This is a genomic window from Methanosarcina sp. WH1 (assembly GCF_000970005.1).
GTDB lineage: Archaea > Halobacteriota > Methanosarcinia > Methanosarcinales > Methanosarcinaceae > Methanosarcina.
In genome coordinates, this window is sequence record NZ_CP009504.1 from 2825429 (window position 1) to 2883099 (window position 57671).

The 57671-nt window shown below is 42.1% G+C and carries 56 protein-coding genes and 2 pseudogenes (1 of these 58 cut by a window edge); 30 read left to right on the forward strand and 28 right to left on the reverse strand.

Going from position 1 to position 57671, the window contains the following annotated elements; translation table 11 throughout:
- Window positions 1-252: the 5' portion of a tetratricopeptide repeat protein gene (locus MSWH1_RS12325; RefSeq protein WP_048128924.1), read on the reverse strand. It extends 945 nt beyond the left edge of the window; only the first 252 of its 1197 coding nucleotides appear in the window; its start codon is at window positions 250-252; its stop codon lies beyond the left edge, outside the window.
- 240 nt (window positions 253-492) lie between these two features.
- On the opposite strand from MSWH1_RS12325, the gene MSWH1_RS12330 reads away from it, so the two are divergent.
- Complete coding sequence (locus MSWH1_RS12330; RefSeq protein ID WP_231591776.1) at window positions 493-1263, forward strand: HAD family hydrolase; 771 nt, start codon at window positions 493-495, stop codon at window positions 1261-1263.
- A 178-nt stretch (window positions 1264-1441) separates the two neighbouring features.
- On the opposite strand, the gene MSWH1_RS12335 is transcribed toward MSWH1_RS12330, so the two are convergent.
- Entirely contained in the window at window positions 1442-2320 is an 879-nt protein-coding gene (locus tag MSWH1_RS12335; RefSeq protein ID WP_048128928.1) for a tetratricopeptide repeat protein, read from the reverse strand.
- Between the two features lie 1065 nt (window positions 2321-3385).
- On the reverse strand, window positions 3386-3898 hold the full coding sequence (locus MSWH1_RS12340) for a response regulator (RefSeq protein ID WP_048130520.1): 513 nt from the start codon (window positions 3896-3898) through the stop codon (window positions 3386-3388).
- 245 nt (window positions 3899-4143) lie between these two features.
- Here MSWH1_RS12340 and MSWH1_RS12345 point away from each other — a divergent pair, with 245 nt between their 5' ends.
- Window positions 4144-4425 carry a helix-turn-helix domain-containing protein gene (locus MSWH1_RS12345; protein WP_048128930.1) on the forward strand — a complete coding sequence of 94 codons (282 nt, stop codon included), beginning with the start codon at window positions 4144-4146 and terminating at the stop codon, window positions 4423-4425.
- A gap of 141 nt (window positions 4426-4566) precedes the next feature.
- Here the strand turns inward: MSWH1_RS12345 and trxB are convergent, their stop codons facing one another.
- Entirely contained in the window at window positions 4567-5484 is a 918-nt protein-coding gene (trxB, locus tag MSWH1_RS12350; protein ID WP_048128932.1) for a thioredoxin-disulfide reductase, read from the reverse strand.
- A 54-nt stretch (window positions 5485-5538) separates the two neighbouring features.
- Window positions 5539-5781 (reverse strand): thioredoxin family protein, encoded by a 243-nt coding sequence (locus MSWH1_RS12355; RefSeq protein ID WP_048128934.1) that lies wholly within the window; start codon window positions 5779-5781, stop codon window positions 5539-5541.
- A gap of 164 nt (window positions 5782-5945) precedes the next feature.
- Between MSWH1_RS12355 and dph5 the strand changes: the two genes are divergently transcribed.
- The 6 genes from dph5 to MSWH1_RS12385 all read left to right on the forward strand — a co-directional run bounded on the left by dph5 (window position 5946) and on the right by MSWH1_RS12385 (window position 11845).
- Entirely contained in the window at window positions 5946-6746 is an 801-nt protein-coding gene (dph5, locus tag MSWH1_RS12360) for a diphthine synthase (RefSeq protein ID WP_048128936.1), read from the forward strand.
- Between the two features lie 58 nt (window positions 6747-6804).
- Window positions 6805-7086 (forward strand): DUF357 domain-containing protein, encoded by a 282-nt coding sequence (locus MSWH1_RS12365; protein ID WP_048128938.1) that lies wholly within the window; start codon window positions 6805-6807, stop codon window positions 7084-7086.
- Between the two features lie 486 nt (window positions 7087-7572).
- Entirely contained in the window at window positions 7573-7962 is a 390-nt protein-coding gene (locus MSWH1_RS12370; RefSeq protein ID WP_048128940.1) for a DUF555 domain-containing protein, read from the forward strand.
- A gap of 252 nt (window positions 7963-8214) precedes the next feature.
- Complete coding sequence (locus MSWH1_RS12375; RefSeq protein WP_048128942.1) at window positions 8215-9102, forward strand: carbohydrate kinase family protein; 888 nt, start codon at window positions 8215-8217, stop codon at window positions 9100-9102.
- Between the two features lie 41 nt (window positions 9103-9143).
- Window positions 9144-9815: a diphthine--ammonia ligase gene (locus tag MSWH1_RS12380; protein WP_048130521.1), complete on the forward strand. Its 672-nt coding sequence runs from the start codon at window positions 9144-9146 to the stop codon at window positions 9813-9815.
- A gap of 785 nt (window positions 9816-10600) precedes the next feature.
- A complete protein-coding gene (locus MSWH1_RS12385) occupies window positions 10601-11845 on the forward strand; it encodes an IS110 family transposase (RefSeq protein ID WP_048125153.1) in 1245 nt (414 codons plus the stop codon).
- Between the two features lie 602 nt (window positions 11846-12447).
- On the opposite strand, the gene MSWH1_RS12395 is transcribed toward MSWH1_RS12385, so the two are convergent.
- From MSWH1_RS12395 to MSWH1_RS12420, 6 genes are all read right to left on the reverse strand, one after another.
- Window positions 12448-13584, reverse strand: a complete 1137-nt coding sequence (locus tag MSWH1_RS12395; RefSeq protein WP_048128946.1) for a DUF362 domain-containing protein — start codon at window positions 13582-13584, stop codon at window positions 12448-12450.
- Window positions 13585-13769: 185 nt separating this feature from the next.
- Window positions 13770-14762 (reverse strand): NAD(+) synthase, encoded by a 993-nt coding sequence (gene nadE, locus MSWH1_RS12400; RefSeq protein WP_082088138.1) that lies wholly within the window; start codon window positions 14760-14762, stop codon window positions 13770-13772.
- Window positions 14763-14856: 94 nt separating this feature from the next.
- Window positions 14857-15873, reverse strand: coding sequence for a hypothetical protein (locus MSWH1_RS12405; protein WP_048128951.1), 1017 nt, complete (start codon window positions 15871-15873; stop codon window positions 14857-14859).
- Window positions 15854-17332, reverse strand: a complete 1479-nt coding sequence (locus MSWH1_RS12410; protein ID WP_048130523.1) for a class I adenylate-forming enzyme family protein — start codon at window positions 17330-17332, stop codon at window positions 15854-15856. The genes MSWH1_RS12405 and MSWH1_RS12410 overlap by 20 nt, the downstream gene beginning before the upstream one ends.
- 5 nt (window positions 17333-17337) lie before the next feature.
- Window positions 17338-17532 carry an acyl carrier protein gene (locus MSWH1_RS12415; protein ID WP_231591778.1) on the reverse strand — a complete coding sequence of 65 codons (195 nt, stop codon included), beginning with the start codon at window positions 17530-17532 and terminating at the stop codon, window positions 17338-17340.
- Between the two features lie 389 nt (window positions 17533-17921).
- On the reverse strand, window positions 17922-18602 hold the full coding sequence (locus tag MSWH1_RS12420; RefSeq protein WP_048128955.1) for a 4'-phosphopantetheinyl transferase superfamily protein: 681 nt from the start codon (window positions 18600-18602) through the stop codon (window positions 17922-17924).
- Between the two features lie 516 nt (window positions 18603-19118).
- Between MSWH1_RS12420 and MSWH1_RS12425 the strand changes: the two genes are divergently transcribed.
- Window positions 19119-19838: a CDGSH iron-sulfur domain-containing protein gene (locus MSWH1_RS12425; RefSeq protein WP_231585456.1), complete on the forward strand. Its 720-nt coding sequence runs from the start codon at window positions 19119-19121 to the stop codon at window positions 19836-19838.
- A gap of 383 nt (window positions 19839-20221) precedes the next feature.
- Here MSWH1_RS12425 and katG read toward each other — a convergent pair whose 3' ends face one another.
- The gene (katG, locus tag MSWH1_RS12430) at window positions 20222-22420 is read right to left on the reverse strand and encodes a catalase/peroxidase HPI (protein WP_048128959.1); all 2199 of its coding nucleotides are present in this window, start codon (window positions 22418-22420) and stop codon (window positions 20222-20224) included.
- A gap of 555 nt (window positions 22421-22975) precedes the next feature.
- On the opposite strand from katG, the gene MSWH1_RS20910 reads away from it, so the two are divergent.
- Together MSWH1_RS20910 and MSWH1_RS20275 are read left to right on the forward strand one after the other, a co-directional pair.
- Complete coding sequence (locus MSWH1_RS20910; RefSeq protein WP_369798605.1) at window positions 22976-23149, forward strand: transcriptional repressor; 174 nt, start codon at window positions 22976-22978, stop codon at window positions 23147-23149.
- Window positions 23150-23708: 559 nt separating this feature from the next.
- Window positions 23709-23951, forward strand: a pseudogene (locus MSWH1_RS20275) (hypothetical protein); the annotation flags it as partial.
- Between the two features lie 143 nt (window positions 23952-24094).
- On the opposite strand, the gene MSWH1_RS20915 reads toward MSWH1_RS20275, so the two are convergent.
- Window positions 24095-24346, reverse strand: a complete 252-nt coding sequence (locus tag MSWH1_RS20915; protein WP_048128961.1) for a pro-sigmaK processing inhibitor BofA family protein — start codon at window positions 24344-24346, stop codon at window positions 24095-24097.
- A gap of 317 nt (window positions 24347-24663) precedes the next feature.
- Here MSWH1_RS20915 and MSWH1_RS21005 point away from each other — a divergent pair.
- Window positions 24664-24912: pseudogene (locus MSWH1_RS21005) on the forward strand (hypothetical protein); the annotation flags it as partial.
- A gap of 260 nt (window positions 24913-25172) precedes the next feature.
- Here the strand turns inward: MSWH1_RS21005 and pyrF are convergent.
- Both pyrF and MSWH1_RS12450 read right to left on the reverse strand, forming a co-directional pair.
- Window positions 25173-25838 carry an orotidine-5'-phosphate decarboxylase gene (gene pyrF / locus MSWH1_RS12445; RefSeq protein ID WP_048128967.1) on the reverse strand — a complete coding sequence of 222 codons (666 nt, stop codon included), beginning with the start codon at window positions 25836-25838 and terminating at the stop codon, window positions 25173-25175.
- Window positions 25839-25842: 4 nt separating this feature from the next.
- Entirely contained in the window at window positions 25843-26796 is a 954-nt protein-coding gene (locus MSWH1_RS12450; RefSeq protein ID WP_048128969.1) for a deoxyhypusine synthase, read from the reverse strand.
- A 689-nt stretch (window positions 26797-27485) separates the two neighbouring features.
- Between MSWH1_RS12450 and MSWH1_RS12455 the strand changes: the two genes are divergently transcribed.
- Window positions 27486-28127 (forward strand): ATP-binding cassette domain-containing protein, encoded by a 642-nt coding sequence (locus MSWH1_RS12455; protein WP_048128972.1) that lies wholly within the window; start codon window positions 27486-27488, stop codon window positions 28125-28127.
- 182 nt (window positions 28128-28309) lie between these two features.
- A complete protein-coding gene (locus MSWH1_RS12460) occupies window positions 28310-29104 on the forward strand; it encodes an ABC transporter permease (protein WP_048128974.1) in 795 nt (264 codons plus the stop codon).
- Window positions 29105-29145: 41 nt separating this feature from the next.
- On the opposite strand, the gene MSWH1_RS12465 is transcribed toward MSWH1_RS12460, so the two are convergent.
- A complete protein-coding gene (locus MSWH1_RS12465; protein ID WP_048128977.1) occupies window positions 29146-29538 on the reverse strand; it encodes a co-chaperone YbbN in 393 nt (130 codons plus the stop codon).
- 430 nt (window positions 29539-29968) lie between these two features.
- Entirely contained in the window at window positions 29969-30403 is a 435-nt protein-coding gene (locus MSWH1_RS12470; protein ID WP_231585458.1) for a hypothetical protein, read from the reverse strand.
- Window positions 30404-31010: 607 nt separating this feature from the next.
- On the opposite strand from MSWH1_RS12470, the gene MSWH1_RS12475 reads away from it, so the two are divergent.
- Both MSWH1_RS12475 and MSWH1_RS12480 read left to right on the forward strand, forming a co-directional pair.
- Window positions 31011-31745, forward strand: coding sequence for an RNA ligase partner protein (locus MSWH1_RS12475; protein WP_048128979.1), 735 nt, complete (start codon window positions 31011-31013; stop codon window positions 31743-31745).
- A gap of 270 nt (window positions 31746-32015) precedes the next feature.
- The gene (locus MSWH1_RS12480) at window positions 32016-33248 is read left to right on the forward strand and encodes a methionine adenosyltransferase (RefSeq protein WP_048128981.1); all 1233 of its coding nucleotides are present in this window, start codon (window positions 32016-32018) and stop codon (window positions 33246-33248) included.
- Window positions 33249-33469: 221 nt separating this feature from the next.
- Here the strand turns inward: MSWH1_RS12480 and MSWH1_RS12485 are convergent, their stop codons facing one another.
- Window positions 33470-34351: a geranylgeranylglycerol-phosphate geranylgeranyltransferase gene (locus MSWH1_RS12485; RefSeq protein WP_048128983.1), complete on the reverse strand. Its 882-nt coding sequence runs from the start codon at window positions 34349-34351 to the stop codon at window positions 33470-33472.
- A gap of 166 nt (window positions 34352-34517) precedes the next feature.
- Between MSWH1_RS12485 and MSWH1_RS19250 the strand changes: the two genes are divergently transcribed.
- On the forward strand, window positions 34518-34673 hold the full coding sequence (locus MSWH1_RS19250; protein WP_156148174.1) for a hypothetical protein: 156 nt from the start codon (window positions 34518-34520) through the stop codon (window positions 34671-34673).
- Between the two features lie 472 nt (window positions 34674-35145).
- Here MSWH1_RS19250 and MSWH1_RS20280 read toward each other — a convergent pair whose 3' ends face one another.
- Window positions 35146-37032 (reverse strand): hypothetical protein, encoded by a 1887-nt coding sequence (locus MSWH1_RS20280; protein WP_231591780.1) that lies wholly within the window; start codon window positions 37030-37032, stop codon window positions 35146-35148.
- On the opposite strand from MSWH1_RS20280, the gene MSWH1_RS20285 reads away from it, so the two are divergent.
- Window positions 37031-37696 carry a PGF-pre-PGF domain-containing protein gene (locus MSWH1_RS20285; protein ID WP_255350524.1) on the forward strand — a complete coding sequence of 222 codons (666 nt, stop codon included), beginning with the start codon at window positions 37031-37033 and terminating at the stop codon, window positions 37694-37696. The genes MSWH1_RS20280 and MSWH1_RS20285 overlap by 2 nt on opposite strands.
- Before the next feature lie 161 nt (window positions 37697-37857).
- Here the strand turns inward: MSWH1_RS20285 and tnpA (MSWH1_RS12495) are convergent, their stop codons facing one another.
- Complete coding sequence (tnpA, locus tag MSWH1_RS12495; protein ID WP_156148175.1) at window positions 37858-38271, reverse strand: IS200/IS605 family transposase; 414 nt, start codon at window positions 38269-38271, stop codon at window positions 37858-37860.
- A gap of 28 nt (window positions 38272-38299) precedes the next feature.
- Between tnpA (MSWH1_RS12495) and tnpB (MSWH1_RS12500) the strand changes: the two genes are divergently transcribed.
- Window positions 38300-39412, forward strand: a complete 1113-nt coding sequence (tnpB, locus tag MSWH1_RS12500; protein ID WP_048127540.1) for an IS200/IS605 family element RNA-guided endonuclease TnpB — start codon at window positions 38300-38302, stop codon at window positions 39410-39412.
- A gap of 213 nt (window positions 39413-39625) precedes the next feature.
- Here tnpB (MSWH1_RS12500) and MSWH1_RS12505 read toward each other — a convergent pair whose 3' ends face one another.
- Window positions 39626-41395 (reverse strand): chloride channel protein, encoded by a 1770-nt coding sequence (locus MSWH1_RS12505; protein ID WP_048128985.1) that lies wholly within the window; start codon window positions 41393-41395, stop codon window positions 39626-39628.
- Between the two features lie 371 nt (window positions 41396-41766).
- Window positions 41767-42342, reverse strand: coding sequence for a flavodoxin family protein (locus tag MSWH1_RS12510; protein ID WP_048128989.1), 576 nt, complete (start codon window positions 42340-42342; stop codon window positions 41767-41769).
- A 266-nt stretch (window positions 42343-42608) separates the two neighbouring features.
- On the opposite strand from MSWH1_RS12510, the gene pta reads away from it, so the two are divergent.
- From pta to MSWH1_RS12525, 3 genes are all read left to right on the forward strand, one after another.
- Window positions 42609-43610, forward strand: a complete 1002-nt coding sequence (gene pta, locus MSWH1_RS12515) for a phosphate acetyltransferase (protein ID WP_048128997.1) — start codon at window positions 42609-42611, stop codon at window positions 43608-43610.
- 105 nt (window positions 43611-43715) lie between these two features.
- Window positions 43716-44942 carry an acetate kinase gene (locus MSWH1_RS12520; RefSeq protein ID WP_048129005.1) on the forward strand — a complete coding sequence of 409 codons (1227 nt, stop codon included), beginning with the start codon at window positions 43716-43718 and terminating at the stop codon, window positions 44940-44942.
- 508 nt (window positions 44943-45450) lie between these two features.
- The gene (locus tag MSWH1_RS12525) at window positions 45451-46197 is read left to right on the forward strand and encodes an acetate--CoA ligase family protein (RefSeq protein ID WP_231585459.1); all 747 of its coding nucleotides are present in this window, start codon (window positions 45451-45453) and stop codon (window positions 46195-46197) included.
- A 60-nt stretch (window positions 46198-46257) separates the two neighbouring features.
- Here MSWH1_RS12525 and tnpA (MSWH1_RS12530) read toward each other — a convergent pair whose 3' ends face one another.
- Window positions 46258-46671 (reverse strand): IS200/IS605 family transposase, encoded by a 414-nt coding sequence (tnpA, locus tag MSWH1_RS12530; RefSeq protein WP_048129009.1) that lies wholly within the window; start codon window positions 46669-46671, stop codon window positions 46258-46260.
- Window positions 46672-46699: 28 nt separating this feature from the next.
- Between tnpA (MSWH1_RS12530) and tnpB (MSWH1_RS12535) the strand changes: the two genes are divergently transcribed.
- The 6 genes from tnpB (MSWH1_RS12535) to MSWH1_RS17620 all read left to right on the forward strand — a co-directional run bounded on the left by tnpB (MSWH1_RS12535) (window position 46700) and on the right by MSWH1_RS17620 (window position 52878).
- Window positions 46700-47812, forward strand: a complete 1113-nt coding sequence (gene tnpB, locus MSWH1_RS12535; RefSeq protein ID WP_048129011.1) for an IS200/IS605 family element RNA-guided endonuclease TnpB — start codon at window positions 46700-46702, stop codon at window positions 47810-47812.
- 315 nt (window positions 47813-48127) lie between these two features.
- Window positions 48128-48793, forward strand: a complete 666-nt coding sequence (locus MSWH1_RS12540; protein WP_231591781.1) for a hypothetical protein — start codon at window positions 48128-48130, stop codon at window positions 48791-48793.
- A 1-nt stretch (window position 48794) separates the two neighbouring features.
- Window positions 48795-49658 carry a hypothetical protein gene (locus MSWH1_RS12545; RefSeq protein ID WP_048129013.1) on the forward strand — a complete coding sequence of 288 codons (864 nt, stop codon included), beginning with the start codon at window positions 48795-48797 and terminating at the stop codon, window positions 49656-49658.
- Window positions 49655-51019 (forward strand): HEAT repeat domain-containing protein, encoded by a 1365-nt coding sequence (locus tag MSWH1_RS12550; protein ID WP_231585460.1) that lies wholly within the window; start codon window positions 49655-49657, stop codon window positions 51017-51019. Before MSWH1_RS12545 ends, MSWH1_RS12550 begins: the two co-directional genes overlap by 4 nt.
- Before the next feature lie 321 nt (window positions 51020-51340).
- Window positions 51341-52162: an S-layer protein domain-containing protein gene (locus MSWH1_RS12555; RefSeq protein ID WP_048129015.1), complete on the forward strand. Its 822-nt coding sequence runs from the start codon at window positions 51341-51343 to the stop codon at window positions 52160-52162.
- A 176-nt stretch (window positions 52163-52338) separates the two neighbouring features.
- Window positions 52339-52878: a transcriptional regulator gene (locus tag MSWH1_RS17620; protein WP_052723178.1), complete on the forward strand. Its 540-nt coding sequence runs from the start codon at window positions 52339-52341 to the stop codon at window positions 52876-52878.
- A 120-nt stretch (window positions 52879-52998) separates the two neighbouring features.
- Here MSWH1_RS17620 and MSWH1_RS19255 read toward each other — a convergent pair whose 3' ends face one another.
- The 5 genes from MSWH1_RS19255 to MSWH1_RS12580 form a co-directional block, all read right to left on the reverse strand.
- On the reverse strand, window positions 52999-53184 hold the full coding sequence (locus MSWH1_RS19255) for a hypothetical protein (RefSeq protein ID WP_156148176.1): 186 nt from the start codon (window positions 53182-53184) through the stop codon (window positions 52999-53001).
- A 234-nt stretch (window positions 53185-53418) separates the two neighbouring features.
- Window positions 53419-53610 (reverse strand): ferredoxin family protein, encoded by a 192-nt coding sequence (locus MSWH1_RS12565; RefSeq protein ID WP_048129017.1) that lies wholly within the window; start codon window positions 53608-53610, stop codon window positions 53419-53421.
- An 86-nt stretch (window positions 53611-53696) separates the two neighbouring features.
- Complete coding sequence (locus tag MSWH1_RS12570) at window positions 53697-53888, reverse strand: ferredoxin family protein (RefSeq protein ID WP_048129019.1); 192 nt, start codon at window positions 53886-53888, stop codon at window positions 53697-53699.
- An 87-nt stretch (window positions 53889-53975) separates the two neighbouring features.
- A complete protein-coding gene (locus MSWH1_RS12575; protein WP_369798530.1) occupies window positions 53976-54278 on the reverse strand; it encodes an Hsp20/alpha crystallin family protein in 303 nt (100 codons plus the stop codon).
- 163 nt (window positions 54279-54441) lie between these two features.
- A complete protein-coding gene (locus tag MSWH1_RS12580; protein WP_052722741.1) occupies window positions 54442-55035 on the reverse strand; it encodes a uracil-DNA glycosylase in 594 nt (197 codons plus the stop codon).
- 352 nt (window positions 55036-55387) lie between these two features.
- Here MSWH1_RS12580 and MSWH1_RS12585 point away from each other — a divergent pair, with 352 nt between their 5' ends.
- Together MSWH1_RS12585 and MSWH1_RS12590 are read left to right on the forward strand one after the other, a co-directional pair.
- The gene (locus MSWH1_RS12585; RefSeq protein ID WP_048129023.1) at window positions 55388-56638 is read left to right on the forward strand and encodes a phosphoglycerate kinase; all 1251 of its coding nucleotides are present in this window, start codon (window positions 55388-55390) and stop codon (window positions 56636-56638) included.
- Window positions 56639-57041: 403 nt separating this feature from the next.
- Window positions 57042-57641 (forward strand): TIGR00296 family protein, encoded by a 600-nt coding sequence (locus MSWH1_RS12590; RefSeq protein WP_048129026.1) that lies wholly within the window; start codon window positions 57042-57044, stop codon window positions 57639-57641.
- Window positions 57642-57671: the final 30 nt, after the last annotated feature.

Consider the following 57671-nt stretch of genomic DNA (forward strand, 5'->3'; position numbering starts at 1 on the left):
ATTCATTGGATCTCTGTCAATCGCCTTATCAAAGGCAACTATTGCTTCATTAAACTTACCAAGCCTGAGAAGATCAAGACCACACTCATTAAGTTCGGCTGCAAGAATTTCGTTGCTGACTTCTTCTCCTGCCACACTTCCCGAGTCGTCCAGTACATACATATCCCCGGAAACAGCCCCCTCTTCTGTTTCAGTTTTTTCATCTTTTTCCCCTCTTGCGAAAGGTTCGTCCTTTTGTTTTCCAGAGTTCATGTCCAAATTCCCTTTATTATCTTTTACAATTAAGACCCAACATTTTTCAAATGTCGTGTTCGTTATCTACTTAAGCCTATTGTTCTTTATGATCTATACATCTGTCATTTATGGCTTTTATAGCCTCTCCCCAAAAAGTAGTCTGAAAAGTCCGGAAAAGGGGAATAGAAAAAGAAGAAGATCAGAAAAATCCGGAAAACGTAAAATAGATCCGAGAGAATGAAACCAATCAGGGAAACTATGGTAAGTGTTTGGAAGAATGTACAGCAAAATCGCCCGGAAATTCTGAAAGCTGTTCTTTTTGATATGGACAACACTCTTTTTGATTTCGTAGCCGTAAAACTCATTGCATGCAGGGAGATCCTTTCCTATCTTGGAGGGGGAGATAGGAACCTTAAGGAGGATCCTGCAGAACTTTTCAGTTATTTCCTCAGGGGAACTTACGGGTTTGAAGATTATGAAAACATAAAGGACTACATGCAGGAGAGAAAGGTTTTCACAGAACAGGCATATCTGCAGTGCTGTGAGATCTATGACAGGGAAAAACTGCAAAACCTTGAACTATATCCCGGGGTAAGGGACACCCTTGAGGAACTGAAGAAACTTGGTCTCAGGCTTGCAATAATAACCGACTCCGATAGGTACCATGCCCGTGCAAGACTTATGAAAGTAGGGCTTCTTGATTCATTTGAACTCCTTGTGTCTGCAGATATGACAGGTACGAAAAAACCGGATCCTGCCCATTTTCTCTTTGCTCTTGATATCCTCGGGCTAAAGCCAGAAGAAAGTCTTGTGGTGGGAGATAGCATTAAAAGAGATATGGCTCCTGCACGCAGACTAGGCTTAAAAACAGCATATGCTTCCTATGGAGACTGGAGACCCACAGAAGAAACAGAACAATGCTTTGATTTTCAGCTTAAAACCTTTCAGGATCTGATAGGATATATCGGCACCCTGAATGGCATGTTATGTTCAGACAGGTATATAAAGAAAAATCAAATTGATCCGTAAATAAAAGTCAGTCAGATACAAGAATAAGAAAAAAAGATAATTTCAGCCGCCATGCCTGTTAATCCCTTAACAAGTTTTCTGGCTAACGGCTTTTTCTGGTTAACGAGTTTTTCTGGCTAACGGCTTTTTCTGGCTTCTTCTGTAGTTTATCTGAAAAATGCTCTATAATTAAGGTTGCTTAAATAAGGTCTGAGTATATAGGGTTTATATCGACTGCCCTTTCGTAGGCTTCCATTGCTTTCTGGTGTTTCTTAACCCTGTCGTATACTATTCCTTTACCAATCCAGGCCTTTGTAAAGCTCGGGTTGATATTTATAGCTTTTTCGAAAGCTTCAAGCGCTTCTTTGTATTTCTCAAGGTCTCTTAGAGCAATTCCCTTGTTGTACCAGAATCTTGCATTCTCGGGATTTGCTTTGATCTTGTTCTCAAAAATCTCCACAGCTTTCTCAATGTATAATCTTGCTTCATCATTCTTCCCGAGCCAGCGCAGAGCAACTCCTTTGTTGTAAAGGGCTTTTCCGTTAGTCGGGTTTAACTCAAGTGCCCTGTTAAAAGCATCAAGAGCTTCCTGATAACTCTTTATTTTACAAAGCCCCATTCCTTTCTTGCACCATTCGCTTGCACTCATAGAGCCCATGTCGTAGTTCTTTGAATAGAGCCGAATAGCTTTCTCAAGGTCATCCATTGCATCTTCGTATGCTCTCATCTCCCTGAAAGCCATTCCACGCCTGTACCATATTTCCGGGTCTTCAGGAGCAAGGGATATAGCCCTGTAGAATGCATCCAGAGCTTCCTCGTATTGCATGAGATCTAAGAGAAGTTCAGCTTTGAAGCACCAGGTTCTAGCATCGTCAGGATTGATCTTAAGAGACCTGTCAAAAGCATCAAGAGCCTCCTCGTACTTCATGAGGCTTTTGAGTACAATCCCTTTGCTAAACAAGATTTTTGCATTATCAGGGCTTATTTCAAGAGCCTTATTGTATGCATCCAGAGCTTCTGCAAACCTTTTTAGTTCATGGAGTGCAACGCCTTTATTGTACCATTCATTTGAAGTCATAATTTTACCACACCTTTTTGAGCTACGTTTTTCCACCGCTTTACCACATCTACATTAAACAACAATATTAAACAACAATATTATATGCTTTTAGAGCATCAAATTGGTTTTGTACTTTAGTTCCTTATCATATGTAAGGACAGATAAACAGTTACGCACAATAATTTACGTTTTATTCTTTTTTAAACATTTTGAAATATTCATAAACAATATTATTTTAAAAATATAGTTTTACAAATAGAATTCTGGGTTAGGCATATATATAACAAACCTGTGGTATTTTAGATAATAAATCAATAAATTTAATATCATTTGACGAATACATAATTGGTATAGATTATATACACTCACCATTATTTGTATATCGACACACTTGTTGTAGATTTTATGTATCCCTCTTCTTTTGTACATAGCAGTCAAGCCCCATTTCTGCCAAAAAGTTTTCCAGATTCCCCCTGAAAAGCAAATAAGCAAAGGTAGGGCAGATGTCTTCCGGATAAAAAGAAGCCGATTTCTATGTGCGACCTGTATGGAGATCATTACCTGTCACCCTAATATCGAAGTTGCGGCAGGGTTCTCAAGGAATTTCAACGAAGCCATGTAATATTTACGGAAAATCTAATTATCAGGATAAATTTGATTCTAACAGGAAAATGTAATTTTAGAAGAATCTGTAATTTTAATGAAGTGCTCCATTTTAAAGAGTGTATAATAGGATTTGTAAAAAGTATCTTTGATAAAATTATTAAAAATTATCCCACTTATATCCAGGGGACTAAATAACTAAATTTAGTAAGATTCATTTCAAGCAATTTTTGAGTAAATGTTATAAACAGAATTGATAAGCATATTAATAGGATGTAAGTAAAGAGGATATCTTCAGAAGTGTGTAAATAAAACTCTTAAGATGCATCAAAGAAATCTGGCAAATTTCAAACCCCTGAACAATCTGTTAGAGTATGCAGAACCTGAAAAGGAGAAAGAAAAGGAAATTTCACCTTTAAATAGATCTGATTTCCTTATAAGAGTATTACTGCTTATAAGAAAGTAAATTTTCTCCCTGATTCAAATCCGGCTACGTCTCAGAACCATCCCTACCCTTGCTTTCAATTCCAGAGGATTAAAAGGCACGGCAACGCAATCGTCAGCTCCTGATTTAAAGGCTTTAACACTGTCTTCTGCTTTATTCCTTTCACTCATCATCATAACAGGAATCCACCAGCACCTTGGGCTGGCTTTAAGTTGTCTGCAGATTTCAAAGCCATCTGTATTCAGAAAAGCTGTATCAAGCAGTACCAGGTCTGGTCTTTCTGCATTTACTGCTTCAAGGACTGAAATGCTGTCCGAGGCATTGACAACGTTGTAGTTTTCAGCTTCAAGAACCTTCTTAAGGGCATGGTGGATATTCTGCTCATCACCCATAATCAGGATTTTTTCCCTGACATCATGAAGGTTTTCAATCCTAACTTTTACTAACTCTTCCGAAACAGAAAGAGTTCGGGCAATATCTCTTTCACTTATCTCAGGTTGTTCTTCTATAAGCTTTAAAATTTCACGGTCAAGATTAATGTTATGCATTTCCCTCCACCTCATACAGTATAGATTTTCTTAGGTATTAAACATTTCTCAAATATTAAAAAGAAGAGAATCTCTAAAAATATACACAGTGAAGCGAGGGAAAACGGAGTTCTCCAAATATTTAGGAGATTTTGTATGAATCGCCTGACTAACCAATAATGAGATAAGTTTATAACCGTAAATAGCAAGTTAATATTGGAAATAATAATCACTTACAGAGAACAGCCACCTCTGAGATGATAACAATGGACCCACTTGAAAAAATCTTTGGAAAAACCGCACAGATGACCGTCCTTAAAAATCTGATCGAGCACCAGAACGAATCAACCTACCTATCAGGGATAGCAGAAGAGACCGGTCTTTCCCACTCCAGTGTATCAAGAGTCATTACCCCGCTAATAGATACGGGTATTGTCATCGAAAAACCTCTTGGAAAGCAGATCCGGACCTTCCAGTTGAATATGGAAAGCGACGCGACAAGATTGATCATAGATTTTTACTATAAAATTAACCAGATGCTGGAATAAGCTTCAAAGCGAATTCCTGAAGGCGTAAGTTAGGGACAGGGCAATCTTACTGTCCCTTTTTTATTTTTGCATGAATAGTGTTGACTTTGCAAGAATGAGTTTCCAAACCGAGTTCTGGTTTGAGCCCTTCCGGGATATTTATTATTTAAGGCTTTCTACATATTCATTTGCAGCCGTGGCTGCGATTGCTCCATCACTCACCGCTGCTACAAGCTGCCAGATAGGAGTGTCGCGACAATCTCCTGCGGCATAAATTCCCTTCTCTGAGGTTTCCAACCAGCGACCGGTCTTGATGAAGCCTTCATTATTTTTTTCCACACTAACGAATTCAGTATTCGGATGAATGCCCACGTAGATAAAAACACCATTAGTAGAAAGCTCCCGTGATTCTTTGCTGTTGCGGTCTTGCAGGATAACTTTTTCGACCTTTTTAATCCCTTCTCCGCCCCCTACTATTTCCAGGACAAGAGTGTTGAGGATGAACTCAATGTTTGGAGTTGCAATGGCCCTATCCTGAAGGATTTTTGCAGCTCTCAAACGGTCCCGCCTGTGGACAAGATATACCTTCTGGGCAATCTTTGAAAGAAGAAGAGCATCTGTAACGGCTGAGTTGCCGCCGCCCACAACAACTACAGTTTTGTTTTTGAAAAAAGGCCCATCGCAGATTGCGCAGTAGGAGACCCCCTTGCTGATAAGTTCCTTCTCTCCTGGCACATTCAGATGCTTTGGATTTGCGCCTGTGGCAATGATTAAGGCTTTTGCTTCCAGGTCCCCGCTGTCCGTTGAGACGATTTTTTTTGCCCCTTCTGTCCGGATCGAGACAACTTCAGTAATCCTGGTCTTTACCCCGGCTTCCAGAGCATGTGTTCTATATTTTTCCATCAGTTCAGGTCCGGAAATTGATGAAAAGCCAGGATAGTTTTCCACAATATCTGCCATAGAGATCTGGCCGCTTATCTCGTTTCTTTCCAGGATAAGGGTCTCAAGCCCGAAACGAACAGCGTAAATTCCCGCTGCAAGCCCTGCAGGCCCCCCTCCTATAATAATCAGATCGTACATACTTACCTCCCAGAATCCAAAAATGAGTTAAAAAAATAAAGTTTTAACGCGCCTTCACGTAATGCGAGCTATAGCATCGGCCTTTTTGGGAAGACCCGTAAAAGCAGGCTCACCATCGATAAGAGTTGTAGGAACCCCGACTATGCCATACTTATCAGTAAGAGCCTGACCCTCCGGGGTCTCTACATCAACTTCCTCATACTCGAAATCGTATTCCGATTTAAGACCTTTCCAAAACCTGCGTGTTGCCGGACATGCCGTGCACCAGGTGGCGTGAATGAGCGTAACCTTTACCATAAAAAGACATCTCCAATAAATACAATTATAAGCCTTATTCCTGTTATTAGTTTTTAAATATAAATACGTTGAGTGTATCCGTAAATCTGTAAATAAATCCTCAGATTCCCCGGATAAGCCTGCGGCGCCAAAAGCTTTAAACTAATGAGCTCCTAAAGCGGGTTATGCTCACATTTATAGGGCTGGGACTTTTTGACGAATACGATATTTCCTTAAAAGGACTTGAGGCTGTCCAGGAAGCTGACATTGTATATGCTGAGTTCTATACTTCCTGCCTCATGGGAACAAACCCTAAAAAAATGGAACATCTCTACGAAAAGAAAGTCCATTTACTCTCAAGGGAAGATGTGGAACAGCAACCTGATTGGCTGAATGAAGCAAAAGACAAAAATGTCGTATTTCTCACAGGTGGAGATACAATGGTCTCCACAACTCACGTTGACCTGCGCCTCAGGGCCGAAAAGCTCGGGATAGAAACCCGCCTGGTTCATGGGGCGTCCATTACCTCAGCAGTCTCGGGGCTTACCGGGCTTCAGAACTACCGTTTCGGAAAATCCGCAAGTATCCCGTACCCCTACGAAAGCAGGCGAGGAGCCAGGATTATTTCGGAAACTCCCTATGATACCATAAAACTAAACTCCGAACTTGGTCTCCATACCCTTGTCTTTCTGGACATCGACAAAGATAAAGGGTATATGACCGTCAATCTTGCGCTTGCACTCCTGCTGGAAGTTGAGAATAAAAGAAGGGAAAAGGTAATGGACAGGGCTGTTGCTGTGGGAATCGCAAGAGCAGGCTCTGAGAAACCCGTGGTAAAAGCTGACTACGCAGAAAACCTGAAGGATTTTGATTTTGGAAAGCCTCTTCATATCCTGGTAATTCCCGGAAAACTGCATTTCCTTGAAGCTGAAGCTCTTGTGAAACTTGCAGCCGGTCCTGAGAAACTTATGGAAGGGATTGAATAAGATCAAATAAAAAAACCGAGAGAATAAATACTGTTAAAAGGACTCCCTGGTGGTCAAGATGCCTGCCGATTTGAATGAAAAGGTCAACCGATACGAGGATCTGTTAAAAAGGGCCCTGCAGAAAGCAAAGTATGCTCCAATCCCCAATTCCCATATGCGTGCAGTAGCAGAGGATTACTACACAATGGCAGAAGCCTATTATAAAGACGGAGTCTACTTTCTTGAGAACAGAGATCCTGTAAACGCCCTGGCTTCTTTCAGCTATGGACACGCCTGGCTTGATGCTGGGGCAAAACTCGGGGTCTTTGCTGTAGATGACGAGACTCTTTTTACGATATAAGAGACCTAAAAGAACAGTACTGGAATAAAATAATCGGAAATATAGTAACCCTTACATAGATATAGGAATAGAAGGTAAGGAATCCTGAAAACGAAACCTGAAAAGTTAAAAAAATTAATAAACAAAAAACGCACATGAATTCTTTGAATAACAGGTACACATAATTAAAAGTTGAAAGATTAAAGAATATTAAAAGTTGAAAGATTAAAGAACATTAAAAGTTGAAAGATTAAAGAATATTAAAAGTTGAAAGATTAAAGAATAATAAGAAGTAAAAAGTTAAAACTTATAACTGAAAGTTGAGATTTTAAAAGCTTAAACTGAAAAAACCATATCATAAGTAAAGTTTATAAATACAAACGCTTATTCGAAGCCAAAACAATTAAAATAATCAATGTACTTTACTCTACTCTTTAAATATTGTAACATTTTCCCTGCTCCGGGAATATCTTAAAAACGTATACTGAATAACTACGGTGGACAATTATGAAGAACTTTCATGTGGTACTTGAAGCAGCTTGGTTGGTTAGAGATGTAAAAACGGCTGATGATGCAATAGGAGTTGCGATTTCCGAGGCTGGAAAACGCCTGAACCCCAAACTGGATTTTGTAGAAGTTGATGTGGGAACTACGTCCTGCCCGGCATGCGGTGAGCCTTTTAGCAGTGTTTTCATAGCGGCAAATACTGCTCTTGTAGGGCTTATTTTTGAAATGAAGGTTTTTGATGCCGAATCTGCGGAACATGCGGAAAGGATCGCAAAATCCGTCATAGGAAAGTCTCTCCGTGACATCCCGTTGACAGTTGTCGAAGTCACGGAATTCGAACGGTCAGTCGAAAAAAGCGAACAGCAGCAGAAAGGCAAGGCAAGCAAATAAACAGGTTTCCTTCCCTGAACCTGTTGAAAATGACGGGGCAGAGGGAGGAGTGCCTGCAAGGCTTCTTCTCAGACAGCTCTTCCGTAGCCCGGGGTTAAAAAACCGCTGGTAAAAAAAAGCTTTTATCACGACAGAAATGAATAAATCAGTGATTTTATCTTTTCCTGAGTTTTACTTTACTTATCTTTCAAAAATATATTCTATCCCAAAACTCCCGGGCTCCTCCCAGACCCGCAAAAAAGAGGAAACTGTATGGACAGTATAATTTCCGTAGTGGGGCATACTGCCCTTGATTACATCGTCGATGTTGAAAAAATAGCCGAAAAAAATGAGTCTTCCCCTGTAATTGACTATGAAGAATATCCTGGTGGAGGGGCTGCAAATATTGCAGTTGCCATCGCAAAGCTGGGGGGAAAAAGCCAGCTGATATCTCCTGTAGGCACGGATTTTTCCAGCTCGGGATATGAAAAACTTCTTAAGGAAGCATGCGTTGACCTCTCCCGCCTTTACAGTATTGAAGACTTGAAGCTTTCCAAGGCTTTCATTTTCACGGACAGGGAAGACAACCAGGCCACCTATTTTTACTGGGGGGCGTCCTCAAAATTCAAAGAACTTGAGCCTGAATCTGCAGATTTTGTCCACCTGGCGACAGCAGATTGCGTCTACAATGCAAAGATAGCGCAGATTGCAGATTTTGTTTCCTTTGATCCTGGACAGGACCTGGTGACTTACTCAAAAGAAAAACTTGAAACAATCCTTGCCAATACTGATATCCTCTTTGCAAACCGGCACGAAATTAAGCGGGTTTCAGAGATGACTGGAAAAAGTTTTTCCGAACTCAGGGCTATGATTGATGTTATTGTTGTAACATATGACGCGGAAGGCAGCAGAATTTACACAGACGATGGCGAGTGGGCAATTCCTGTAGTTTCCGTAAAGGCTGTAGACCCTACAGGAGCAGGAGATGCTTACAGGGCAGGTTTTCTGCTGGCTTACACCAGAGGTTATTCCCTTCCCACATGCGGAAAAATAGGATCAACTGTAGCTTCCTTTGTCGTACAGACCCGAGGCTGTCAGACAAACCTTCCAACCTGGAAAGAGATGAAATCTCGCTATGAAGCCAGCTTCGGAGAATTATAACCTGGAAATACTAAAAAATAGGAATATAGAAGAGGATGCAGATGAAACTCGCAGCACTGATTTCTGGTGGTAAGGACTCGATCTTTGCCATTCACAAAGCCTTTGAAGAGGGGCATGAGGTCACCCACCTCATCAATATTATCCCCGCAAGAGATGACTCCTATATGTATCACTCAGTCAATCTCCATATGGTAGAACTGATGTCTGCCGCCAGTGGAATCCCATTGATCCAGCAGCAGTCCAGTGGAATCAAGGAACTTGAGCTGGACGACCTTACCCTTGCTCTGAAGAAAGTGAACGTTGATGGAGTATCTGTAGGCGCTATTGAGTCACAGTACCAGGCAAGCAGAGTGCAGAAGATCTGCGATTCCCTCGGGCTTAAGGTCTATGCTCCTCTCTGGCACAGGGACCCTGAAGAGCTCCTGAATGAGATGGCAAAAGTTCTCGATATCAGGATTGTCAGAGTTGCAGCCGATGGTATGGATCAGTCCTGGCTTGGCCGTCCTATTAATGTGAACTCAATCGAAAACCTCAAAGCCCTGAATCGCAGGTATATGGTTCATATGGCAGGGGAAGGCGGAGAATACGAAACCGTAGTCCTTGATGCTCCTTTCTTTAAAAAGCGCATAGAAATAGTAAAAAGTGAAATCGAGTGGGAAGGCGACACAGGCTCTTTAAATATCCTGGATGCAAAACTGGCCGATAAGACCTGATTTCCCACAAGCAACTGTTTTCTCATAACTGGCAAAAGCCCGATGCAGCCCCATTCCTGCATTCGAACTTTCCAGTTCTGGCGAATCTGTGCAGGCAGAAGTTCTGTGAAATTCCGTAAACATCTCAATGAGTTTGTTTTTAATTAATTCCTGTCATCTCTTAGAGCGTGTCTTGAAATTCAAACCATTTTTACAGTTGGATAGTTGTCATTGCTGACTTTAAATTCAGACTGTAAATTTATTACATCAGGCCTACTCGCTCGATGTATGAAAGCAAATACATTAGACATCATGGTTAAAATTTACACTTCCGGATTAATGTTTCCGATCCCTTCAGGTATGCGATACCCTGTTATCCAACTATCTCAGCTTGGTTTTCACATTTTGGGTTGTGGTGACAGTATCTATTATTAAATTAACTTAATACAAAAAATAGTTTAGCAGAATCAACAATTGAAAAATATATAAAAGTTGACTCTTATATCCCATGAAATTAAGATTTCATAGGTATTACGCTTCTTCCTATAAAACGCATATGAAATTCTTCGAATAACAGGCACAAAGAAATGAAAGTACTTTTTTTTCCTTACCTTTTTTACCTATCAACCTCATCATTCTCTTGGGCAGTAAGGTTGTACTTATTTTGGTTCTTTGAAGCCGTGATAAAACTAACCAGTGAATTGCCATCGAAGGCTCAAATGTGACTTTGATCACGGATGCTAAATTGGCCTTTGAGGCAATTCTACTGCCCAAATTAATTTGGTGATCTAATTTGGTGATCTAAATTGGTTGAAGTCATTAACAAAGCTTGTGGTTTAGACATTCACAAACTCTTTTTCATTGCTACAATCCTCAGTAGATCTGGTGAAAAACAGCAACAATATTTCTCTAGAACCCCTGACGAAATTTTAGCTTTTAAAAACTGGGTTATATCAGATAAATGTGACGTTGTTGCCTGTGAATCAACGAGTGACTTTTGGGTTCCGATTTATGATGCGTTGATAAAACATCTACCTGTTATAGTTGGAAATGCCCGAGATATGAAGGCGTTTACACACAAAAAAACAGATAAGATCGATTCCGAATTCATCGCACAACTTGCATTGAATAATATGATTCAACCATCAAGAGTTTTCCCAAAAAACCATAGAACATTTCGTTCATGTATCCGGCTTCGCCATAACCTTGTACAAAAAAGAACAGATATAAAAAATGAAGCTCACGCCATACTCGCACCTGAAATGTTTAATCTGAAGAATGTGCTAACAGATATTTTTGGTAAGAGTGGTAGAGCAATTCTATCAGGAATTTGTTCAGGTAAAAGCGTTGACCAGATTATAGCAAGCCTTTCCCCAAATGTTCGTAAAAAAAGTGATCAGATAAGGGAAACTCTGGACAGAGAAATCTCTCAAGGTGCTGCATTCAGGCTTCAGATCTGTCTGGATATCATAAAGCATCTTGACAATGAAATCAAAATTTTGGAAAAAGAAATATTCAATTATGCTTATAAAAATCATAAGCAAGAAATGGAAATTTTAATGTCTGTTCCAGGAATAGGAGAACTTGGAGCGGCAACTCTTATTGCTGAAATAGGCGATTTCAAAGATTTTTCTTCAGGGGATAAGCTTGCTTCATGGCTTGGCATAGTTCCGAATGTGTACCAATCAGCGGATAAATACCATAACGGAAGAATCACTAAGAGAGGATCTAAGGAAGCAAGGTGGATTCTAACACAGATTGCTCAGGCAGCAGCAAGAACAAAAAATAGCAGGTTAAAAGAGTTTTTCAACAGAAAAAAGAAGTCGATTGGGCATTCAAAGGCAATTATTGCCCTGGCAAGAAAAATTGCAACAATTATATGGCATCTGATCACAAACGAGGAGATGTATGAAGATGAAACTGGATATAAAAAGGGGGAAATTCAAAAGAGAAAGATAGTGGAGACTGAGATATTCTCAGTTGATGAAAGGATCAAAATAATGAGTGAAATATATGTAATTGCGAGAAATGAAGAAAGAGAGAGTACGTGAGGAAGATCTCCTCATATACTTTCATGCTAAATAGTATACATGGCAATTTTTGCAGAGTCTGCTTTCCTCACACACCTGCTGTTAGATGATGTAACTACAGGATACTGTTATTATCTCTATCCGCTTTATAATAAACCTCTCAGTGTATCCTCAATGATGACTACAGAATTCACAGGGACTGGCTTTTTTCATTATCTGATCGCATCTTTTGTATCTGTTTTCTGCATATTCGTTGTAATATTAATGGCACTATTCGCTTTGAGCCAATTTGGGTTTGAATTCAGTTACAGAGCTGAAAAATGATTCCGGATCTGGTGATATACTGAACAAAAAACTCGTAAATCAGGTTTGGAGATCATCTACGCCATCAAGCTTTTTGACAACTCGAGCCGGATAACCCAGAGCAAGACTTTTTGGAGTGATATCCCGGTTAACTACGGAGCTGATTCCTATTATGGAGTTTTCCCCGATCTCTACCCCCCGGGTAATTATGCACCCCGGATTTACATAATTCCCCGCCTGATTTTATGGGAGCTATAGTCCTCGGATACGCCTGTCCTGTGGTCAGGTTGCCTCTTGAATTATCTTCTCATGTGATAGCCTTATCGGATTCTACTTCGGGTTATAATTTTTAGGAGTAAAGACTTTTTTATTTCTACTGCATCATTCGGGCACATTTCACGACAGCAGTAGCACTGAATACATTTTTGCTGGTTGATTTTAAGTGTCCTGCCCACTTCCTCAATTGCATGCGCTGAACAGTTCATAACGCAGGCTTTACAAAGCACACAGTTTGAAGTGTTTATAAAAGGTTTTACAGTTAACTGTTTTCGAAGAATTCCAATTACAAAAGGCGGCAGGTAAGCCGTAATCCCGCCTTCCGACCTTTTGAACCTGACCTTTACTTCTTCCAAAGGTATGCCAACAACCTCCGGATGTTCAGCTCCAAACCCTCTTGAAAGTGCAGCTTTGCTTGTAGGAACTTTTAAAGGATCGATTCCGATGAGCTCAGAGGCTACAATATCCAGAGCTACACAGTCATAACTTGCCATGACCACGCCTGCAAAGACAGGTGTGCCGTTCGAGGGGCCATTCCCTTCCATTCCAATCACCCCGTCCATAACTGCAAGATGAGGCTTGGCGATAGAGTAAATATCAACAACTGCGTGCCCAAAACGGTCACGGTATTCCAGGGCATGGGCCTGTTTTCTTATTTTCTGAGGCACTACCCCAAAGAAGTTTTTGACAGCCCCTGTATAGAGTGTTAGTTCGTGCGTCTTGAGTTTTGGAAGTGAGATTACCACATCGGCCTCAAGGACTGCTTTTGCTATGTACAGGCGTGGGAAATACCTGGCATTGGGAACAGATACCTCGGTGTAACCTGAGGTCTCGAAATTGATAAGCTCTGCACCGAAAGCGGATGCGACACCTTCAATTCCCGATGCACGAAAAGCTTCCGAAGTTGTGGTATAACCTGGTTTCGAAATCCCTGACCCGTCTCCTATTACAGGAATACCTCCCGCCTCCAGGACTAGTTCACACATCGCGGATACTACTGCAGGATGAGTGGTGACCGCGTCCTCCGGAGTCCGTATAGCAAGCACATTGGGTTTAAGAAGCACACGATTGCCCGGAGATATAACGCTCTCAAGCCCGCCTATCAGGGCGAGTGCCTCCTTAATCGCACCTTTTACATGTGAATAGTCTGGGCAACGTACAATGGAAACTCTTGTGTTCATAAAACCTCAGCAGGAAATCCGTTAAATCTTCAGATTTAGTGGGTAGTTGATTCTTATCCGTCTTAATTGCTGATCAGGTTAACGTTGGCTCCAAATGTTGATTTTGTTGGCCGGTAAGAGGAAAAACTTTCAAATGATTTTTCTGGAAGGGCCCACATTTAATCTAAGTATTTGCTCCATGTGAATTACATGTCCAGATAGAAGATAGGCGGAGCAGCCCTTATATACTCGGTGGTATCTTTTACCCTCTCAATGTGCTTCCAGGCTTTTTCTATAGTATCTCTGGGCATACCGGTGTTCTTTTCAGTAATCTCTAAAGACAGTTTATGTTCCTGGGCATACAGGAGCTGGTCTATAATGTGCATGGGCATACGCCAGTAGAACTCCTCATCAGTCGTATAATGGCTCCAGGTGTCGGCACTTGGCGGACGCTTTATAATTTCCTCATTTACCCCGAGGTGTTTTGCCAGAGCATAGATCTGAGTCTTGTAGCAATCTGCAAGAGGCTCGAGGTCTACGCCACCGTCCCCGTATTTCACAAACTGACCAAGGACAAGTTCGGTCTTGTTGGTTGTGCCGCACACCACGTAATTCATCTTTTCGGCATATATATATTGGACTACCATTCTTGATCGCTGTTTGACCCCCTGCAGCCCAATCAGTTCCAGATAATCATTTGCTTTCAACCTGTGCTTGGCAACCGTTTCCCCGTCTTTTATCAGCCTGATATGAGGAACGTTCAACAATCCCTGATTCAGGAAATCAGGCAGCACGAGTGAGGTTTTATGTATTTTGGGGTCGTATTCCGGACAGGTCTTTTTTATAATCTGTTCCTTTTTGTTGTAAATGTCAAGAGCTTCAATGATTGGAGAAATAGGAACTTCCTCATATGAAACTCCCAGGTTTTCACAGACTTCTGCCCCCAGAATTTTGCTTGAAGGAGCCGATTCTTTTTCCGGAAGAAGTAGACCATATACGTTTTCCTTTCCGAATTCCTGTACGCAAAGCGTAAGAGCTACAGCTGAATCAATACCCCCCGAAACCCCTAAAACCACTCCTTTTTTCTTAAAAGCCGTGACCTGCTCTCTTATAAAGCCCCTGAGTCTTTCAGCAAGCTTATCAGCATCTCTGTTGAGTTCTTCCTTTATATTAACATTAAGTTCTTCCTTTACCTGCATATTATTTACTCCTAAAATGATTGAAATGTTTATTTTTAAATGATTGGACTGTAATTCAAAATCAAATCGTTTAAATAAAATAGTTTAATCATGTTTAAGAGTCTTTTATATTCAAGTTAAGTTTCTCTGCAACTTCCTCTATAAGAAGCGGCGATAGTTCCTGGTTAAGTTTTTCCAGTCCTTCTTCCCTTGGCATTTCCCCACTTCGGACAAGTCCTGCTATGTCAAAGGCATATGGATGGAAGCCGTACTTTTTGAAGTGGTTGTAGCATGCAAAAGAATTCAGTGTACAGTTAGTTGAATTGCTGTCATTGAGGTCAGGAGCTTTCCACCCGAGCCCTATTATTGTTTCAAGCACTTTATCCTCACTATATTCCCAGAGACAGAGAGGGTGCAGCATGAATGGAGCAATCTCCCCTATATTTTTAATGACTTCATTTTTTATAAGGAACGTCTCATCTTTGTCATCAATACCTATTTTTTGAAGCTGCTTTTCAAAAAGGTTCCTTGACCATTGTATGAAATTAGCTGACAGATTGATTATGGGCTTTGGAGACTGTCCTGCTGTAAAAGCAAATATAATAAAAGGAGCGTTCTGAACTATGGCCTGTTCCAGCAATTTCTGCTTAATGACGCTGATGCAGATATTGCATATGTCGCTTGCCCTGTATTTGGCAAACTTCGGGAAAGCATCATAGGATTCGGCTGCCTTTCGGAAGAGCTCGTACAGGACCTCTGTTTCCATTGTAAGCTTAAAATAGTCGCATCCTGCAATCTCACACATTTTCTTTGCATTTACTACGGCATAATCTGAAGTGAACCCGTTATCAAACTGGACAGCAAGTATTTTTAAGAAGGGATAGTCTTTTTTGAGTTTGTAAAGGGTGTATGAAGAGTCTTTTCCACCTGAAAGTGCAAATATCACATCATAATTGCCCTTGCCGCTGTATTCGTTAAAGAGTTTTTCAATCCTGTTGAGATACTGCTCCTTTTCCTGTGAAGAAAGAGGAACGTAAGTCTCACAGAAATGGCAGATACCGCTTTCTTCGTTAATTTCTATACCTGGAATATCCGAATCCAGAACACACTTTTTACATACTCGCTTTGACATGCTGATACTCCTCTATAATGGACCTGTTGGAGATTTTCCCGTTCTCGTTCAGCGGAAGATGGTCAATGAATAAGATCTCTCTGGGGTATAGGTAGCCTGGCAGGTTCTTCCTGCAAAAAGCAAAAATTTTATCGACTTCGGTTTCCTGATTTGGTATGACCATGAGGCTGATCGCATTACCCATAAGCTCATGGGATATAGGCACAACAAAAACACTGGAGACCTCATTGTTCATCTCGATCTCTTTCTCGATCTCTCTCGGGTTAACCCGGTGGTCACCTATTTTTATGAGGTCGTCCTTACGGCCAAGGAGCTTGATGTATCCGCCTGAAAGTTTCTGTGCCAGGTCCCCTGTATGCATCCACCCATCGAGGATCTTCTGTTCAGTTGCTGCTTCATCATTCAGGTAACCCAGAAGGATATTGTCTCCTCTGGCTACAAGCTCGCCTGTGTTACCAGGATCTACTGGCCGGTTTTCAGAGTCAAATACTTCAAGTACAACCCCTGGAATAGCCTTTCCTATCGTATCGATAAATTCGTCTACGTCTTCTGCTGGCAGGTAGGCAAGCCTTGCGGTGGCTTCGGTCTGGCCGTACATTGGCAGAATCTGCGTACCCGGACTTAATTCTCTTATATTCCGTACAATAGCCCGGTCCATGGCTCCTCCGGCAGATGCAGCGGTCCTGACATTTGCAAAGGATTTTTTGAACCTTTCCGGGTATCTGAGAAGAATACGATAGGTGCTGGGTACTCCATAGAATATGGATACTCCGGATTCAATGATATTGAAAACTGGTTCTATGAAATTCATTGTTCCAGTATGGATTGACCCCCCGGCCATCAGGTGGGAATTGATTATTGAATTCCCGAAGGCGTGATGAGGAGATATTACCAGTGCTGCTTTATCTTTTGGGGTTATGTTCAGAACCTCGATTATTGATCTGGCATTTGAGACCAGGTTTTTATCGCTTAGCATAACTCCTTTTGGAGTGCCTGTTGTGCCTGATGTATAAAGCACCAGCCTCAGCTCGGGATTATTTCTCTCGAGTATCACTCTTTTGCTGAGAGTCTCCACTGCAGTATCATCTGATACAACGATCACAGTTCTAAAACGCTCAAAAAATCCATCTCCAAATCGTAAGTACTGTCTTTTCGTTGCAATTATGTTATTGATGCGTGCAGTGTCAAGGATTCGTTCGAGGCTTAACCCTGGCAATTCGATTGGCAGGGGTATTGCAATGTTGCCTGACCGATATACTGCCATAAGTATCTTTATGTAATGCGTACCGGACTCAGCCAGTATTGCAAATCCGCAGTGCTCAAAGTCAGTCAGAGACGAGGCAATTGTGCTTATATCCTCATCAAGGCAGCTGTAAGAAATGGACTTTTTGCCCTCTTCCAGAGCAATTTGATGAGGGGTATTTTTGGCGTGTTCAGCGATATAAGCATCAATTCTCATAACCTTCACTTCGTCAGTCTGATTATCAGATTAGTGATCCCCTGTAAAGTATCGAAATTCTCCGGAGTTAGCATATCTTCGGGAATTTCGATAGAATATGTTTCACAGATATAGTCTATCAATTCGAGTAAACCGATAGAATCTATGATGCCGTTCTGGGTGAGCGAGTCACTATCCTCAAGAACAGTTTCTCGCTCCATGAAAGAATTGTCCTTCAAATAATCAAGTATGCTATTTTTTATCTGTTCCATATAATTTTACCCCTTTACTCAAATTAGATTATTAATTGCAAATCACACACACTTTGTCAATAGTAATTGAAAGCCCTGCAGTTAATTATGTAATAAAACTATATAAGTAATTTGAAAGATTTCCTTGCTGGAAGAAAAGCATTGGGATAAAAGAAAGTCAAAAGAGCTTAAACACATCAGGTTATGGTACGCGATTCAAAATGGAGTCCATACAAAAAAAGTAGTTATGTTCAGAAAAAAATAGCGATTCCGACTTTAGGCATGTTTATCAGGACTGAACTCTTCTCCGGATTTTAATCTGTTTTTTCCGGTATATAAGGTTATCAAACACTCTTGCCTCAAAAATTGTTGATTTTCTCAAGACGGCTTATATTAATAGTATGTAGATTCGAGTCAGTAATGACAGAAAGGATGTATTTATTGTCTAATAGATAGCTTGAATAAAAAATCTGATTGAAATCTGGCTCTTTGCTGAGAATTGATAACATGGTTTTATTAGTAAACTTACAATAGGCCTCTTTCAGAGTCCACATCGTCAAAATGTCTGTATCACTCATAGATTTATCAGTATCTGAAGATGATGTTTGAAGGTATTTTAAAGTATTTTTTAGTGCCATTGGCCTTTTAATTTCTACATCAATACCAACCTTAACCTTTGAAATTGCAAGAGTTACGATATTTTCAGAGTAGGATATGCAGATATGCAACTTTTTATGGTTGAGTATATGGACTTCTCCAAACTCGTCTTTATAAGTAGAGATATCCTGGACAGAACTTTTGTTAAAGAGATAGTATAAAATATGTTTCAAAACCGTTCTGGAGACAATATATCTTTTTTTGAAATATATGGTTTGAAGTTTTTCCAGATATTCTCTTTCGATGTTGTTGAGACATTCCATACTCAGTGTGTCATAATTATCCGGATCAATAAGAAAGATAAGAACATCATTGTGTTCCCATAAGTGAGGGATGTTTTCCGGAGGAACTGAAGAGAGTGTCATTAAATTCTCAGTATACATGCATGCAGCTCAAGGTGTGTTTACTACAGTTACGGGAGTTAACTGTATATAAAACTGTATATTATATCCTACATTCGCAACGCCCATATCATCGAAATAGATCGCCCGCTTGGTTAATTTGGATATACACGATGAATCGCTCCCGTCCCACTCTTACTATTACCTATAACTACAAAAGAGTAGATTATTCTGAGACCTGTAGATTAGTGCTTTTAAGCTTGGAAAAAAGGTACTCAGTTAATGTCTATAACCTCAAAGTATAACCGAATTGCATCTATTTATGAGCTGATAGATTTGCCTCTTGAGATTTTCTTTTTCCGGAAATAGAGATAAAAAACACCTTTAAACTTGAATAAGAAGGCATTGAAAGTCGGAGTAAGGACTGGAAGGAATTTGAAGTTCTATTCATCTCATTACTCGATAATGAATCGGAAAAACATAGATATTATCAATGAGGCGAATAGTCAGACTAAACATCCAGTACTGCATTATAAGAGGTAATGGGAGACTATTATTATGGCAGTCAATGAGGACGAGATGAGGATTAAGATAATCAAAGCCGGACCGTATCGGGTTACAGGTGGAGTGCCGCTTTTCGAACAGGTAATTGTCATCGACGACGCTGGCCACACCAGAAAATTAATTGATATAAAGGAATACCCTCAGAAGGAAGCCTATATCTTATGCCGCTGTGGCTCATCCAAAAACAAGCCCTTCTGTGATGGGACCCACCGTAAGATCGGTTTTGACGGTAGTGAAACTGCCAGCAGAAAGCCTTACCTGGAAAAGGCGGAAACTGTTGAAGGTCCTGATCTAAAACTTACCGATGCCCATGAGCTCTGCGATCATTCCCGTTTCTGCCAGCGGGCTGGAGGAATAAGGGATCTCATACAAAAATCCGATGACCCGGAAGCCCGACAAACCGCTATAGAGGAAGCCATGATCTGTCCGTCGGGACGGCTGGTCCTGTGGGACAAGAAGACAGGCAAGCCCTTTGAAAAAGAATTTGAAGCATCTATTGTACTGGTTCACGACGAACAAAAAGGTTGTGAAGGCCCCCTTTGGGTTCGAGGCGGTGTCCCCATTGAATCTGCCGATGGCAGCATGTACGAATCCCGGAATAGAGTAACCCTCTGCCGCTGTGGGAAGTCAGAGAACAAGCCCTACTGTGACGGCAGCCACTGGATGAACAGCCAGCAGAAGCTCGAGTTCAGGAAGAAATGGGGCCTGAAATGAGTGAGTTCTTTGATTCATAGAGATTGTTAACTTGCGGAAATAATAATCTCACATAACAATCAGGCAATCCAAAAGCCAAAATGTAGGCAATCAATGGGCGATTCCGTGATAAAAAATAGAGAATTCGAGGATATTCTTCTTTATTTCAAAATATCCTCAAACTTCTTCTGGCTCTACATATGTTGCCAAAGTCCATCAGCCTGCAACAAATTTTCGATTGCACGTCTCTGAATAGCTGGAATGGTGACATGGCTCAGATCGGCCACAAGTTGCCAATCATATGTTTCTGCTCTGTCTTGTCAAGTGCCCGATACCTTTCTCCAGCCTGAGCAAAGTCGTTTGTTTTGAAGAGCTTCAAGCCCATGGTGACGTTTATGCTACGATCAGGCGAGGTCGAAGCGATCAAGGTTCATTACCTTTGTCCAGGCCGCCACAAAGTCCTGGACAAACTTCTCCTGTGCGTCTGCGCTTCCGTAAACTTCGGCCAGAGCCCGGAGCTGGGAGTTCGAACCGAAGATGAGATCAACACGCGTGCCGGTCCACTTGACTTCGCCAGTCTTGCGATCACACCCTTCAAATATGTCCTTGGCGTCCGATATCGCCTTCCACTCCGTGCCCATGTCAAGTAGGTTCACGAAAAAGTCGTTGGTTAGCGTTTCTGGTTTCTGGGTAAAAACACCGTGCTGGGTCTGCCCGAAGTTGGTATTCAGCACGCGCATGCCGCCAACGAGCACTGTCATCTCTGGTGCGGTCAGTGTCAGCAATTGCGCCTTGTCAACCAGCAACGCCTCGGCTGATACGGTGCATTGGGTCTTGAGGTAGTTGCGGAAACCATCCGCGACCGGTTCGAGTAATGCGAAAGAGGCTACATCGGTCTGTTCCTGAGAGGCATCCATGCGCCCTGGCGAGAAGGGGATCGTCACATCGTGACCAGCATTCTTCGCAGCCTGTTCGACGCCTGCACAACCGGCCAGAACGATCAGGTCAGCAAGTGAGACCTTCTTGTCACCAGAAGCCATGCTGTTGAACTCGCTCTGGATACCTTCGAGAGTTTTCAGCACTTTCGCCAGTTCGGCCGGCTGGTTGACTTCCCAATCCTTCTGCGGCGCGAGGCGAATTCGTGCACCGTTCGCACCGCCGCGCTTGTCGGAGCCACGGAAGGTGGACGCCGATGCCCAGGCGGTCGAAACCAGCTGCGAGATCGACAGCCCAGAGGCAAGGACCTTGCCCTTGAGGGAGGCAATATCTTTCTCATCGATCAACTTGTGATTGACCGCGGGGATGGGGTCTTGCCAGATGAGTTCTTCGGCAGGAACCTCCGGACCGAGATAGCGGGCGCGTGGACCCATGTCGCGGTGCGTCAGCTTGAACCACGCGCGTGCGAATGCTTCCGCTAATTGATCTGGGTTCTCGTAGAAGTGTCTTGAAATCTTTTCGTAGGCAGGGTCGAACCTCAAGGAAAGGTCAGTGGTCAGCATGGTTGGCGCATGGCGCTTGGAAGGGTCATGGGCATCCGGAATCGTGCCGGCGCCGGCACCATCTTTTGGTTGCCATTGATATGCACCAGCCGGGCTCTTCGTCAATTCCCATTCGTAGCTAAAAAGGATCCGGAAGAAGTTGTTGCTCCACCTCGTTGGCGTGTTGGTCCAGGTGACCTCCAGGCCGCTGCTGATCGTGTCACCACCTTTGCCGGTGCCGAAGCTGCTCTTCCAGCCAAGGCCCTGTTCTTCGATACTGGCTGCTTCTGGCTCAGGCCCGACATGGGACGCAGGACCAGCACCGTGGGTTTTGCCGAAGGCGTGACCCCCAGCGATGAGTGCAACGGTCTCTTCGTCGTTCATGGACATGCGAGCGAAAACCTCGCGGATATCCTTGGCCGCCGCGATCGGATCCGGGTTGCCGTTCGGGCCTTCCGGATTGACATAGATCAGTCCCATCTGCACGGCGGCGAGTGGATTTTCGAGGTCTCGGTCACCGGAGTAGCGTTTATCCCCACCCAGCCATGTGTCCTCGGAGCCCCAATAGATGTCCTGATCCGGCTCCCAGACGTCCTCGCGACCGCCTCCGAAACCGAACGTTTTGAATCCCATCGTTTCCATGGCGACGTTGCCTGCAAGAATCATGAGGTCGGCCCATGAAATCTTCCGGCCATACTTCTGCTTGATCGGCCAGAGAAGGCGACGTGCCTTGTCCAGGTTGACGTTGTCCGGCCAACTGTTGAGCGGTGCGAAGCGCTGCTGGCATCTCCCACTCCCGCCGCGGCCGTCACCGGCACGGTAGGTGCCGGCGCTGTGCCATGCCATGCGAATGAACAAAGGACCATAATGGCCGAAATCCGCCGGCCACCAGTCCTGCGAATCGGTCATCAGCGCCGCGAGATCTTTTTTCACAGCCGCCAGGTCGAGGCTCTTAAACTCTTTTGCGTAATTGAAGTCCTCGCCCATCGGGTTGGACTTGGAAGAGTGCTGGTGCAGGATTTCGAGCTTCAACTGGTTTGGCCACCAGTCGTGGATCGAAATGTCTCTACTGATTTCTTGTTTGTTTGCTCTGCCCGTCACAGGATTTTTTCTGTCGTCAGTCATAAAGTTACCCACCATTGATTAAAAATTCAAGACCAAATCTCTAGTCTAGTAGCAATCTCTTCGATCTTGCCTCCTCTTGGAAGAATCTTGCCTCCTCTTGGAAGAATTGAGTGCCGATTACTAGAGGGCTTAATTTCAGTTCGCGTTATAAGAGCTTGAAATTTTCACATGCTGTTTTGCCATGTCTAATTTGTTATCTTTTAAGATCTGAACGGCATAAGCCTCCTTATAGGCTTCATCATAATACAGTTCATGTCAAGCCCATCAGCTATGATTTCAAACAGTTATTCTCTTGTCGAGTTTGCCTTTTCAACCCAGGAAGTTCGTTACTTTAGGTCTTCGATCCCGATTCTGGCTATATTTACCCCTTTAATAATTACTAATCTATCCTTGAAGAACTTATTCCAATTAATATTCAATTACTATAACCACAGATTTCTATTTAATATTGATTATTAATAATAATGAGCTACCAATAGCCTTCAGGACTCAGACTCATCCATAATCAAAGCTCTCCGCGGAAAAGGATACAGGACTACGCCCCAGAGAATAGCGATCGGTCAATTATTTCTCCACAATCTTGCCTACCTGGCGGTTCAGAGAATTTATAACGAAGTCAAGAAGGTCTATCCAGTATTCGGTCTTGCAACAATTTATAAAACTGTTCATACCTTGAAAGAGGCAGGTTTGATCCAGGAATTGAATTTAAAACAAATCAGGCAGATTTGATCCCAATATGGAGCCACACGCGCATCTGGTTTGCCTCCAGCGCAAAAACATCAAAGGCTGCACAGACTCCATGATTTCTTAAATTGTGGATCGGATATCGAATGAAGCAGATTTTTCTGCTGGAGAATGGAATTTTAACATATTTGGCATTTGCAGTAGCTGTGAAAGGAAAGCAGTAAAGCAGTAAGGATAAGGCCTAGAATGATGGCGGCAAAGAGTGGTGCGAAAAAATCTCAATTCTTAGCTCTCACTTTTCCAACCTCTTCCAAGAAATCCTGATAATGTCTCATGCTTTTTAAAGAATCATATCCCTGGAGACTACAAACTGTAGATTCTAGAATTCCAGCTTTTATTATCCAACTTTCTATAGTCTTTCGCGTGGTCTTCGCAGAGAGCCAATAAGGTTGAACTCCGCAGCTTCAGCCCATTTTCTAAGGTCCCTTTCCAAACACTTTCTACAGGAGGCTTGGGAGCTCAAAAAAAGTACTCAAGAATATCAAAATCCTTGACATGACTTCTCAATCCCATTATGGATAATCCTGTGCAGTCCCTGTAAAATATACCTTACCAGTTTCCTCTCCTTGATAAACGTGAAGAGATTCTTGCTCTGTGTGCCTCAAACCCTGAAGTAATTATTTACACTGAGAGTCTTTGATCACAAATAAAAAAGTATAGTGAAATATTACAAGCCTTAGAGGCTCGCTTAAATCAAAACAGCAGAAACAGCATAAACAGCAGTAAACTTCCTTCTACTGATTTTCATGTGAGAGAGAAAACTAACCCAAGAGCCGCCGTGAAAAAGTTTTTTCCCTATTAATGTAGTGTTTCTTGTTGCCAGCCTGAGAACGATAGAGCCATAAAGAAGCCGAGGAAAGCAAACAAAGAACCTATGACATCTGCTTTGCTCGCTAAACACGTGTTGTTCTCGATTATTTCAGTGTTCATTTATCCTACAAAGGCGATCTGGAAGTAGCTAAGTATGATCACAATTACTGCACCAAAGACGCCACCAAGTGCACAAATAAGTATCGTCCATATAGATATCGCGACTTGTAAACCAAGGAATTTTGCTATGTACAGAATTACTAAACCAATAATGGCATTGATTGCAAGGCGAATAAAGCTGCCAAACAATTTGAACAAAAGTAATGCTATAATTACCGCGATGACTAAAACGATAATTTCTGCCAACACCATAATATGGTATTTTTGTCGTTTTAGTATTAGGACTTAAGCGGTGGAAGCATTTTTGTAAATTGTATTAAAATACTTCTTTCAATATAATATCTATGATATAACCAAAAAATCATTAAGTTAATGAAATAAATCCCCCTAAACGTATCGAACTTGATTACATCAACTTTCTCATTACTTCTCCGCGCGTATTTAGCTGAACTGAAGCTTCTAAGTGCAGTTTTATAGACTGGAATAGTCCTGCTCATGATTCTTTTACTCATCTTCTTCTAAGACAGCCTCTGGGCCCGGAGGCTTTATAGGAAGAGGTCAAGGATTTTGTCACTCCAGAAGTTGGGTTTCTTATTATCGATGATACCACTCTCGATAAACCTTATTCCAAACACATAGATCTTGTTTACAGGCAATGGAGTGGCAAACATCATCAGATTGTAAATGGCATCAACCTTGAAACTGTTATCTGGACATATAATTGGACATATAATGATGCTATACTCCTTGTTGACTTTAGAATTTACGAGATAGACACTGAGGGAAAAACAAAAAACGATCACTCCCTAGATATGTAGAACAAGGCTAATCAAAATGTGAAATACTAGACAGAGTCTTGAAATAATCAAAATATGAAAATTGTATTCTTGGGTTCTGAAAAGCTACGAAGAATTGCTGCTGTTATTATAATACAATGGAATAATACAATGGAATTAGTCTCGTGCCTCAGAACTCATAGGGCTCATCATGTAATCAGCCAGATTTTTCATCACAGGCACGTAATTGAGATTATAAGTGTATTTTAAAAAAGCTGCCTCTTTAAGAGAAAAATATACTTTCAGTACTCTCCTCTGAGCTCAGCCTGAATTTCCTCAGCAATCTCACGTGCAGCTTCTTTAGGAGACTCTGCTTTGTAGATGCTCCTTCCCACGATTACCCAGTCTGTCCCTGCAGCAATCACGTCCGAGGCTTTTCCTCCCTGGGCACCTACTCCGGGAGATATAATGGTGAGTTTGTCCCCGATGATCCTCCTGATTTTCCTCACTCTTTCGGGACGGGTGGCCGGGGCGACAAGCCCGAAAGCTCCCGCTTCAAGGGCCATCTTTGCAATTGATTCTGCGGCTGGCTGCAGGAACTCGGCTCCCCCAGGGTGGCTCATTTCGCTTACAACGAAGACGTCCTTTCTGTATTCGGAAGCAATTTCAATGCAGGCATCAAGGCTGTCTCTGCCTGTAAAGCCCTGAACGATGACCGCATCAGCTCCGGCTTCAAAGACCTGATCGCAGATAAGGCGGTTGGTGTTGGGAATATCGGCAACCTTGAAATCGGCTATTACCGGGGCAAACTCGGCAAGTTCCCTGATGATCCCAAGCCCAGTGGTAAGTATGAGAGGGTAGCCTACCTTTATTGCGTCCACGAATTCCCAGACGTCTTCTGCAATCTTCAGCGCTTCGTCCCTGTCGGTTACGTCCAGGGCAAGGATCATACAGGTATTCTTTTCCATCAGATCATCTCTTTGAAAGGCGCGTCCGCACAGCGGAAACTATGAGCGGGAGAGTGATTGTTGAATCTGCATACACGGTTACTGATTTTGCATTTTCCCCGACCTTTCCCCAGGACTGGGCTTCGTCAAGAGTTGCCCCACTCAAACCCCCTGTTTCCGGGTGGTCCATTGTTAGCTGGATTGCGTAATCAAAGGACCTGGGAGTTACAAGCATGGACTGCAGGATGTAGTTTTTGGGGACCCCACCTCCAAGCAGCATAGCGCCTGCACTTTCAGTCTCAAAGCAGATTTCCATGAACTCGTGCATATCCGCAAAAGCATCCACATGAAGAGGGTTTCCTTCCTTATAGAGCCAGGCCTGAAGCCCTATTACTGAGTCCTGAAGTGCAGGGCAGTAGACCGGCACACCCATTTCGGCTGCGGTCTTGAGAATGGAGGAGTCATCGTCAAGATTCTTCCCGATCTCGGTAAGGACCTGCCTGATAGAGAGTTTTTCCTGTGGAAGCCCTGCATAAACGCCCTGTAGGAACTCTTCAAGGTCAGTAAAGTGCTGGTCAGGGAGGTAAACATCATAGATCCTGTCAATACATTCGTGCCTGAGCTGGATATCGTTTGTGCAGTCTGAGCCTTTATAATGATGAAGGCCAAGAGCCTCAACCGTGTCATGAACCATATTGGCTCCGGTTGTAACAAGTACATCGATATGCCCGTCGCGGATCAGGTCTGCAATAATATTCCTCATGCCTGCAGGTGTCATCGCCCCTGCAAGCCCGAAAAACTTCGTAGTTTTTTCTGAAGCCAGCATCTCATAATAGATGTCCACGGCTTTAGCCAGCCTACCTGCTCCAAAGGCACAACCGGCGTACTCCCTCACAAGTTCATCTACGGTCATATTCGAAACTATCTTTGCGCCTTTGACCGGAGTTGTAAGATTTTTAGCAGAAGCTTCAAAGTCCATTTTTTTTCCTCATAGATTATAAGACTATAAGACATAAATTTATGAAAAATATATTTCTATTAAAGAGTTATTATATTAAATTGTAGATATATTAAAAGGTAATTATATTAGTGCGTAATGTACCAAAATAAATGTTCGGGGGTAAGAAGATCTGTAAAGTTAGACACTTATAATGGTCTATAATGATGCCCAGAGTAATGTATATATTGGTATCGTAATGATGTCTGTAATTATTGATACCTAAATAATATCTATCCTATGCCTTTAATGATGGTATTGATACCTAAATAATACCTATCTTATGCCTTTAATGATGGTATTGATACCTAAATAATACCTATCCTATGCCTTTAATGATGGTATTGATACCTAAATAATACCTATCCTATGCCTTTAATGATGGCTGTGAATAAGACTGGTATGTGACACTAAGGTCAGCATGCCGACACTAAGGTCAGCATGCCATATGTAGCATTTTATTTGAAGTTTATCTATTCTGCAAGTAATTATATGGAACTACTTATATGAATTAATTTATGTGAACACCTCTGTATAGATAAACTTTCTCTTATCCGGACTGCAGGAAATAAACGTTTTCTACAAAAAGGAAAGAAAAAAGTAAAAACCTGCAAGAAATAGAGGAGATATATAAAAAAAGAGATTGGTACAGGGAGAAATAAGGGGCAAAAATGCAGGATGAGATTATAAGGTACGAAAACGCTGGTATATCTTTCGGAAGCAAAAAAATACTTTCTAATTTTACTCTTTGCATTCCGAAAGGGAAAAAAATCCTTATGAAAGGAAAATCAGGAACTGGCAAATCAACTCTGTTCAAAATACTCCTGGGATTTAAAACACTTTCAGAAGGTTCAGTTTATTACAGGGGAAAGTCTCTAAACCCTCAGGTAGCCTGGCAGGTCAGAAAAGAGGTAGCTTATGTTTCTCAGGATACAGACCTGGGGGAAGGACCTGTAAAGGACCTGCTTGAGGAAGTTCGTTCTTACAGGCCTAACAGGGAAAAAATAGCCCCTGAAAAACTCCAGATTCTAATGAGAGAACTTGAACTGGAAAAAGACATCCTTGAAAAAGATTTTGAAACCCTTTCCGGAGGAGAAAAGCAGAGGATAGGAATCCTCATAGCCCTGCTACTTGAAAGAGAGATTTTCCTGCTTGATGAGGTAACCTCGGCTCTCGATGCCGGGCTTAAAAAAAAGGTTGCTGATCAATTCCTTAAACACAACAACTGGACTCTCTTTGTAATTTCGCATGACACCGAATGGGAAAGGGATGGAATTGAGATTGTGACCATAGGAAACAGTAAATCTGATTGAAAAATTATCCATAAGGATCAAGGGATTGGACTAAAACTATCCATAAGGATCAAGGGATCTGACTTAAAACCATTGCAGGAAGTGCAGCGCCCTTCCATATTAATCTGAATGGGTTGAATCTTAAAAGAATGATTAAATAACCTGATAAAAAACTGTACAATAATCAAAAGAGGAATTTTCAGATGGCAAGCCCCGATATATCGATACCTTCCCTGATATTCTGTTTTCTGCTGCTTGTGATTCCTCTGGCAATCAGTTACAGAATTAAGCTCTACATCTCCCGAAAAACCATATATTCAGTTGCTCGCATGACAGTCCAGCTGGTAATGGCAGGCGTGTTTTTGACCTATGTTTTCAAGCTGAATAATGGAGCTTTGAACCTGGCATGGGTTATGGGAATGATTACAATTGCAAGCTACACATCCATACGTAATGTCGAACTCAAAATGAATAAACTGCTTTTGCCGGTCATACTTTCCTTTACGGCAGCAAATTTAAGCGTGCTGCTTTACTTCAACGAATTCGTGCTTGACCTTGGAAACTTGCTGGAAGCCCGCTACCTGATCCCCATAGGAGGCATGATTCTTGGGAACTCTCTCAGGGGCAACATTGTGGGCATGGGAGAATTTTACGAAGATATCCGCAGAAACGAAAACAGATACCTTTACAGCCTTTCTCTTGGGGCAAGCAGGTATGAAGCCCTCATACCCTATATCCGGAAATGTCTTCGCTCTGCACTCAGGCCTACCCTTGCCAATATCGCAACTGCAGGAGTTGTCTTCCTTCCCGGAATGATGACAGGGCAGATCCTTGGAGGAACAAGCCCTATCCTTGCAATCAAGTACCAGATTTCAATCATGGTTGCTCTTTATGTGGCTACATCCATGAGCACTACCTTTAGCATCCTCAGCACTATCCAGACCACCTTTGACGAATACGGGCTGGTAAAAAAAGAAATATACAGGGAAAAAAAGTGAGAAAAAAAAGAGAACAGGAAACATTTGACCTGATGTGCTGGTTATGCATATCCTGTAATGTCCTGCCCTATTGGAGTGGTTTTTCTTATGCATTCCTCACCATGCTGTATCATATCCCTGATCGCGTTCTTCAGTATGGAAGGATAAATCTGGCCTACCTGTTCCCACACCGGTTTTCCATGGCAGAAAAACTTGAATGTAGGCGTGCCCTGGACCCCGTATCTTTCTGCAGTCCAGGGATTTGTTGTCACATTTAGCCTGACAAAAACTGCCGAAGCCCTGTATTCTTTTGCATACTCCGCAAAATGTGGTTCCATAGCTTTACAATACGGGCAGACAGGGCTGTAAAACATTACAATAACAGGTTTCTCAGAACCTTCCACCTGTTGTCCCCAGGTCGCATCCTCAATTTCAAGCATATAACTTTCGTCCAATCAATTACCCCCTTAAATTATGAGATCAATGAATTAAATTCAGGAATGAATCGGTCCTTGGTTTTTGATGGATATGTGTTTTTTCAGTAACAATACTTTATGTCATATTAAATCAATATTTATGCCTTCATGGAATTAAAATACATTCATCTGCAGATTCAGGATTGTGAAGAATTTGTATTAATGGGTTAGTGAAGAAAGAGGAGAGCAGGATCTAAAATAAGTAGAAAAAGATTAAGAAACTAAAGAAATAAAAGAATTTTAAGGAATAGAGAAGGATTAAGAAAAAGCTAGTGAACAGAACTGGAAAATCAGTTCTGTCTTTTTTTGGACACAGTAATTCATCAGACAGTTACGCCTGGCTTTTTACCCTTCGGTAAAAACTTCAGAGCGGGTTAGATACTAGAATTCTACCGGCATTGCTTTCTGTTCAGACGTCCTTACATTCATATTCCGGGTTCATAGTCTCGTCGAAACATGTACTGCAGATATATTTGTCATCGAGGCATGTTTCTTTGAAATCTACTCTGGGACCTCCCGGTTTTGTGGTTGCTTCCTTAAATACATAGAATTTTTCGTTAAATTCTATTGGCTGTCCGCACCTTGTACATACAAAGGGAGGATTCTCAACCGAATCAATAGCACATTCTATGCAGATTATATCGGTTTTCTCCCCGTGAACATCCTTGAACTCAATTGGTTTCATGTCAAGACTGGTATCTACAACCAGCACATCTTCCTGTAGTTCCCGACCACAAATATTACAATACTCTTTCATTGTGTCGCCTCCTTTCATCAGAGGATTCCTCACAAAACCCTGTGCTGAGCCTACAAAAGATTTTATACTTTCTGTATTTGCACTCATTAAATTCCCCATTTTTAGCCTATTTATCCATATCATACCAAACCGGTCCATTTTTCAGTATTTCTACTCCGGTTTAGTATCTTTCACACCTTCTATTAGAATTTTCACCCTGCCGGATAACATTAAACTGCCGACATTTCAACTAGAGAAGTTCTGCCTTGAACTGAGAGAAAAGCGATAGCTTATATCACACCTATCTTTTTATTACACTGTCCTCCCGGAAATACTTTACGCATCCAGGCAAGAACAATCCGAGAAAACAATATACAAAATATGTTTCAAACCGCTTTTCAGCTTATGGCTTAAATTTCCCTATGTAAATAAGGGTTTTGAGAGTATATACAGTTATTCATTTTGATCAAAATTCAGTGAATAATAACACAAATAATAGTTATGAATAGATGAAAATAAGAATAAAATAAGCCTGAGAAAAGAGATCAAAAATAAGCCTGAGAAAAGAGAGTAAAAGTACGATACAGGAATAAAACATACGTTAATAAAGAAAGTGTAGTACACAGGTGTAGGGAGGGGAAATAAAACAAAGAATTTTATTGCTCCTTGATCAATACATAACAAGGGTAAAAAGACTATAAAAGGACTCAAAAAAATGCTTAAGCAGAGATTCGTGCTGGATACTACAGCACTAACGGATCTGCAGACCCGGGAGGTTATGGGATATACATCCCTTTGTGAGGGGATGAAAGCAATACTTGACCTTATAGCCGATGCTCGCCTGCAGTTTGGTATCAGTTGTTATGTTCCCTATCCATCAGTGTACAAGGAAATGTACGAATTTGCAAGCCGTAACGGCTGTGACAGGGAGGTTATAGCAAAGATAGATACCTGGCTTGTGAAAAAAGCTCCTGACCGCTATAGAGTTGATGTAACCTCGCAGATCTTCCACGAATACGTATCCTACATGAGGGAAAGGATTAATCGGGGAATGGGGGTTGCAGAAGATGCAATATGGGAGGCGGCAAGTGAATGCCTTTTCATGGAAAATCCGCAAAACAAGAAAAAAGAATATAAGGAAGAGGTTGAAAGAGAAGTTATTGGTGGGATAATCGGCAAATTCAGGAATAAGTACAGGGCAGCTCTCAGGTATGGTATCCTTGACAGTGCGCCTGATATTGATGTCTTGATCCTTGCCAAAGAACTTGATGCGGCTGTCGTTGCAAGCGACTACGGAATAGAAAAATGGGCAGAGCAGCTTGGAGTTCGCTTCGTGCCTGCAAACACTTTCCCGATGATGATCAAAGAGTATCTGAGGCATTCTCCGGAAGGAGAAAAAGAAAAGGAGGACGGGAATAAAAAGAAAATGGGTTATTCAGAGGAAGCATAATTTATTTAACAGGCTCAATGGGCTCTTAACAGACTCGATGGGTGTAATACGAACAGCTTTAAGGATCTTGACCGACCTGTATTTTTGGTATTATTAAGGAATTTTTAATTGGTCTTCCCAGTTTTAGTTTTGTTCATCAGTTTTTTTTCCAGTGCCCTGCTTCACCGAGATGCATTTATTGACAAACATATATGAGTTGTCTTCACATACATTAATAAGATCAATGCAATATCAGTCACGCCCTTAAAGGGCAATCCGGGGGGAAAGAATTTGAGAAATATTGTAATAGAAGAGTTGAAAGCTTCGGAAGTTTACCGCCAGAAGGTAGAGGTTGTTGAAAGAAAAGGGCTTGGGCATCCGGATTATATCTGTGATGCCATCATGGAACAGATTTCCGTAAATCTCAGCCAGAAATACCTTGAAACCTTCGGGACCATCCTGCACCATAACATAGACAAGGGCATGCTTGTTGCAGGGCAGGTGGATGGAAAATTCAGAGGGGGGAGGGTTGTAAGCCCTATGCGTCTGATCATAGGGGATAGGGCAACCTTCGAATACGAGGGAGTTGAGATAGATGTTTCCGGGCTTGCAGTCAGTACAGCAAAAGACTGGTTCTCAGAGAAACTCCGTTTTGTAGACCCTGAAAACCTCATTTACCAGGTGGAACTCAAAAGGGGCTCGGCAGAACTTACGGATATCTTCAGCAGGGGGGGAAAGGTCCTCGGGGCAAACGATACGTCCGCAGCAGTCGGATATGCGCCTCTGAGCCCTACCGAAAGGCTGGTACTCGAGACCGAGCGCTATCTTAACTCAAAGGGGTTTAAAAAAGAATGTCCGGAGTCTGGAGAAGATATAAAAGTAATGGGCCTCAGGCATAAAGAAGACATCCATCTTACGGTTGCTGCACCTCTTGTGGACAGGTTTGTTGAATCCGAAGATGACTACTTCAGAAAAAAGATGGAACTGCATGGCCGGATCGAAGAGTTTGCTGCCGGGTTTGCAGAATATGAGAGGGCTGAGTTTGAAGCTGGCATTTGTGCAAAACCTACTGCTTCCCTTAACACCCTCGATATACCGGGAAGGGGGATGGAAGGAATTTACACAACGGTTACCGGCACATCCGCAGAGGACGCCGACTGCGGAGAGGTGGGGCGCGGAAACCGCGTAAATGGGATAATCCCCTTAAACAGGCCGGTCAGCAGTGAAGCTGCAGCAGGGAAAAACCCTGTAAGCCATATAGGAAAAATCTACAATCTCCTTTCCCACCGAATCGCAGCAGAGATTTATAATCAGGTCTCCGATGTCTCCGAGGTGTATGTCTGGCTCCTGAGCGAAATCGGAACTCCTATTGACCAGCCTCAGATTGCAACTGCTCAACTGGTCATGAAAAAAGGCGCAGCAGGAGATGTAGAAAAAGAGGCGGCAGAAATTATTGAAAAAGAACTTGAAAATATCCATTCCTTCTCTATGGAACTTGTAGCAGGAAAGAGAGCTATCTGCTAATCAATGTACTGAGAACGCAGTCTTTTCTAACTCAGTCCTGAGAAAAACCGAGATGCCAGTTTGTTCGACCAGTGAAGTAACCTGAGAAGAAATAGCTTGAGAGTCGAATCCTGGCAGATTTCCCCCGGAGAGGCAATCCGGCAAAATCAGGATTAAAATTCTTAGTGATTGGGGGGACGGTCAGGCAGGGCCAGGTAGAATTAGGATAGAGTTTTGTAATTTTATGTAAAGTTTAGACCCCCTACGAGGAAAGCTATCAGGGCAAAAAACATGGCTATTTTGAACATCTTAGAGGACTTTGTCGGGTTATTCCGTGCAAGGAGCTGGTGAATTGCTGCAAGAAATCCCAGGTCTGCCAGAAAGACGATGTAAAGATAACTCAGATCAAGGATGGACAGAAGGTATGGAAGAGGACTTAAAAGTACGGCAAGGAGCCCTATAAGAACTGAAAGATTTCCTGCTTTTTTTGCCCCGATTCTCAGAGGAAGAGTATCTGCCCCTTCCATCCTGTCCCCTTCCATATCCTCAATATCTTTTACGATTTCCCGGGCTGTAATGGCAAGAGCTGCAAGCAGGAAAAGAACGAAAAGGGCCTTTATTCCTCCAAACCCAAAAATTGAAGCTCCAAACAAAAAAACAGAGCCAGTAAGGTAGCCTATGCTCAGGTTTCCTAAAAAGGGCGTACCTTTAAGGGTTTTTGCATACAGGATCAACAGCAGGGAGTTAAAAAAGGCAATTAACCCACAGGCTGAATTTATAGAGAAAGCCAACAGAGTACCGAGGGCAAACAGAAGGTATGAAAAGTAAAGGGCTTCTTCTGCCTGTACCCTCCCGGATGGGATGGGCCTTTCCGGACGGTTGATAGAATCTATCCTGATGTCAAAATAGTCATTGATAGCGTTTCCTGCACCTGAAACAAGGAATACTACCAGTAACACGAGAACTGCATCAAGATAAGGAAAAGGACCCACATAATTTGAACTTAAAGAACCGGAAGTAAGGATATTAAAGGCTATAAAAGTTCCTATTACAGCTGCAAAACCTGCCATCAGGCAGTTCCCGTACCTCATAAGTTCCAGATATGTGCGTATTCCGGCAGACATTAGAAGAAAGCAGCGTTATTAAAGTATTAAAAGTATCGGATTACTTAATTGGATCGAAGGAATTGAATCAAAAATGTGTGATTCTAAAATGTACAAATCAAAAATATACGAATCAAAAATGTGTGATTCAAAAATGTACGAATCAAAATAAGGTTTGAGCGTTTTAATGAAAAAACTCGTTATGTGCAGGAAAAATTTAAACTTTGAACCAAGCTTTGAACCAAGCTTTGAACCAAGCTTTGAACCAAGCTTTGAACCAAGCTTTGAACCAAGCTTTGAACCAAGCTTTGAACCAGCTGTAAGATTGGGATGTTATGTATGAGTGCAATTTCACTACGGGATAAAACAATTAAAAACTGGGGAGAAATCCACCAGATTTATTAAGGGGAACGTGGTTCCCGGTTCCCTGAAGAGGGCGAGAGCATAAAAAATCTGCATAGCCAATTTTCCCCAAAATATGGAGATAAACACTTCATATAATCTATCGTAAATTAAATATCGTCCTGGTTTGTGTTAATAAATCTAAATGCCATTCTATTTAAGCAGCTCCCTTGTTTTGAAAGCCGTATATTGGAATAATCCAGTCAAAGTGAGACTCTAAATTTTGTTTATATGAATAATATAATAAATTGTCAATGACTTATTGGATACCAGAGATCTTTGTTTACTTCTATGTGGTTTATATAAATAATATAATAAATTGTCAATGACTTACTGGGTACCAGAGACTTTTGTTTACGTCTGTGTGGCCGGAGGCCTATAAAAATGAAAACTGGTTTTTTAAATTCTTTAGTTTATGTACTATTAGTAATGCTAATAATTCCCGGAATGGCTCCCGGAATGGCATCTGCTGCATATGAAATAGGCGGATACCACGGAAGTTCGGACACCGGAGACTCGAGTACTGGAGACACAAATACTGGAGCTGGTGATTCAGGATCCGATGACAATTCAGGATCCGATGACAATTCAGGATCTGATGGTGATTCAGGATCCGATGATAATTCAGGATCCGATGATGATTCAGGATCCGATGATGATTCAGGATCCGATGATAATTCAGGATCCGATGATAATTCAGGATCCGATGATGATTCAGGATCCGATGATAATTCAGGATCCGATGATGATTCAGGATCCGATGATAATTCAGGATCCGATGACAATTCAGGATCTGATGATAATTCAGGATCCGATGATAATTCAGGATCTGATGGTGATTCAGGATCTGATGACAATTCAGGATCTGATGATAATTCAGGATCCGATGATAATTCAGGATCCGATGATAATTCAGGATCTGATGATAATTCAGGATCTGATGATAATTCAGGATCCGATGATGATTCAGGATCCGATGACAATTCAGGATCCGATGATGATTCAGGATCCGATGATAATTCAGGATCCGATGATAATTCAGGATCTGATGATAATTCAGGATCTGATGACAATTCAGGATCCGATGATAATTCAGGATCCGATGATAATTCAGGATCTGATGATAATTCAGGATCCGATGATGATTCAGGATCTGATGATAATTCAGGATCCGATGACAATTCAGGATCTGATGATAATTCAGGATCTGATGATAATTCAGGATCCGATGATAATTCAGGATCTGATGACAATTCAGGATCCGATGATAATTCAGGATCCGATGATGATTCAGGATCCGATGATGATTCAGGATCCGATGATAATTCAGGATCCGATGATAATTCAGGATCCGATGATGATTCAGGATCCGATGATAATTCAGGATCCGATGATGATTCAGGATCCGATGATAATTCAGGATCCGATGACAATTCAGGATCTGATGATAATTCAGGATCCGATGATAATTCAGGATCTGATGGTGATTCAGGATCTGATGACAATTCAGGATCTGATGATAATTCAGGATCCGATGATAATTCAGGATCCGATGATAATTCAGGATCTGATGATAATTCAGGATCTGATGATAATTCAGGATCCGATGATGATTCAGGATCCGATGACAATTCAGGATCCGATGATGATTCAGGATCCGATGATAATTCAGGATCCGATGATAATTCAGGATCTGATGATAATTCAGGATCTGATGACAATTCAGGATCCGATGATAATTCAGGATCCGATGATAATTCAGGATCTGATGATAATTCAGGATCCGATGATGATTCAGGATCTGATGATAATTCAGGATCCGATGACAATTCAGGATCTGATGATAATTCAGGATCTGATGATAATTCAGGATCCGATGATAATTCAGGATCTGATGACAATTCAGGATCCGATGATAATTCAGGATCTGATGACAATTCAGGATCCGATGATAATTCAGGATCTGATGACAATTCAGGATCCGATGATAATTCAGGATCTGATGACAATTCAGGATCCGATGATAATTCAGGATCTGATGACAATTCAGGATCCGATGATGATTCAGGATCCGATGACAATTCAGGATCCGATGATAATTCAGGATCTGATGACAATTCAGGATCTGATGACAATTCAGGATCTGATGATGATTCAGGATCTGATGATAATTCAGGATCCGATGGTGATTCAACATCAACAGAAACTCCAGATCCAACACCAACAGATACCCCAGACAGCGAAGACAGTGGGAGTTCTAGTTCCAGTTCCAGTTCTTCTAGTTCCGGTTCCAGCAACATAGGAAGTGGAGTTTCCGCAGAGCCAGCTAGTAATATAGAAATCAAGGAGCTTGTTACCAGAAACGTGATGAGTGATTATCATATTAAATATGAATTCCCGAAAAACGTTACATGCATAACATATATTGAATATGATGCGGAAAGGACATTCAGAAGGACAACAACAATTGCAGAAGTGCTTAAAGGCAAATCCACACTTGTCCCAAAACTTCCTTCTGGCAAAATCTATAAACATGTGAATATCTGGGTAGGAAATCAAGGAGCAGGGCTTCCTACTTCCCTTAAAAATGGATCAGTAGGATTCAAAGTTGAAAAAGAATGGATTGAAGATAATAATGTTAATGAATCACTGATAACCCTTCAATGGTATAACAAAGGCTGGAAACCTCTCTCCACGGAAAAAGTTAGTGAAGACGAGAATTACGTTTATTTTAAAGCAAAAACATCTGGTTATTCCTCCTTTGCTATAACAGAATATCAGGAAGGAAAAATACAGCAAACTCTGAGAAGCCTGGAAAGTGGGGGAAAGTCACTTCTGAATGGAAGTGCAGGACAAAATGGCATAGTCAAAAAGCCCATGGAAATGGCTAAAATATTTATTCTAATTGCTTTGCCCCTCTTTGCGCTTATTGTAGGATACGGCGTATTGAAGAAAAAGATCTAAAAAGTTTCTCTACCACGAAAGTAGGTGAGACTTTGTTCCTCACCTGCTCCTCATTATTTTTTTTCCATTATTTTTTCCCATAATTCTTCTGATTGTATGTTTTTTATATGAAGAAGCGTAAAACCCCTGAGTCTTTAGCTCAGGGGATATAAGCGTCAACTTCAACCCTGATTCCGTATGTAATATTCTGCCGCCTCTTTACTCACATTTCCGATAGTAGACGCAAAATAACCATCACTCCATAACGTATTCTCACCCCAATAATACTTTTTCAGATATTCTTTTTGAGTTTTCCATAACCTGTTAGTATATTCTTGTTTCAATTTTCTGACAATTGACAAAACGCTAACTTTCGGCTCACTCTTGATCAAGAAATGAATATGGTCTTTGTCAGTTTCCATTTCAAGGATTTCAAAGTTAGACTCTTTTGAAATGTCAATCCTAATCTGTTTGAGTTCTTCGCTAATTGGTTCAAGTATGACTTTTCGGTATTTGCAAACAAAAATAACATGGTACATTAACAAAAATTTGCTATGATTCCGTGTTTCATACTTCGTATTTACCAAAATATATATATGTTGTTAAAGCATATTATGCCTTTGTATGATGCAAGCGTTCAAATTTAGACTCTATCCTACAACTACACAAGCTATTCAATTGAATCAGCATATAGGTAGCTGTAGATTTGTCTATAATTGGGCACTTGACCAGAAAATTAAAACTTATGAGCAGACAGGGGAATCAATTTCCAGATTTGACTTAAACAAATTAATTCCTACTCTAAAGGCTTCTAATGAGTGGTTAGGAGAAGTTAACTCTCAATCATTACAGGGGATGACTAAGCAGGTTGAATCCGCTTTCACTAGATTCTTTAGAGAGAAAACAGGGTTTCCAAAGTTCAAATCAAAAAAGAATCCGATACAGTCTTTCCCTGTACCTCAACACTACACTGTAAACTTTGAAAATAATACTATCAAGCTTCCTAAAATAGAACCAATTAAAGCAGTTCTTCACAGGAAGTTTGAAGGAGAGCCTAAAACGGCTACGGTATCAAGGACATGTAAAGGACATTACTACATCAGTATCCTTGTTGAAGATGGAAAAGAACTTCCAGTAAAGGAAGCTTTCACAGAATCAACAACAGTAGGAATTGATGTAGGTATCAAAGACTTTGCTGTCCTTTCAACAGGAGAAAAGGTTGAGAATCCAAAGTACTTGAAAAACTCTCTTAAAAGGCTCAAAGTATTACAGAAAAGAGTCTCAAGGAAACAGAAAGGCTCTAAGAACAGGGCAAAAGCTAAACGAAGACTTGCTGTACTCCATGACAAAATAACAAATCAGAGAAATGACTTCCAGAACAAACTCTCTTTTAGACTTGTTAGCGAAAACCAAGCTGTAGCTCTGGAAACTTTAAATGTTAAAGGCATGGTTAAGAATCATCACTTAGCACAGGCTATAAGTGATTCTGCGTGGAGTAGTTTTGTAACAAAGTTGGAATATAAGGCTCAATGGTTTGGAAAAACCGTCCTGAGAATAGGACAATTTGAACCCTCTTCTAAGCTATGTAGTGTGTGTGGATACCACAATAAAGAGCTTCAGCTAAAAGACAGAGAATGGATTTGTCCAGACTGTAAAACCAAACACGATAGAGACATTAATGCCGCTATCAATATCAAAAAATTCGCTCTCATAGATCAGAATCTAATTGGATTATGACACCGTAGGGACTACGGGGATGAGCTTGGGGACTTGCCCTCAATAGAGGGAGGAATGAACCAAGAAGCCACTCAGTCTTTAGCTGAGTGGTAGTTCACAATCTTCTCTGAATTCCAGGTATGCATATCAGTAAAGACTATAATCTTTCTTTTATACGAGTTTCGTTTTCCGATTCTATTCTTTTTGTCAGGGGACCTTTCTAGTTTACTGCTTTTAGTCTGTGTCCCGGACTTTTTCCACGACTTTTTTGTTATATGAGTTTACTATATCACTTCGGGTGATGAGGCCAAGAAGTTTTGTTTTATCCTCGCGGTCCACAACGGGGAGCCTGCCTATTTGTTTTGAGCCAAGGCGTTTGAGAACGGCTTCAAGGGTTTCGTCGGGGTAGGCGACTTCCACATCTCGGGTAGCGATGTCTCCTATCTTTTTGTCAACTTCTCCGTATTTTACTTTGCTCCGAAGGTCCGAGAGTGTTATTATCCCTGAAAGTTTGCCTTTTGAATCAAGAACCGGAAAACCGGCGTGGCGGCTTGCCTGCATGAGGGCTATAAGGATACCAACATTCTTCTCTTCGGAAACAGTCTGGACATGTGTGACCATGGCATCTTTTACAAGCATGGAGACCATGATATCAACTTCCCGGCCTTTCCTTATCTTAAACCCTTTCCTGCGGAGCCCTTCCGTAAAAATGGATTCAGGATAAATGGCATTTGACATAACGTTGCTCAGCACACAGGCAAACATGAGAGGGAGGATGAGGCTGTAGTCTCTGGTGATCTCAAAAAGGATCAGGATGGCAGTAAGGGGAGCCCTGGCAGTCCCGGCAAAGACTGCCCCCATCCCAACCATAACATAGGCTCCTGGCTCTGCCGTCATTCCCGGGAAAAACATATTTGCGGCCGTTCCGAAGGCTCCCCCTAACATCGCGCCTGTAAAAAGAGAGGGGACAATTGTCCCTCCCGATCCTCCGGAACCCAGGCTCAGGGAAAAGGCGAGGATCTTCAGAAATAGCAGGATCAGCAGGATCTTGAAAGTAAACTGGTTGTTCAGGGCGTCCATAATCACATCATAGCCCATCCCCAGGACGCGGGGGTAAAAAAGGCCGATTACACCTACTGCAAGCCCTCCCAGGGCAGGCTTGAAGATGGAGTGGATAGGGATTCTCGAAAAAAGGTCTTTTGTGTAGTAAAGCGTCCGGATCAGGATTGTAGAGACGAGCCCTGCAAGGAGTCCGAGGACAAGGTAGAGCCCGAGTTCTTTGTAGGGGCTAACCAGCTGATAGGAAGATATCTGGATGGGTTTTATCCCGAAAACCGTGCTCGAAACAAGGGTTGCAAAGACTGAGGAGATAACTATTGGAATAAAGGTCTTGGTTTCAAGTTCCCCGTAAATTACTTCTACTACAAAGACCACACCTGCAAGCGGGGCGTTGAATGCCGCTGCAATCCCACCGGCAGCCCCGCAGCCGAGAAGGATCTGGAGCTGCCTTTCCGGGCTCTTCAGGATTCTCCCTACAAGAGCACCTGTCCCGGCTCCGGCAAGGATTCCTGGGGCTTCCTTTCCCAGGGCACCTCCCGAACTGATAGTGATTATCGAGGTAAATACTTCCAGAAAAGCATCCCGGAGTTTAATCTTTGCTCCGCGGAGGGTCACGGTTTCTATAAGTCCTTCAACACCGTACTTCGTTTTTATCAGGTAGTGGGAGATTAACCCTACCAATAGCCCTCCAAGGGCAGGTGTTAGTATTACATAATAGAACGGGAATTCATGTAATGAGTACCCCTGTTGCATTCCAAAAAAAACATTGCTGTATTGGAGGATGCGATCATAAACCCCTATTACGAGCCCTGTCAGAAGCCCGATTATAATAGCAATTGAGTTGACCCTGGTAGCCTCGGTATCAAACCGGGAGATGTACTCCATTATCCTGGGGTATTCTTTTATGTTATGAAATCTAAATCTGGATTCTGGATCAACTTCCAAATGCTCGTGCCTCTCGGGAACTTATTTGTGCCTCAAACTCCTGTGACAAGAGATATATTTTCAGAATTTTGGATTTTATTCTACCTGAATATCTTTTCAGTCCAGAAGATTTCGAGCATTTATTTAAATGTATCTCTTTAAAATATATAATGCATATTTTGAACTCCTACCAATATAGGACAATAATATTTGATTATTGGACATTTTATTGATTTTATATCAACAAAATGACTTTTTGGTATAGCATAGTGGCACAGGATTGCCAGGGTTTGAAATGTGCAATATAATAAGATTAATATAACTAATTTACTTCTCGGAAATTCATATTTTTTGTTTTATTCTACCCTGACTTATATAATTTATGAATTTTGTTATTTATCTCTATTTTTCTGAATAAGTTCCAGGACATCACAGAGTTTTTTTGCAGTTTCGGAAACTGTCTGCATTCCAACAGTGTCCTCTTCTGCCGGGTTCCACGTAATTCCACCGAAGTGGGAATTATCGCCGACTACAATCATTCCGTGAATGTGCATCCAGTCATGTATGGACTGAATTGTTTTTTCCTGTCCTCCGTTTCTTGAGCCCCCAACTGAAAGAGCTGCCCCAACTTTATTTTTTAGTGCAAAGTTTTTACGGCGAAGCAGGACACTCCTGTCAAAAAGGGCTTTAAGCTGGGCAGGATAATTCCCCATATATACGGGAGCTGCAACAATTATACCGTCTGCAGCCCTCATTTTTTCATATATCTCGTCCATATCATCATCAATCACACAGAAATCTTGATCTCTGCAAGCCCCGCACGCTTTGCAGGGGGCAACCTCCTCGTTTGAGATAAAAACGGTATCAGTTTCAAACCCTCTTTCTTTTGCAACCTCAAGAGCAGCTCCAATTATTTTCTCACAGTTCTGGCCCTTTCGTGGACTGCCTGAAATTCCTGTTATTTTCATTCGTATCATTCCGGAATTGTTTTATATTAATCTGTCATTTATATTCAGTACTAATTGTTTTAAGTTATCGTACCTTGGCCGTAAAAATCATATTATAACTTCATATATTTACGGGATATTACAGGATTTATTTGCAGGATTATATGTATCTGCAACCTGAAATATATATATTTGATTTTTATATATCTTTCTATGCATTTTACGTAAATTTATATATCAAGACCCAGCTAAACTAAATTACTCTAATTATATAGGAGGTTGGTCTATTGGTAACATTTTTAGAGAAGATCAGTGAAAGAGCAAAGAAACTTAACAAAACAATCGCTTTACCCGAAACTGAAGATATAAGAACCCTCCAGGCAGCTGCCAAGATCCTTGAAAGAGGTATTGCAGACATTGTCCTTGTCGGTAATGAGGCAGATATTAAGGCGCTCGCAGGAGATCTGGATCTCTCAAAAGCAAAAATTGTAGATCCTAAAACCTATGAGAAAAAAGATGAATACATTAACGCTTTCTACGAGTTGAGAAAGCACAAAGGCATCACACTCGAAAATGCAGCTGAAATCATGAGCGATTACGTTTACTTCGCTGTTATGATGGCCAAACTCGGGGAAGTAGACGGTGTAGTATCAGGCGCTGCCCACTCTTCTTCAGACACCCTGAGGCCTGCTGTCCAGATCGTGAAAACAGCCAAGGGCGCAGCTCTTGCATCCGCTTTCTTCATAATCTCTGTGCCTGACTGTGAATATGGGTCAGATGGCACATTCCTTTTCGCTGACTCTGGCATGGTTGAAATGCCGAGCGTAGAAGACGTTGCAAACATTGCAGTTATTTCCGCAAAGACCTTCGAATTGCTGGTCCAGGACGTGCCAAAGGTTGCAATGCTCTCCTACTCCACCAAGGGAAGCGCCAAGAGCAAACTGACCGAAGCAACAATTGCTTCTACAAAACTTGCACAGGAACTTGCTCCTGATATCGCAATTGACGGTGAACTCCAGGTTGACGCCGCGATTGTCCCCAAAGTTGCAGCTTCAAAAGCCCCCGGAAGCCCTGTTGCAGGCAAAGCCAATGTCTTCATTTTCCCTGACCTGAACTGTGGAAACATCGCATACAAGATCGCCCAGAGGCTTGCTAAAGCTGAAGCTTATGGTCCTATCACCCAGGGACTGGCAAAGCCAATTAACGACCTGTCCAGAGGCTGCAGCGACGAAGATATTGTCGGTGCCGTTGCCATTACCTGTGTACAGGCCGCAGCACAGGACAAATAATCGGAAATGTTTCGGAAGCGTTTTATTAACTTTCATATATAATATAGTTATATCCGGAAATTCTAAATGTGACTGGAAATCAATGGATTGAACTGGGGTTTACACATGAAAGTACTGGTTATAAACGCAGGGAGTTCATCTCTCAAATATCAATTAATTGATATGACAAATGAGTCAGCTCTTGCAGTAGGTCTTTGCGAGAGGATAGGTATTGACAACTCGATCATCACTCAGAAGAAGTTTGACGGCAAGAAGCTGGAAAAGCTGACTGACCTCCCCACTCACAAGGACGCACTTGAGGAAGTCGTAAAAGCTCTTACCGATGATGAATTCGGTGTCATCAAAGACATGGGTGAGATCAATGCAGTCGGACACAGAGTTGTGCATGGTGGAGAGAAATTCACGACGTCTGCTTTATATGATGAGGGCGTAGAAAAGGCTATCAAGGACTGCTTTGAACTGGCACCCCTTCACAACCCTCCAAACATGATGGGAATTTCAGCTTGTGCAGAGATCATGCCTGGGACGCCAATGGTTATTGTTTTTGATACTGCATTCCACCAGACAATGCCGCCATATGCCTACATGTATGCTCTCCCGTACGACCTGTACGAGAAGCATGGGGTCAGGAAATACGGTTTCCACGGCACATCCCACAAGTACGTTGCCGAAAGGGCTGCTCTTATGCTCGGAAAGCCCGCAGAAGAAACCAAAATTATCACCTGTCACCTTGGAAATGGTTCAAGCATTACAGCTGTAGAAGGCGGAAAATCCGTTGAAACCAGCATGGGCTTCACACCTCTTGAAGGGCTTGCAATGGGCACAAGATGCGGTTCGATTGACCCTGCAATAGTCCCCTTCCTTATGGAAAAAGAAGGCTTGACAACAAGAGAAATTGACACCCTTATGAACAAGAAGTCAGGTGTGCTTGGTGTTTCCGGGCTCAGCAATGACTTCAGAGACCTCGATGAAGCAGCTTCCAAGGGCAACAGGAAAGCCGAACTTGCTCTTGAAATTTTCGCATACAAGGTCAAGAAGTTCATAGGTGAATATTCAGCTGTCCTCAATGGTGCAGATGCAGTGGTCTTTACTGCAGGCATTGGAGAAAACAGCGCAAGCATCAGGAAGAGAATCCTCACCGGTCTTGATGGCATCGGCATAAAAATCGATGACGAAAAGAACAAGATCAGAGGTCAGGAAATCGATATCAGCACACCGGATGCAAAAGTAAGAGTTTTTGTCATCCCAACCAATGAGGAACTTGCCATTGCAAGGGAAACAAAGGAAATTGTTGAGACCGAAGTGAAGTTACGCAGTTCTATACCTGTATAAGATAAAGGAAATTTTTCCTTTACCTTATTCTATTCTTTAACTGATCCTATTTTTTAACTGATCCTATTTTTTAACTGATCCTATTTTTTAACTGATCCTATTCTTTAACCTATCTCATTCTTTACCTTAGGAATGAGTAAAATATAACTCCAATTTTCAGTCCGAAAATTGCTCTATAGTTCCATTTTTCCAACTAATCATTCTTAGCAGCAAAGATTTTTGATATTATATTAGAATCATTCCTCATTCAGTTTTTTATTTTTTTATATAGTTGGCAAACCTTTTGCGACCCTATGAGGCTCATTGTAGAATTCCAGAAGATATTGTTTTCGCATATTTGGAATAATTCTATCGATTTCTCAGGAATTACCCTTACTTATTACACAGATTGACACTATACAGGTAGAAAAAAATCGGTTTAGTTTTAAAATAGAGATCCGTAATTTTAGGACATACTTATAAAATTACTACTCTTAAAGAATAACTGTTTTGAGGGTATCATATATTTATGAAGCAGGTAGACCTCTCCCGTCCTGAATCCGGTTCAGGCAAAGTTTTAGCAGCTGAAATTCTCGAAGCTGCACGAGTCGCTGAGCGGCGCACACTGGGTCTTGAATCCTTCGGCATTCTGAAGGCTTATGGCATTCCTGCAGTGAAAACTGTCTTTGCAAAGACTGAAGAGGAAGCCATAAATGCAGCAGAAAATATAGGTTATCCCCTTGTGATGAAGGTCGCCTCTCCGCAGATTTCCCACAAATCGGATGTTGGAGGGATAAGGCTCTCCCTGCAAAACGGGGATGAAGTGAGAGCTGCCTACCGGGAAATGATGGAAAAGATCCCGAAGAAAAGGCCGGATGCGTCCCTTGAAGGTGTCCAGCTGCAGCAAATGCTCTCAGGGGGAATAGAAGTAATTATCGGGATGATCCGCGATCCGACCTTTGGGCCCATGTTGATGTTCGGGCTTGGGGGAGTTTATGTAGAGATCCTCAAGGACGTACGGTTTGTCATTGCCCCTGTGGACGAAGAAGAAGCAAGGGGTATGGTCACAGGGATCAAAACCTACCCGGCCCTTGCCGGATTTAGGGGTGCAAAACCTTCTGATATTGATGCACTTGTGGATGCCATATTGAAAGTTTCAAGGCTTGTCTGTGATTTTCCGGAGATTGAGGAATTTGAAATTAATCCCATGATGGTTCTGGAAGAGGAAAAGGGAGCTTTTGCAGTGGACATGAGGCTAACATTGAAGAAAAATTGATTTTATATGAAGAAGCGTAAAACCCCTGAGTCTTTAGCTCAGGGGATATAAGCGTCAACTTCAACCCTGATTCCGTATGTAATATTCTGCCGCCTCTTTACTCACATTTCCGATAGTAGACGCAAAATAACCATCACTCCATAACGTATTCTCACCCCAATAATACTTTTTCATATATTCTTTTTGAGTTTTCCATAACCTGTTAGTATATTCTTGTTTCAATTTTCTGACAATTGACAAAACGCTAACTTTCGGCTCACTCTTGATCAAGAAATGAATATGGTCTTTGTCAGTTTCCATTTCAAGGATTTCAAAGTTAGACTCTTTTGAAATGTCAATCATAATCTGTTTGAGTTCTTCGCTAATTGGTTCAAGTATGACTTTTCGGTATTTGCAAACAAAAATAACATGATACATTAACAAAAATTTGCTATGATTCCGTGTTTCATACTTCGTATTTACCAAAAAGTACATGTGTTGTTAAAGCATATAATACCTTTGTATGATGCAAACGTTCAAATTTAGACTCTATCCTACAACTACACAAGCTATTCAATTGAATCAGCATATAGGTAGCTGTAGATTTGTCTATAATTGGGCACTTGACCAGAAAATTAAAACTTATGAGCAGACAGGGGAATCAATTTCCAGATTTGACTTAAACAAATTAATTCCTACTCTAAAGGCTTCTAATGAGTGGTTAGGAGAAGTTAACTCTCAATCATTACAGGGGATGACTAAGCAGGTTGAATCCGCTTTCACTAGATTCTTTAGAGAGAAAACAGGGTTTCCAAAGTTCAAATCAAAAAAGAATCCGATACAGTCTTTCCCTGTACCTCAACACTACACTGTAAACTTTGAAAATAATACTATCAAGCTTCCTAAAATAGAACCAATTAAAGCAGTTCTTCACAGGAAGTTTGAAGGAGAGCCTAAAACGGCTACGGTATCAAGGACATGTAAAGGACATTACTACATCAGTATCCTTGTTGAAGATGGAAAAGAACTTCCAGTAAAGGAAGCTTTCACAGAATCAACAACAGTAGGAATTGATGTAGGTATCAAAGACTTTGCTGTCCTTTCAACAGGAGAAAAGGTTGAGAATCCAAAGTACTTGAAAAACTCTCTTAAAAGGCTCAAAGTATTACAGAAAAGAGTCTCAAGGAAACAGAAAGGCTCTAAGAACAGGGCAAAAGCTAAACGAAGACTTGCTGTACTCCATGACAAAATAACAAATCAGAGAAATGACTTCCAGAACAAACTCTCTTTTAGACTTGTTAGCGAAAACCAAGCTGTAGCTCTGGAAACTCTAAATGTTAAAGGCATGGTTAAGAATCATCACTTAGCACAGGCTATAAGTGATTCTGCGTGGAGTAGTTTTGTAATAAAGTTGGAATATAAGGCTCAATGGTTTGGAAAAACCGTCCTGAGAATAGGACAATTTGAACCCTCTTCTAAGCTATGTAGTGTGTGTGGATACCACAATAAAGAGCTTCAGCTAAAAGACAGAGAATGGATTTGTCCAAACTGTAAAACCAAACACGATAGAGACATTAATGCCGCTATCAATATCAAAAAATTCGCTCTCATAGATCAGAATCTAATTGGATTATGACACCGTAGGGACTACGGGGATGAGCTTGGGGACTTGCCCTCAATAGAGGGAGGAATGAACCAAGAAACCACTCAGTCTTTAGCTGAGTGGTAGTTCACTTGCTAGATCCATTTGTCTGCCTGTTTATATGCTCGATTTATTCATTGTCTTGGCTTATTTTTATCTAACTGTCAAAGTCAGGATATATCAGCCCCAGATAATATTTCACTATCGGTTACGGGTGGTTTCAGAATTCTGAGACGTCTTGGGTTCAGGTAAAACTAAAATTATAACATTTGTTTCGTACATACTGGGGGTAGTTAATGAGGTGGTAGTATGATCCAGGAACGAAAAAGATTCGTGCTGGCTGTGGGTGTCCTGCTCCTGTCAAGCATTGTCGCCATTGATCTTCTGCTTGAAGACACACCTGTGGTGATCCAGCTTGAGGGAGACACTTTCAAGGTTGTGGATATTCCGTATGTGTATACAGTAAAAGAAGCGTATATCCTTCTTTTCTCCGGGTTTATGGGTGGGCTGGCTCTGGCTCAGGTTTTGCGGTCTTCAGGGTTTCAAGAACCTGTTTTTTCCATTTCTAGTCCTTCAGCCCAGGCAAAATTTCTCAATTTTACAGCCGAAAACCCCCAGGAGAGGAATCAGGAGAGGAAATTTGAAGTCTCATCTGATTCTGTTGGGAATTTTCGGGGTGAAGGGTTCCAGCTTAATGGGGCCACTATTGACCCTACGGCTGTTCTTTTGCGGGTTCTTGAAGGGGATGAAAGAAAGGCTGTTGAATTGATTGCAGCAAAAGATGGGAAAATTCTCCAGAATGAACTCGTGAATTCCCTTGATTTTTCAAAAGCCAAGGTCTCCAGGGTTCTTATGAATCTGGAAAAGAGGGGCATAATAACAAAGAAAAAGTACGGGCTTACCAACTGTATTTCGATAGCTGATGACCTTAAGGATAATACCGGAATGAAGGATAAAGGGATGGAGGGGGAGTAAAGTGAGGAAAAGCACTTTGATTTATGCTTCAGTTACTTTCCTTGTACTATTATTGGGAATTTACTGGTATTACGGAACAGGGCCTGATGTACATATCGCAGATATGAGCGCTGCTCCTATTGGGGTTCAGGAGTCAGGACAGCTGGACATAGTGCTCCGGAACAATGGTCTAAGATCTGTAGATGTGTGGCTTGAGGCTGAGAATACTTTTGTGTATAGCGACGGAGTGGCTCACCACAATTCCGGATTGCTAATCCCCTCCGATTCCGGAGACCCCTGGGATACCAAGTTTGTTTCGCATGAGAAGCCGATTCATCTTCTTCCTGGAAATAATTCAGTTAGCGTATGGATAGGGTATTATCTTCCCGGAGAATATCCGGTAAAAGTGAAGGTTGTTGAGAATAGCAGGACTCTTGATGAAGGCACCTATCTGGTAGAGGTTCCTCTTCCTGAAATTCCCGAAAATCTCTCTCTTAAGCTGGAATATGAAATGGAGAGCAGGAATACTTCTGATATTTACAGGATCTACGGCTACCTTATCAACAAAGGACCAGGCTCCGAAAAGAATGTATCCACAAACTTTACAGTGATAAACGAGAGGACTGGGGAGCTGGTGTTTACATCTTCCGCTATTTATGGTGTGGGTGAGTATGATAAGACTCCCCTCTGGATCTGGCCGGATTATCCCTATGCGGTTGTGGAAATCGCACATGGGGTCCCTTCAGGGGAGTCCTATATGCCTGTTCAGAATGTGGTGGTTGGAGAGAGTGAGGACCGTTTCCGGATTAATGTAGCTTCTACATGGCAAAATCGGTCGGTTTCTGCTGAGCTGTTGCTTCCTCCGGGAGAGGGGGGCAGGCGATGAGCATGATTAAGCAATGCGACCTTTTTGGCTGCAAGCATGCAAAAATTTTTCTTCTTTTGCTTTTGTTCTCTGGAGTCTGTGCGGGCTGTCTTAGCCAGGACCCTCTAGAGACCAGGATGGATAAACTGGTCCGGAGCCTCGGGAATGAAGACCGGAATGTAAGTTATGCTTCAGCTTATGCACTTATCGATATAGGGGAACCTTCTGTCAATTCTCTTATAAAAGCTTTAGAAGACGATAACCCGCAGGTACGCAGCCTTGCCGCCTATTCCCTTGGAAGAATTGGAGAACCGAGAGCATCAAAACCTCTTATCGAGGCTCTTGAAGACCCTGAACCGGAAGTCCGTATGAATTCGGCTGAGGCTCTTGGAGAGCTGAAAGCTTCGGAAGCTGCAGACCCGCTTATTGAGCTCCTTGATGATGATAATGATGAGGTGCGCAGCAAAGCCGTATTTGCTCTGGGAGCCATAGGGGACCCGAAAGCTGCTCTTCCTCTCATAGGGCTGTTTGATGATAGGGAACTCGGGAGGTCTGTAGCTGTTGCTGTGGGAAACCTGGGGGACGAAGAGGCAGTTGAAAAACTTATCGAGTTACTTGACAGCCGGAACCCGGATATCCGTATTAACAGTATTCGTGCCCTTGGGCAGATCCAGAACCCTGCTGCTGTTCCCTACCTGGTTGAAATGCTGGACGATAAAGTCCCGGAGGTTCGAGAGGAAGCTGCCAGTGCTCTGGGTTACTTTAAAGAACCTGAAGAAATTACCTGGACAGAACAGCCTCTTATCGATTCGCTTGGAGATGACGAGTTCGAGGTGCAGAAAGCCGCTGCCTACTCCCTTGGAGATATTGGAAGTAAAGAAGCCATACCCTTTATTGAGGCATTCCTTCAGACTGAAGATCCGGCTCTCCACAGTGTTGCTGTCCATGCCCTGGGGAGATATAATGATTCTGATGCCACAGCCGCCCTGATCGATGCCCTTGATGATGAGAGCCGGCATATAAGATTGGTAATTGTTCATTTTCTTTCCGAGACTGGAGATCCTCAAGCAGTTGATCCTTTTATTTCTTTACTTGGAGATGAACGTCATGAAATAAGGCAAAGTGCGGCATGGGGGCTTGGAGGACTTGGAGATCGGAGAGCCGTTGGACCTCTCCTCAAAGCTCTGGAAACCGAAAGGGAAAGTGATGTCCGGAATGCGGAAGTCCGGGCTCTCGGAGAGCTTGGTGGTCCCGAAGCTATCGAAGGTTTGCGCCTAATCAGCGTGGATATGGAAGAATATCGGAATGTCAGGACTGCTGCGGAGGAAGCACTCGCAAAAATTGATGGAGGAGGGGAGGAGAATTCCTCCTCAACTTCCTGATCCGTTTTTTGGCTTGTGAAAATCTGAATAACACGAAACTAAGTTCGAAGCAAAACCGTTTCAGGATAAGATCAATCACATAAAGACCTAAAATGCACAACATATGCCACTGAGTATAAAGAAACAGGCAAACAATTTCCTTCCTTTATGTTTTTATTAGTCTAGCAATAATTCCAAAAGTTTGGGGTCCTGGAGAGATAACTTAAAATTTTCCAGGTTTTTGATTGACAACAGTCAACTGTTAGCGTAGTCTATGCTAGATTTTTGTAAATCCTAAAAAAATCTGAAATGTTTCGTAAATAATACGGAGGAATGAACAATATGAATAAATATGCAGCAGTTTCACTGGTTGCTCTTGTTGTCTTGATTGCAGGTGCAGCAGGAACTGCAGGTGCAGCATATAATGCTAGCAATGGAACCACTACTTGTAATGTTGTCGGAACCAATTATAAATGCAATAGCTGGTCCAATGAACAGTATCCAGTAATCGATTTATTTGGAGAAGAACGTGTCCCGCTGTTCTCCGAAGATGATGATATCCGGGACCCTCACGTGAATAAGCTTGCTAGTTTGGTTATTAACAGCAATGAAACGAATGCTCTCAAACCCGGTGAAAGTGTCGACCTTGGCAATGGTTACGCTCTCGAGGTCAGGGAGATCGATATTGATGGTGAAAATGTCTGGCTTGAACTCACCAGGGGCGGACAACATGTTGCAAATAAAACGGTCTCAATCGATACTGATGAAAACCAGACATGGACTGTTGCCCTTGACAATGTTCGGGGTGAAAACAATGTTGTTGTCATGAAAGTCCATGTCAAACAGTTATTCGTGGGTACAGAAATCAGCATCGTCCAGATTGACGGGATCTGGCTTATTGACTATGCAAATTCCAGAACCCTCAATATCGGAGATAAATTCGGAGAGTTTACACTTGAACAAACCCTCAGCGGAGTAGACGAATCTAACCTCAGAGGTCTTGTTTTCAAGAATGTTTCCGTTGCTGATGATGTTTCAGTTGCTGATTTCTCTGCATCTCCCTACCCGGAAAAGGGACTGGTTAAGTTCACTGACAAAAGTACAGTATCGCCCGCTTCATGGTACTGGAACTTTTGGAGATCCATCACTATGAAAAACAAATGAACATTTTAATTGTAAGGGTTGCAGATGTTCGGGCTTTGGGAGATCTGTGAGGGCTTGAAGCTCCAGAATAAGAAGGAAAATAAGAGAATGAATAAGAATAAGGAGATTGTAATGTTTTTGAGTTCTTTGGTTTTTGAGTTATTTATTTTCAGGAACTGAAAAAGAGGTTGAGAGGTTTGGAGAGAATTGAAGATTTAGTCCCAGTGCCTGTCCTGTCGCTGCCGGATGAGGTGTCTCTGCTTGCAAGGACTCTTTCAAGAACCCTTCCTATGCAAATCCTTAAACAGCTTCAGAAAAAACAGATGTCTGCAAGCGAACTTGCATCAGAGCTTGGGATCCGCCTGAATACACTGACATACAATCTTGAAGTGCTGGAAAAGGTTGGCCTGATAAAGGTCAGGCAGGTGAAATGGAGCTGTAAAGGCCGCGAAGTTAAAATCTATGCCCCTGAGGAACAGCCGATTTTGCTGGTTCCCCGGGCAAACAGAGATAGCGACCCTTTTGTCCTGGATAGTCTGGAAAAAACTCTGGAAAACTGCCGGGCAAATCTTTTCGGGCAGGCACTTAACCTTCCTGAGCAGAATCAATCGAACGGCTCAGAAAAAAATGATGAGCGCGTATCCTCCGACAAAAAGCATAATGATTCGGGAGCTCTCCCGGCCCATACCCGCTATGCTGTACTTTTTCCTGTTAAGGAGACCCATGACCAGAATTGAAACTATCCTGGAAAAAATAACTCCGGTAAAATAAAGGAATATTCGGTATCCTGAAAATAAGCTGAAACTACGGTAAAAGATCCTTTTTTTATATTCACATAAAAGATCCCTTTTTTATATTCACATGTGACAGGCAGAAAGCCCTATTGCTTTAGCACGGGGAGGAATGCCGTCAACTTCCCGGCATTCTGTTCCACGTTTGGATTTCTCCACTCTGCTTTGGAAATGAATTTCCGTAGCAAGTAACACGGTTTTGAAAAACCGTCGCCCCTTGTTAATGTTGGATATGCTTGTCAGGTGTAGCACACCGCCCTACCTCTCAGGACTTTTAATGCTACACCATAGAGCTACAAATTGAAGAAGCATTCGTGGGTATCATAACATTTCCAACGTAGTCAATTAAGACTTAGGCTGGTCAACCAGGGCTTTTGCAAGCCTCACTGCTTTAGTGTGGGGTAGTTGACTGTCTCCAAGCTCTGTTTTTATTTTCAATCTACCAGTTTAATCTACCAGTTTAATCTACCAGTTTAATCTACCAGTTTAATCTACCATTTCTATGGCGTCCGTCGGGCAGGCATCGATGCATTGCTCACATTCGGTGCATTCGTCCGGGCGGGCTACAATTGCCCTTTTTCCATCTTTGGTTTCTTCTTTGTCGTACACGTCTGCGGGGCAGACATCGTAGCATTCAAGCGAACCCACGCATTTGTCGTAATCTATTTTGGGATGCATTCTTTCACCTCTTTTTATAATATTTCTTCCGGAACCTTCCGAATCATACTTTCTATCCGGAACCTTCTGTCTGAAATCTTCCTGATTCAGTCTACAAGTTCTATTGCGTCTTCAGGACAGGCGTCTACGCACTGATCACATTCGATGCAGTCATCCGGGCGGGCTACTACTGCCTTTTTTCCCGCCTCCATCTCTTTTACATCAAAAACATCCCCTGGGCAAACCTCATAGCAGGCGAGAGCCCCGGTACACTTGTGATAATCGATTACAGGATGCATATTTCCTCCATTTATCAAGTTTTCATAAATCCTCAGCAGGAAATCCGTTAAATCTTCAGATTCAGCGGGTAGTTGACTACAGGGTTTTCACTGGATTTCAACATTTACGGTCTCTGTACTTTCCCTGTAAGGCACTTTCACATAGAGTTTTCCATCAACGTATCTTGCGACAGCTTTCTCAGGGACAACCCCGCAGCAGAACGTATAAGTCCCAACATACTCAACCCCGGTTTCTTCCCTTTTCGCTCTTACAAAAAAGCCGTTCTCGACCATTTTTAATTCGATATTCTCTTTCTTTACCCCAAACATTTCGATTTCAATGTCCAGATTTCCCTTCTCGTCTGAACATGAAAATACATCAGGTGACATTTTCACCATTGATATATTCATACCCCCAAACTGATATAAAACAAATCCAAATCATAATATCTGGATCGCTTTATTTATATTTTATGAATACTAGCTGCCTTTTACAGCTTCCTGCTGCTTTCTCCTTCCAAATCTCTCTTCTGCCCGGTTTTATTGCTTTTTATTTTATAGGATTTTTCATTTTTTACTGCCACAGTTCCCTGTTTTTATCTATAAAAGCCCGCTGGACTTCTATTTTCGAAGCCGTGTAAATCAGCGCTGCGGGGTGGTAGAGTTTCAGGACCGTTTTTCCCTTGTGTTCTACTGGGACTCCCCATTCCAGTTTTCTTTCGGGGCAGTAGGACTTTTCGGCTGTGTTGCCGAGGAGAATTATGATTTTAGGGGCAAGCAGGGTGATCTGGGCAACAAGGAAAGGTTTGCAGCATTCTATTTCACTTGCCTTTGGTCTTCTGTTTTCCGGAGGGCGGCATTTGACGGTGTTTGTTACGAACCAATCCTCATCTGAGAGCCCCATATACTCAACCATTTTGTCCAGCTGTTTTCCTGCCCTTCCGTAGAAGGGAATCCCTGTTTCGTTTTCAGTCTTTCCCGGAGCTTCTCCTATGAAGAATACCTTTGGGTTGCAGGAACCTTTTCCTATTACTCTTCGGATTGCACTTTTATGAAGAGAGCACCTTGTACAGGCTATTGTCTCCCTTGCGACAGTCTCATACCCGGCTTCCACCAGTTTTAGAATCCTCTCTTCTAAATTTCCACAGTCTTCTTCCTCTGCTGCCATAGCTTTTATCTCCTTTATTTTTCCCTGTTCTCCTGAGAGTACAGCTTTTTCCTAAAACCGGTACTTAATAAATATCTTTTTTCTTCCAGCGTTAGCTGGCTTTTCCTCTGGTATTAATTATTTTCTTCTCTTGCATTAACTGTCTTTTTTTCTTGTTTTCCATATAAAAATAATGATCCATCTTTTTATACATATTTTTTGAGCCCCATCTTTTAAGGCGTGAAAGGGAACAAACTTATTTATGGAAAAAATTCCATGACAAAGATAACCAATACTGAATGAATAAAATTCTCTATAGTTCTATATTTCATGTTTTATTCTCTGATCTATATAAAATTGTATTTACAAAGGTGTGCTGAGGGTAATGACTTCCAGAAACTTTCTTACGATCGATGATTTTGACATACGCGGAAAGACGATTCTTTTAAGGGTCGATATGAACTCTCCCATGGACACCCAGGGCCACATTCTGGATGATATGAGGATCAGAAGCCATATTGCGACCTTGAAGGACCTGGAGGGCGCAAAAGTCGTCCTGCTTGCTCACCAGAGCAGGCCCGGGAAAAAAGATTTCACTACAATGAAACCTCACGCTCACCTGCTGTCCAAATATCTGGGCAGGCAAGTTACTTATGTGGATGATATTTTCGGGACATTTGCAAAAACCCAGATTGCCTCTATGGAAGATGGGGATGTTATCATGCTCGAAAATGTCCGGTTTTATTCGGAAGAAAGCCTTGAAAGAACGTCAACAGAACAGGCAAATACCTATATGGTTAAAAAACTGTCACCTTTTATCGATATTTTCCTGAACGATGCATTTGCGGTATCCCACAGGTCTCATCTTTCGGTTGTCGGATTTACCGAAATCCTCCCATCGGGAGCTGGAAGAGTAATGGAAAAAGAACTTATCTCTCTGGACAGAGGGGTAAAAGGAGGAGAAAGGCCAAGCATTTTCGTGTTAGGTGGGGCAAAGGTGGACGACTCCCTTAGAGTGACTGAAAATGTTCTCATAAATGGAGGGGCTGACAGGGTGCTTCTTACCGGAGTGGTTGCAAATGTTGCTCTTGCGGCTTCGGGAGTAAACATCGGAAAAGCCAATATGGATTTCATCAAATCTCAGGGTTACGAAAACCAGATTGAAAAGGCAAGAGACTTGCTTGCGAAGTTCAAAGACAAAATCGGCCTTCCGAAAGACGTAGCCTTAAACGACAACAAGGGACGTGTTGAGGTCCATATCTCCGAGCTTAACTCCGATTCTCTGCCCATTAACGACATCGGACTCGAAACTATTGTGGACTATACAAATGAAATCCAAAACTCCAAAACAGTTGTTTTAAACGGCCCTGCGGGAGTTTCCGAGATTGACGATTTCGCCCTTGGGACTCATGAAATTATAAAAGCTGCCATTAAATCCGATTTCTCAATCATTGGCGGTGGGCATATCTCAGTTGAGGTTGCACATCTCGGCCTTGAACACCGCTTCTCGCATATCAGCACGGGTGGAGGAGCCTGTATTGATTACCTTGCAGGAGAAAAGCTGCCCGGAGTTGAGTCTCTGAAGGCAGCCTGCAAAAAATATCAGGAAGCTAAAAAGCTTTAAGGTTTTGTTTCCTGCGAGTTCCGGCGGTAAGAATGGATTTCGGTCTGGCATTTTCTGCCGGAATTTTCTGCCGGAATTTTCTGCCGGAATTTTCTGCCGGAATTTTCTGCCGGAATTTTCTGCCAGAATTTTCTGATTTTGCTTTTCATTAATTATTTTTCATTCTTTTTTCAATTTTTTTTCAATCCTTTTTTTATTCTCTTTCCTTTTTCAGGACTTCAAGCAATTCCAGAAACTTACTTTAACCACCTCCAATAAACATACTGTAGCTCCAATAAACATACTGTTATACCAGCTCACAGACATACCTTCATGCTAACCGGTGGCTGACAATACTGGCTGGTATTTAGAGCTTAAACTCATGATTAACGGGTAAATGCAGTTTACAGGTGTTGGTTCAAGCATGCTTACAGAAACAGAAGGCAGAGCTGCAGTCAAGCTTGCAAGAAAAACCATTGAAATGTTTTTATCGGAGGGAAGGCTTCCAGAGCCTCAGGAGTTAGGCATTGATCTTTCTCCGGTCTTTGGGGAGAATAGGGGCGTTTTTGTCACACTGACGGAAAATGGGCTTTTAAGGGGCTGCATAGGCCATCCTTATCCTGATTCAACCCTCAAGGAGGCAATTCTGGACTCCGCAGTCTCTGCGGCAACTCGGGACCCGCGCTTTCCCCAGGTCGAAGAAAAAGAACTCGACAGTATAGTCGTTGAGGTTACGATACTGACTCAACCTGAAAAGATCAATGCACCTCCAAAGGACCTTCCGGATAAGGTGATCATCGGAAAGCACGGGCTCATCGTGAAACAGGGCTACTACCAGGGGCTGCTGCTTCCTCAGGTCGCTCCTGAGAACAATATGGATGCTATTGACTTCCTGAACCATACCTGCATGAAAGCCGGTCTTCCTCCGGATGCCTGGGTTAATGGAGCAGAAATCTATCGTTTTGAGGGGCAGATCTTCAAGGAAAAGGAGCCTGGAGGCGAAGTCATAGAGGAGAAGTTTTGAGGCGTCTGAACGTCTCATTATTTTTGACCA

Coding starts and splice junctions, on each gene's coding strand:
- MSWH1_RS12330 (WP_231591776.1), top strand. CDS start 493: ATGGTAAGTGTTTGGAAGAATGTACAGCAAAATCGCCCGGAAATTCTG.
- MSWH1_RS12335 (WP_048128928.1), bottom strand. CDS start 2,320: ATGACTTCAAATGAATGGTACAATAAAGGCGTTGCACTCCATGAACTA.
- MSWH1_RS12340 (WP_048130520.1), bottom strand. CDS start 3,898: ATGCATAACATTAATCTTGACCGTGAAATTTTAAAGCTTATAGAAGAA.
- MSWH1_RS12345 (WP_048128930.1), top strand. CDS start 4,144: ATGGACCCACTTGAAAAAATCTTTGGAAAAACCGCACAGATGACCGTC.
- trxB (WP_048128932.1), bottom strand. CDS start 5,484: ATGTACGATCTGATTATTATAGGAGGGGGGCCTGCAGGGCTTGCAGCG.
- MSWH1_RS12355 (WP_048128934.1), bottom strand. CDS start 5,781: ATGGTAAAGGTTACGCTCATTCACGCCACCTGGTGCACGGCATGTCCG.
- dph5 (WP_048128936.1), top strand. CDS start 5,946: ATGCTCACATTTATAGGGCTGGGACTTTTTGACGAATACGATATTTCC.
- MSWH1_RS12365 (WP_048128938.1), top strand. CDS start 6,805: ATGCCTGCCGATTTGAATGAAAAGGTCAACCGATACGAGGATCTGTTA.
- MSWH1_RS12370 (WP_048128940.1), top strand. CDS start 7,573: ATGAAGAACTTTCATGTGGTACTTGAAGCAGCTTGGTTGGTTAGAGAT.
- MSWH1_RS12375 (WP_048128942.1), top strand. CDS start 8,215: ATGGACAGTATAATTTCCGTAGTGGGGCATACTGCCCTTGATTACATC.
- MSWH1_RS12380 (WP_048130521.1), top strand. CDS start 9,144: ATGAAACTCGCAGCACTGATTTCTGGTGGTAAGGACTCGATCTTTGCC.
- MSWH1_RS12395 (WP_048128946.1), bottom strand. CDS start 13,584: ATGAACACAAGAGTTTCCATTGTACGTTGCCCAGACTATTCACATGTA.
- nadE (WP_082088138.1), bottom strand. CDS start 14,762: ATGCAGGTAAAGGAAGAACTTAATGTTAATATAAAGGAAGAACTCAAC.
- MSWH1_RS12405 (WP_048128951.1), bottom strand. CDS start 15,873: ATGTCAAAGCGAGTATGTAAAAAGTGTGTTCTGGATTCGGATATTCCA.
- MSWH1_RS12410 (WP_048130523.1), bottom strand. CDS start 17,332: ATGAGAATTGATGCTTATATCGCTGAACACGCCAAAAATACCCCTCAT.
- MSWH1_RS12415 (WP_231591778.1), bottom strand. CDS start 17,532: ATGGAGCGAGAAACTGTTCTTGAGGATAGTGACTCGCTCACCCAGAAC.
- MSWH1_RS12420 (WP_048128955.1), bottom strand. CDS start 18,602: ATGTATACTGAGAATTTAATGACACTCTCTTCAGTTCCTCCGGAAAAC.
- MSWH1_RS12425 (WP_231585456.1), top strand. CDS start 19,119: ATGGCAGTCAATGAGGACGAGATGAGGATTAAGATAATCAAAGCCGGA.
- katG (WP_048128959.1), bottom strand. CDS start 22,420: ATGACTGACGACAGAAAAAATCCTGTGACGGGCAGAGCAAACAAACAA.
- MSWH1_RS20915 (WP_048128961.1), bottom strand. CDS start 24,346: ATGGTGTTGGCAGAAATTATCGTTTTAGTCATCGCGGTAATTATAGCA.
- pyrF (WP_048128967.1), bottom strand. CDS start 25,838: ATGGAAAAGAATACCTGTATGATCCTTGCCCTGGACGTAACCGACAGG.
- MSWH1_RS12450 (WP_048128969.1), bottom strand. CDS start 26,796: ATGGACTTTGAAGCTTCTGCTAAAAATCTTACAACTCCGGTCAAAGGC.
- MSWH1_RS12455 (WP_048128972.1), top strand. CDS start 27,486: ATGCAGGATGAGATTATAAGGTACGAAAACGCTGGTATATCTTTCGGA.
- MSWH1_RS12460 (WP_048128974.1), top strand. CDS start 28,310: ATGGCAAGCCCCGATATATCGATACCTTCCCTGATATTCTGTTTTCTG.
- MSWH1_RS12470 (WP_231585458.1), bottom strand. CDS start 30,403: ATGAGTGCAAATACAGAAAGTATAAAATCTTTTGTAGGCTCAGCACAG.
- MSWH1_RS12475 (WP_048128979.1), top strand. CDS start 31,011: ATGCTTAAGCAGAGATTCGTGCTGGATACTACAGCACTAACGGATCTG.
- MSWH1_RS12485 (WP_048128983.1), bottom strand. CDS start 34,351: ATGTCTGCCGGAATACGCACATATCTGGAACTTATGAGGTACGGGAAC.
- MSWH1_RS19250 (WP_156148174.1), top strand. CDS start 34,518: ATGAAAAAACTCGTTATGTGCAGGAAAAATTTAAACTTTGAACCAAGC.
- MSWH1_RS20280 (WP_231591780.1), bottom strand. CDS start 37,032: ATGTTGCTGGAACCGGAACTAGAAGAACTGGAACTGGAACTAGAACTC.
- tnpB (WP_048127540.1), top strand. CDS start 38,300: ATGATGCAAGCGTTCAAATTTAGACTCTATCCTACAACTACACAAGCT.
- MSWH1_RS12510 (WP_048128989.1), bottom strand. CDS start 42,342: ATGAAAATAACAGGAATTTCAGGCAGTCCACGAAAGGGCCAGAACTGT.
- MSWH1_RS12520 (WP_048129005.1), top strand. CDS start 43,716: ATGAAAGTACTGGTTATAAACGCAGGGAGTTCATCTCTCAAATATCAA.
- MSWH1_RS12525 (WP_231585459.1), top strand. CDS start 45,451: ATGAAGCAGGTAGACCTCTCCCGTCCTGAATCCGGTTCAGGCAAAGTT.
- tnpA (WP_048129009.1), bottom strand. CDS start 46,671: ATGTACTTTTTGGTAAATACGAAGTATGAAACACGGAATCATAGCAAA.
- tnpB (WP_048129011.1), top strand. CDS start 46,700: ATGATGCAAACGTTCAAATTTAGACTCTATCCTACAACTACACAAGCT.
- MSWH1_RS12540 (WP_231591781.1), top strand. CDS start 48,128: ATGATCCAGGAACGAAAAAGATTCGTGCTGGCTGTGGGTGTCCTGCTC.
- MSWH1_RS12550 (WP_231585460.1), top strand. CDS start 49,655: ATGAGCATGATTAAGCAATGCGACCTTTTTGGCTGCAAGCATGCAAAA.
- MSWH1_RS12555 (WP_048129015.1), top strand. CDS start 51,341: ATGAATAAATATGCAGCAGTTTCACTGGTTGCTCTTGTTGTCTTGATT.
- MSWH1_RS12565 (WP_048129017.1), bottom strand. CDS start 53,610: ATGCATCCCAAAATAGATTACGACAAATGCGTGGGTTCGCTTGAATGC.
- MSWH1_RS12570 (WP_048129019.1), bottom strand. CDS start 53,888: ATGCATCCTGTAATCGATTATCACAAGTGTACCGGGGCTCTCGCCTGC.
- MSWH1_RS12575 (WP_369798530.1), bottom strand. CDS start 54,278: ATGAATATATCAATGGTGAAAATGTCACCTGATGTATTTTCATGTTCA.
- MSWH1_RS12580 (WP_052722741.1), bottom strand. CDS start 55,035: ATGGCAGCAGAGGAAGAAGACTGTGGAAATTTAGAAGAGAGGATTCTA.
- MSWH1_RS12590 (WP_048129026.1), top strand. CDS start 57,042: ATGCTTACAGAAACAGAAGGCAGAGCTGCAGTCAAGCTTGCAAGAAAA.